Source organism: Sphingomonas melonis (assembly GCF_013409985.1).
Classification (GTDB): domain Bacteria; phylum Pseudomonadota; class Alphaproteobacteria; order Sphingomonadales; family Sphingomonadaceae; genus Sphingomonas; species Sphingomonas melonis_A.
In genome coordinates this window covers 167794-211975 of sequence record NZ_JACCBY010000006.1, presented here as the reverse complement: position 1 = coordinate 211975, position 44182 = coordinate 167794, and the positions used below count along the sequence as shown (strand labels likewise).

Genomic DNA, 44182 nt, shown 5'->3' with positions numbered 1-44182 from the left:
GGGAACGGCGGCGCTGGCCGCCTGCTGCTGCGCCGTTGCGGGCGACGCGCCCACCATCAGCGCGAGCGCTGCGCAAGCCGTACCGAACCTCAAAACCATCATCCTCTCCCTGGGGGCCATCTTCGTGGCGATGATGCAGCCAAGCAGTGTCGCCACCCAGTTGTCAACAATACATATTTCAATTTGGCTTTTTCGGCACGGTGTGCTTCCTGTCGGCGCAATAATGGCTTCCAGCAGGGCGCCGCTCAGGGAGGACGATGATGGCGACACGCTCTGGCGCGGCAGGATCCGAATGGGTGTTGGCAGCGATGTCGCTCACAGGCGATGCCGGTGCGCAAACCCGCAATTCAATCGATGCGGATCTGCTTCCCGGGGGCGAAGCCAACCGTAAGCCTACGTCCGCGTTGATCGCGAACGGCCTCGTGCTCGTCAGCCTGACGGCGACCGAGGCGACGGGCAACGCGCTTTCGAATAATTTCCATTCGCATGGAGCCAAGGATCCGGCCGATCACGGTCTGACCACGCCGGCGCCGATAACGCTAGCAACCGCCGTGGCCGGCACCGTGATCGGCGAAGAAACCGTATTACGCGTGACGCTTCCCAACCGAACCGCGACGCCGGCGATCCAAACCAAGCTGACGATCATGAACGGCGACGGCTGCCAAGTGCAGCCCGCCCGCTTTGGCGACAAACACGTGTCGCTGTTCCTGGGAGAGACACGGAAGGTCACCGTGCGCCATCCTACGACCAGGGCGAAGGCGACCCGCATGACCCTAGGTGGCTGGAACGTCACCCCAACGATGGAGAAAGAACGTTGAAGACGATGCTTCTCGCTGCCGCGCTGATCGCCACGCCCGTCGCGGCGCAGACCATCGCCTCGCCAGATGGGCGACTGGCGATCACGCTGGCTACGAGCAACGACGGCCAGCCGAGCTATACGCTCAACGTTGCGAGCCGCACCGTCGTTGCCCCCTCGCCGCTCGGGCTCGAATTTGAACAGTACGCCAAACTGTCGAACGGCCTTCGCACCACGGCCGTCGAGACGACACGCGGTGAGGACCGCTATACGCTACCTGCGGGCAAGGTGGCCGCGGTCGCCGACCGCTACAACCAAATCGTCGTCCACATGGCCGAAGCGGAGGGCAAGCACCGCCGTCTCGACCTGATCATCCGCGCCTACGACACCGGCATGGCCTTTCGCTATGCCATCCCGCAGCAAAGTGACCTGACGACGCTGCGGATCGCCAACGAACTGACCCAATTTGCCTTCGCTGGTGACTATGCCTGCACCGGCCTCAATCTCGGCAGCTTCGGTACGAGCCACGAAGGCGAATACGACCCCGTCCAAGCTGCCGCGATCCGGCCGCACAACCTCTACGAACTGCCGCTCGTTTGCGACGCCGGAAACGGCGGCCCGACGATCGCGATCGCCGAGGCGGCGGTCGAAAACTGGCCCGCGATGTATCTCACCGGCACTGAGACCGGCGCGCTCGGCGTCGCAGCGAAGCTCACCCGACGTCCCGATGATCCCGCCATCGCGGTGAAGCTCGACGTCGGCGGCGGCGTGGTGTCGCCGTGGCGGGTCGTCATGGTCGCTGACAATGCGGGCAAGCTGATCGAGAACACACTGCTGACCAGCCTCAACCCAGCGCCGCAGGGCGACTTCGCTTGGGTAAAGCCGGGCAAGACCGCCTGGGACTGGTGGTCCGGCCCATTGCTCACCAGCGTACCAAAGGCCGGGTCCAACGCCGCAACAGAACGGGCTTTCATCGACTTCGCAGCCTCCCTCAAACTACCGTACATGATGATCGACGATGGTTGGTACGTTAACAGTGGTACGGGGCCACTCGTCCTACCCGGCGCCGATCCTACGAAACCGATCGCCGAACTCGATCTGCCGAACCTTATCACTTATGCGCGGCAGCATGATGTCGGCCTCATCCTGTGGGTCAACTGGGAATTGCTAGACCGCGACATGGAGACGGTACTTGCCTCGATCGAACAGCTCGGCGCGAAAGGGATCAAGGTCGACTTCATGAACCGCGACGATCAGGAGATGATCGAATTCTATCATCGGCTGGCCGCCGCGACCGCGCGACATCATCTGCTGCTCGATTTGCACGGTGCGACGCATCCTTGGGGAATGACGCGGACATGGCCTAACTTCCTGACGCAGGAAGGCGTACTCGGCGCGGAATACAACAAGTGGACAACGCGGATCACCGCCCGCCATAATATTACGCTCGCTTATACGCGTATGCTCGCCGGACCGCTGGACTACACCCCCGGCGCCTATCGCAACGCGACGCCGGCCACTTTCAAGATCGCGGTGATCGGCCCCCAGACGCAGACGACGCGTGCTGCTGAACTCGCCAAATACGTCGTGTTTGAAAGCCCGCTCCAGTCGGTGGCCGACACACCCGACGCCTATCGCGGCCAGCCAGGTCTCGACTTCCTCGCCGAGGTACCTGCGACCTGGGACGAGACGCGCTTCATCGCCGGCACGCTAGGCCATTCAATCGTACTGGCGCGGCGCAAGGGTGATACATGGTATCTCGGCGCGATGACCGATGCCGCACGGACAATTAACGTGTCGCTGGGCTTCCTCGGCAAGCGTCGCTACGTTGCTCGCACGTGGCAGGACGGCGCGACGCCAACCGACCTGGCTACTGCCAACCGGACGCTCGGAGCCACCGACAGCCTCGCGCTGACCCTTAATGCCTCCGGCGGCGCGGTCGCCGTCCTCGCTCCCGTCCGCTGACCCGTTGGAGACACCGTGATGATGAAGCTCGCTCTCACCGCCCTGCTCGCCGCCGGCGCCGTCCCCGCCGTCGCGCAAACGCAACCAACCGTCCCGCAGAAGGCGGAATGGGAACGCGAAGCCGAAGACCGGCTGCACAAGGATTTTGCCTGGCTTGGTCGCTATCAAGATGCCAATGCCAAAGTGACCGGCCCGGTCAGCGTCGTTTTCATGGGCGATTCGATCACGCAGGGCTGGTACGACAAGGTGCCGACATTTTTCGGCAACGGTCGCCTAGGCCGAGGCATAGGCGGCCAGACGACGCCGCAAATGCTGCTTCGCTTCCGCCAGGATGTGATTGATCTTCACCCGCAGGTGGTACAGATCATGGCCGGAACCAACGACATCGCGGGCAACACCGGCGCGATGACACCCGAACAGACCAAAGCAAACTTGATGTCGATGGCCGAGCTGGCGCGTGCGCACGGGATCAGGGTCATTCTCGCTTCAATTCCGCCGGCGGACCATTTCGCGTGGCGGCCCGGCCTCGATACCGCGACCCAGATTACAGCGCTCAACCGCTGGATGAAGGATTATGCGGCGCGCACCGGCGCGACCTATGCAGATTACTGGACCGCGCTGCACGACGGCCAAGCGCTGAAGGCGGACTGGACCTATGACGGCGTCCATCCCAATGAGGCGGGGTATGCAGTGATGGCGCCGGTTGCCGAAGCGGCTATCCGCACGGCGATCGCTAAGCCCGCCCCCCGGCCGATCGTGCGCTGATGATCGCGCTCGCTCTTGCGCTTGCCGGTGCGGCGCCCGGCCCGATGGTGCGAACCAACAACGGCCCCGTCCGCGGCGAGGCGGCGGGAAACGGCGCGATCTTCCGCGGCATACCGTTCGCCGCGCCGCCGGTTGCCGCACTGCGCTGGCGTGCGCCCAAGCCACCGAAGCACTGGACACAGCCGCGCGCGGCCGTGGCGCCGCATGCCGCCTGTCCGCAGATCGTCTATGGTGACTGGAACCGCTCCGCTGCGGAGGCGAGCAACGAAGACTGCTTGTTCGTCGACGTTCGCACGCCTGATCTGCACGGTACACTGCCGGTGCTCGTCTGGATCCACGGTGGTAGCAACCGCGCCGGCGCAGGTGGCGGAACGATCGAATCGCAAATTACCGATCAGGGCATCGTTCTGGTCAGCGTGCAATACCGGCTGGGCGCACTCGGCTTCCTGTCGCACCCGGCGCTAAGCCGCGAACAGGGCGGGCATAGTGGCAATTACGGCCTGATGGATCAACAGGCGGCGCTGCGCTGGGTTCGGCGTAACATCGCCCGCTTCGGCGGCGATCCAGCCCGCGTGACAATCGCCGGCGAATCCGCCGGCGCGATGGACGTCGGGCTGCACATGCTTAGCCCAGGTTCGCGCGGACTTTTCGGGCAGGCGATCGCGGAAAGCGGAACCGCCGGCTTCGGAACCGCCGCGCGCAGCCTCGCGGCGAACGAGGCGATCGGCGTGCAGATCGCCCGCCGAGCCGGGCTGGCGGCGGCCGCCACCGCGGCGCAGTTGCGCACCCTGCCGGTTACAGCGGTGCTGGCCGCGGACGCCAAGGTCGATGCGCCGAACCTCGACGACGACAGCTTCGTCTGGTTGCAGTCGATCGTCGACGGCCGAGTCCTGACGGATACGCCCGCGCGTCTATTGGCGCGTGGCCAAGTCAATGCCGCGCCGCTGGTCATCGGGATCAACGCCCGGGAGCTGACGCTGCACGGTGGTCTGCCCGCGGCAGCCGCGACGGTGCGGCGCGAGTTCGGTGCCAGCGCGGATCGCGCACTGCGCCTGTACGGGCTGCAGCCCGGCGGCGTACCGATACGTGATTCCCGGCTCGGCGACGTCACCGAACAACTGGCGGCGGACGTCACCTTCCGCTGTCCCGCCATCGCCGTTTCTAACGCCCTGACCGCGCATGGCGGCGCCGTCTGGCAGTATCAGTTCGATTATGCCCCGCCCAGGGGCAGCGTCAGCCATGCAAGCGAATTGGGGTACGTCTTCAACTCGCCGAAACCGGGGCAGCCGCCGTTGCAGGCCTATTGGGTCCAGTTCGTCAAGACGGGACAGCCGAACGGCAACGGCCTGGTCCGGTGGCCAGCGTACGACCGGATTGTGCGCCGGTACATGGCGTTCGATCAAGGCGGTCCAATCGCCAAGGCCAATCTGCGCCGCGACATCTGCGACTTGCGCGACGCGCCCTGACACCACCGCCGCGCCCGTCTGATCCCGCGGGCCGCCTATCCCGGCCACAGCCGCGCCGCGCCGCGAACGCCCGAACTATCGCCCCAGCGGGCCGCCACGATCCGCCCCTCCCAACGGCCGCCGAAGCTGTAGCGATCGACCACGCCGGGCAAAGCGTCGTAGATCTCCGCGACGTTGCTCATCCCGCCGCCGAGCACGAAAACGTCGGGGTCGACGATATTCGCGATCATCGCCATCGCCCGGCCAAGTCGGTCGACATAGGCATCGAGCGCCGCCACGGCGTGGCGCGCGCCGGCGCGTGCCGCGGCGACGATCGCAGGCCCTGTAACCGCCTCGCCGCTGCGCGCGGCGAAATCCTTCTGCAAACCAGTGCCGGAGACGAGCATGTCCAGGCAGCCGTGCTGCCCGCACCAGCAAGCCGGGCCGGGATATTCAGCGCTGGTCATCCACGGCAGCGGCACATGGCCCCATTCGCCACCCATGCCGTTCGCGCCCTCGACGATACGACCATCGACCACCAGCCCGCCCCCGACGCCGGTGCCGACAATCACCGCGAATGCAGAGCGGGCTCCGGCCGCTGCGCCGTCGACCGCTTCGGACAATGCCAGGCAATTGGCATCGTTGGCCGTGCGCACGTCGCGGCCGAGCGCAGCGGCGAGGTCGGCGTGGAAGGTGCGCCCGTTGAGGAAGGTCGCGTTGGCATTGCGCATCCGTCCGTCGCGCGGATTGGTCGACCCCGGCGTGCCCACGCCGATCGTGCCGACGCGGCCCGCTTCGGACTCCGCCCGCGCAATCAGGTCGCGTATATCGCGGATCGCATGCTCATAGTTGCCCGGATTGGGCACCCGCAGGCGCGCAAGGAAATGCCCGTCGCCGGCAAGCGCCGCCGCCTCGATCTTGGTGCCGCCGAAATCGATCCCGATTTGGATCATCTTCCCCCTCCCATCATCCCGACATTACCGTCCGCGTCACTAGCGCGACCGTGGTTTGGCTTATATTGGTATGGTGCATTGGCACTAGATGAGGCAAATCGAAACATGACGGGGGCGGATGAAATATCTCGGCCGAGCTACGTGACGAACGCCTCCACCCCGCTTAGGGTCGAGCGGCGCGAAAGAGGATGAGGATGGCGATCGGGTTCGGCAGCAAATCGAACGGGCGGAACGATCCCACCCTCGCCGATGGACGCGACGCCCGCCTGTCGCGCAGCCTGTCGGGCACCAATCTCGAACGCGCTGGCGACTATAATCTGCGTGCCGTGTTGCAGGCGGTGCGGCTGAGCGGCGATACCACCCGGGTCGCGATCGCGCAGCAGACCGGGCTTACCGCACCGACCATCGCCAACATCACCAGCCGGCTGGTCGAGATGGGGCTGGTGCGCAACGCCGGCCGGATGCAGGGTGGTCGCGGTCAGCCGGCGCTGCGATTGCAGGTCAACCCCGATGGCGCCTTTGCGATCGGCCTCAATATCGATCGCGATCACCTGACGTTGGTCACGCTCGATCTTGCCGGACAGGTGCGCAGCCGCTCGACCCGGGAGATCGCCTTCGCCATGCCTGACGACGTCGTCGCCTTCGTAACCGAAGACATCGACCGGGTGATCGCCGACGGCGGCGTCGACCGCGACCGTATTCTCGGCGTAGGCGTCGCGATCCCCGATGACCTGGGCCGCATCGCCCTGCCCCACCGCCCCGCCGGCTACGATCGCTGGAACGCCGTCGATCTGTCCGCGATGCTGTCGGTGCTGCCCTGGCCGATCCACTGCGACAACGATGCCGCCGCCGCCGCGCTGGGCGAGGCGGAATATGGCACGGGCTTCGACAATCCCAGCTTCTTCTATTTGTTGATAAGCGCCGGCCTCGGCGGCGGTCCGGTGATCGACCGATCGTATCATCGCGGCGCCAACGCACGCAGCGGCGAGATCGGGTTGATGCCCGATACCACCGGTCCGCCCGGCGCGACAGTGCAGGATACGGTGTCGCTGTCGGCATTGTTCGCTCGGCTGGAGAGGGCAGGCTTTGCCAAGCCGAACGTCGAGGATCTGGGCGGCGGCGACCCACTGATGGCGCCGGTCATCGAAGGCTGGCTGGCCGATGCGGTGCGCGCGCTGACCGCGCCGCTCGTCGCGATCAACTGCCTGCTCGATCCCGACGCGATCCTCATCGGCGGTCGGCTGCCGATGCCGCTGATCGAACGCCTTGCCGACGGCCTGACCGATGCGCTGGATGCAGTGCCGCAACCGTCGCGCGCGACGGTCATGCCGGCCATGATGGCGCGCGATGCCCCCGCGATCGGCGCGGCGATCCTGCCGTTTCTGGATCATATTCTACCTTCCGATTCGATCCTCATCCAAAGTGGCCGCCGATGATCCTGCGTCGCACCCTATCCCTCGCCGGAGCTGCGCTTCTGCTCGGCGCGGGTGAGCCGGAGGAGCCGGCCGCCAGCACGATCCGGGTCGATCAGATCGGCTATGAAACGGACGGACCGAAGACGGCGATCGTGGCGACCGCCGATGCGAAAGCGCTGTCCTGGCGATTGCTCAACTCCGCCGGCCGCACGGTTGCGCGGGGCAGGACATTGCCGTTCGGACCTGAAGCGGCATCCGGCGAGACGGTGCAACGGATCGATTTCGGCAGCGTATCGCGCGGGGGTGCCGGCTATCGCCTGGCGATCGGTACGGCGATGAGCCAGCCGTTCGCGATCCGCGATCGACCGTTCGCCGATGCCGCGACTGCGGCGATGGGCTTCTTCTATCAGCAGCGCAGCGGCGTGCCGATCGCCGCGCGCTACGTGCAGCGGCCCGATCTCGCCCGTGCCGCAGGACAGCCGCGTGAACTCGTCACCTGTTTTGCGGGCACGGACCAGCGCGGCGTGAAATGGCCGGGGTGCGACTACCGGCTGGATACGACCGGCGGCTGGTACGATGCCGGCGATCACGGCAAGTATACCGTCAACGGCGGCATCTCCACCTGGACGCTGCTCGATCTGCATGAACGGCTTGCCGCCTGGGGCGACGGGAAAGCTTTTGCGGATGGCCGACTGTCCCTGCCTGAAAACGGCAACGGCCAGGACGATCTGCTTGACGAGGCCAAGGTGGAAGTCGCGTTCCTGCTCTCGATGCAAGTGCCGCAAGGGGCAACATCGACGGTCGCGTTCAGCACAGATACCGGTCGACCGGCCACCGACTTTCGCGTGATTGATGCGGGCGGTCTGGTTCACACCAAGGTGGCGGACGAGCAATGGACGGGATTGCCGATGGCGCCAGCGGCTGATCCGATGCGCCGCTTCCTCTATCCGCCGTCGACCGCGGCGACGTTCAACATGGTCGCGGTGGCGGCACAGGCGGCGCGGATCTGGCGTGTTAGCGATCCTGTCTTCGCCGCGCGGGCGCTTGCTGCGGCGCGCAGGGGATGGGATGCGGCGCGGCGTGTGCCGGACCTGTACGCCACTTCCGATTTCTCCGGCAGCGGCGGCTATGGCGACAAGCAGATCGCCGACGAGCGCTTCTGGGCGGCCGCACAGATGTTCGTGACCACCGGTGAGGCAGGCTATCTGCAGGTGCTGATGGCATCGCCCTTCCTGCATGGCGGCGGCGTCGATCTCAGCTGGGGCGGGACGGAACTGGCAGGCCTGTTAACGCTCGCGACCGTCCCGAGCGTCCTCTCCCCGTCGACATTGGCCGAGGTCCGGGCGCATGTCGTCACACTTGCCGACCGATTGCTCGCGGAACGAGAGCGCAGCGGCTACCGCCTGCCGCTCGCCGGATCGGACTACGGTTGGGGCTCGAATTCGACGCTACTCAATCGAGCCATCGTGCTTGGCGTGGCGTGGCAGATCACGCGCAAGCCGCTCTACCGTGACGCAGTGGTCGACGTCGCCGACTATGTGTTCGGCCGCAACGCGCTCGACCGCTCGTTCGTAACGGGATTTGGCTCGCACACGATGCATCACCCGCATCACCGCTTCTGGGCCAAGGCGGCCGATGCACGCTATCCGGCCCCGCCCCCCGGCGTGCTGTCGGGCGGCCCGAACAACGGCGCGCGCCGCGACGACGAAGTGTTGAAAGGGACGTGCGTCGGTCAAACATGCTGGCGGGACGATTGGCGTGCGTTCACTATGAACGAGGTCGCGATCAACTGGAATGCGCCCCTCGTCTGGGTCACCGCCTTTCTGGACGCGACGCGGGTCCGCCGCGCTCCAGCGCCTGCATGACATAGTCGCGGATACGTTCGGCCCGTTCGTGCGAAGGCAGACCCAGCACGCCACGTACGGCAACTGGCAGATGGTCGGCGGCATGCGCCGCATTGGTGCCGAAGACATAATGGTCGAACCAGCTGCGGACTGCCTCGCGTTCGCCGGCCGGCATGTCGCGCACCGCGAGCAGCGCGTGGATCAATGCCGCGAACGGCGATGCGGCGGCTTGTTGGCCCCACCAAAAATTGACGAGCACATTGAGCGGCCCGCTCGCCTTGACGTCGTGCCACCATAAGGACGGGACGTAGATCGCATCGCCGGGCTCCAGTTCCGCGACCTGCATCGTCGCCATGGCGTCGGCGAAGCGGGGGTAAGAAGCGAGATCGGGCGCTTCGAGATCGATCATGCTCGTCGGTTGGCCGGCAATCGTCCGGTCGAGCGGGCCGACATACAGGTTCGGACCCTGATCGGGCGGGAAGAGAACGAAGCGGCGGCGTCCTGCGACGACCGCGGCAATGTTGCTGGATACGTCGTAATGGGTGGAAACGCGACTGGCGTTGCCGATCCAGAGGCGTGGAGTCGCCTCGGGTGTCGCCAGGGGCAGAGGATTGGCCTCGATCCAGCCCGGGAACGTATCGGGCGCGGATGCGGCGCCGGCGTAGATAGCAGGTGCAGCGGGATCGCCATCCTGCGCCAGCAGTTGGTCGAGCAGGATCGGCAGCAGCACCTGCGCGCGCGTGAAGTTGAAGCCGGTCAAGTCGGGCGTGTAGAAGAAGCGGCCCGCGACTTCGGGTGCGGCGATCATGACATTGGCCGGGCCGCCGCCGTCGAAATGACGGATGTACTCCGCCATCGCGGCGGAGCCGCGTCGGCCCGCGGCGACCGCCGGCCAATGACTGACGAGACCGCGCAGGATCACCGGCTGATAGGCAGGCACGATCTCGTCCGCGAATATCGCCGGGGTAACCGCACCAACCTCACGCACACGCGTAGCGGCATCGATTGCGGAATTCATATCGCTCCCTTTCATTTCAACCGTTTAGCGGCAGCGCGTGCAGATACAAAGAAGGGTGGGGTGCCGATCGGCACCCCACCCTCAGAGGGGGAGGATAAGGAAGGGTTCAGAAGGTCAAGCGCGTCGACAATGTGAACTGGCGATCGCTCTTGAAGAACGTTCGCGGCGCCTCAAGCCCCTGACCATTCAACAGGAAAGTCGTCTTTGTCGTGTTGTTGAGAATGTTCTGCACCTCGATACCGATCTTGAAGTTCCGGTTCACGGTCAGGAAGGTCGATCCATCGAGCTGCCCCGTCGGCAAAGCGTAGATGGGCAGGAACGGGAAGCAGCAATCCCGGTTGTTCAACAGGAACTTCGAACGCCAGCTATACGCAATCCGCGCCGAAAAGACGCTGAGATCGTAGAATGCCGCGACGTTGAAATTGTGCTTCGACAGGCCGGCGAGAGGCAAATTGTCGTACAGGCCACCGACGTCCAACGGCGGACGGTTGCCATCGTTGGCGGCGTTCGCCGGCAGCGAGTTCGGCAGATTGCCCGCATCTACGAACGTGTAGGTGGCTTGCGACCCGAAGCCGCGCAGGAACCCCGGCAGGAAGTCGTAGGTCTGCTGATAAGACACCTCGACGCCCTTGATCTTGCTGCTTCCCGCACCGTTGTTCGGACCGGTCACGCTCGCCGTGAATGTCTGGCCGTTGTTGGTGAACGTCCGATTGTAGCCGAAGTTATCGAGAATGATGTCCGACAGGCTCTTGTAGAAACCGGCGACCGTCAGCTGACCGACCTTGGCGAAATACCATTCGGCGGTCAGATCGAATTGATTGGCGAGAACCGGCACGAGAAACGGGTTGGAATTCGACGTGGCACCGTCGAAATTGTAAACGCCCGACGCGTTGCCGCCGCTGGGACTGATCGACGTGACGTTGCGCAGGCTGCCGAAGTTCGGCCGCGATATCGCCTTAGAATAAGCGAAACGCATGAGGAACTTAGGACTGAAGTCGAGGCGCAAGTTGAAGCTCGGCAACCAGCGATCATAGGATTGGCTGGCGACCGACGGCGTCGATCCGCCGTTGGCGAACGCCAACGCCGCCTGCGCTTGCGCCAGCGGGATCGTGCAAAGCGGGTCGACCGTGTTGAACAAGCCAGGGCTTGCCGCGCGGAACGCGCAGTAAGAGGCGATATCGGTATAGCGCGCGGGTCCGACCGTACCGTCGGGCAGTACGTTGTTGTCGGGACGGAATACCGTCGTCGACTGCGGGAAATTGATGCTGCCGAACGCCTTGTCCTGCGTCCGAACCCACCGCACGCCTATGTTCCCCGACAGGCTCATGCCGTCTCGAACGAAGTCGTCCTTGCCGAAATCCAGGCGGGCATATGCCGCATAGGTCTTCTCGGTGTTCCGATAGACCTCGTTCGGAAGGAAATATCCGTCTACCAGCGGCTTGCCGTCAGACCGCACGCGATCCTCGATCGGCACGTAGGTACCGCCGCCGGCCTTCGTGATACCACGGATCAACGAGATGAACGCATCGTGATTGCTGATGATGTCAGGATTGACGTAGTTTGCGCTTGGCGGCGCGGCAACTTCTCCGCGTAGGAAGTTGTCGAATACGTGCAATCCGTAAGTACCAGCAGGCGCTTGGGCGAACGACTGCGGGCCCGCACCTGTCCAGGTCTGCGATACCGCACCCCAATTGAGGTAATCATTCGTCCGGACCGTTTGGTCACGCGACGCGTAGCGGCCTCCGACGCGGATCTTCCGCAGGAAGGAATCCTCTGCCAGGTCGTATTGTGCGTCGCCACGGAAGGCCCATTCCTGGCCATCGTTAATGTTGCGATTGTTGAATGCGTCGGCGAAATAGACGCTTTGGGGATTTGCGAAATAGCTCGCCGTATTGAAGCCGGGCGTCTGAAATTGAACGGTTGGGAAGCTGGTCCGCGTATCGATCGCCGCCTGCGTCTGCGTTGCCGTATCAAGAACGTCATCACGACCCTTAACGTTCGACTTCACATATTGCCCGTCGAGGTTCAGGTGGAGGCGATCAGTCACGTCCCATTTCACGTTGATCGCGTGATCCTGGGTAACGGAGTCGGAGTTAAAATATCGGTTGGTGAGGCCGGTATTCAGACCATTGGCGACGAACTGGGTCAGCGGGCCGTAGCCCCCGCCATTTGGCAGATTACCCTGCAGAGCCCCGGTATTGCGCCCCAGTACGCCCGACGTGAAAACCCCATTGGCGTCATAGGTCGGCGTTACCCCACCTACGGGAAACGTTGTGGTCGCGTCGGGATAATAGACCGACGGTTCGATCGTGCGATCGAGATGCTCCTCGTAACTGTCGGTTCGCAGATACTGCGCCGTAAACAAGAAGGTTTTGTCGGCGTTTTCGTACTGAAGTGCACCGGAGAAGCCGAGGCGCTCGCGGTTGATGTGCTCCTCCCGGTAGCCGGCACCAAGCGGCACATAGACGCGGCTGGTACCGTTGGGCACCGGATAGGTGTCGAACAACGTCGAGGCGAACGGCGTGCCGGCGTTGATCGTGCGGCCTTCGCCGGCATCCTGGACGCCGTTGCCATTCCGATCATCATTGTAGCGTGGCAGGTATGACGACAGGAACACGGAGTCGGCGCGGTTGCGGAACTGCGAGTAAGTAACGCTGCCAAGAATGCCGATGCGGCCACCGCCCACATCGAATTGCTTCGAGAACAAGGCGACACCCGATGGCGTACCGCGGCCTTCAAAGTCGCCATAGCTCATCCCGCCAGACACGTAGAGCAGGTTCTTGTCCGTATCGAACGGCTTGCGGGTATTGATGTTCACGGTACCCGAGATACCGCCCTCGATGAGATCGGCCGTCAGGTTCTTGAAGACCTCGACCGATCCAACAAGCTCGGACGGCACGTCGTTGAAGCCGATTTCACGACCACCATTCGCGGCGAAGGTGTCGCGACCATTGAACTCCCCGCGGACGTAGGACAGCCCGCGGATGACGACGCCCGATCCCTGGACCGAAAAATGCTGCGCATCCGTCGGCGCGGCAAAGCGGCTGATCGCGACGCCGGGAACGCGCTGGAGCGCCTCGTTGACCGAACGGTCCGGAAGCGCGCCGATGTCCGACGCCGTAATCGCGTCGACGACCGTGTCGCTGTTCTTCTTGATATTTTGCGCGGTCGCCAAACTCTGACGGGTGCCGGTAACGACGATTTCCTCGCGATCAACGTCAGGCGGCGTGACCGATGCATCCTGCGATGCGCCCGATGTACCGGTGGTGGCGGCGGCCTGATCCTGAGCCGTGGCGGCGGTTCCGGCCTGGACCGATGCCGCACCCGACGTCGTGCCCGGCGAACCGGCGGTCACCGGCTTGGTCGGGGTCACGCCATCTTGCGCGACGGCCGGCACGGCGCAGAGAATGGCGATTACGGAAACGCCGACGCTCAACGTAGCCCGACCAGCCTTGCGACCGGCATGCGTATTCGCGCGAGTCATCATGTCTTCCCCTTCAGTCCTCATCCCGCAACCGCCCCCCGGTACGAAGCCGGACAGTCTGGTCGTCGTTTGCGTGGCGTGTTGCTCAACGTCTCTGGCGGATTGCTATCGCGGCCAAAAAGAACCCACAAGCAAAATATCGCAACTTGATATAAGTATCTATTGGAGTAGGCTTTTGAGCAACAGGTATGGCCCGCGGGCTCGGTCCGGAGGCTCGCTGCGTTGGGAAGAGGCACGATGAAGGCGTACTCAGTGGCCGAGAATCCCCAACTGCGAGCCAGGCGCATTGCCGGGGCGGAGGCAGCTTTGCCATGCGGTGTCAGTGGCGTGCTGAATTCATCATCCTCGATGACGTCGCCAGTTGGCTCGATGACCCGACCGTTCAGCGCCATGTGGAGACGAGCTGATGATCGACGCGCTGGACCCACACCGCGTCGGGGACACGCTGCGGTGGTAATACCCGACCGCCTTTAAGCCGATGCCGATGTCGGGCTGATCCCGCGCCGCGTGGCACGGACATCTGACCCGACGCGATCCGAAGAAGGAGTTTGATATGGCGATGATCGATCGACGGACCGCGCTGCTGGGTGGCGTTGCGGCGGTGGCGGGATGCACGACGCTGCCACGGCGCGACGGTGTGCGTGACCCATCGCGCTTCGTCACCGTCGACGGCGGCGGTTTCAGACGCGACGGCAGGCGCTATCGCTATGCGGGCGCCAATATCTGGTATGGCGCATGGCTGGGCGCGGACACCGCTTATGGCGACCGCGCGCGGCTTGGCCGCGAACTGGATAGATTGCACACATTGGGCATCCGCAACCTGCGTATCCTCGGATCGGCGGAATTGTCGCCGCTGAAGAATTCGATCACCCCGGGATTTCGTGACCGCACCTCGACCTATAACGTCGATCTGCTGAAGGGGCTCGACTGGACGCTGGCCGAAATGGCGAAGCGCGACATGACCGGAGTGGTCTACCTGACCAACTTTTGGGAATGGTCGGGCGGCATGATGACCTACCTGTCCTGGGTCAACGCAGGCCGTTTCATCGACATGAACGATCCGGCACATCCGTGGCCCGAATTCGCCGACTGGAACGCCGCTTTCTATACCAACTGCCAGGCGCAGGCGATGTACCGCGACTATGTCCGCGCGCTGGTGTCGCGGACCAACAGCGTCACCGGGATCGCCTATGCCGATGACCCGACGATCATGGCGTGGCAGCTCGCCAACGAACCGCGCCCGGCGGGCTCCGCGACCGTTGCCCTCCCCAATCTGCCGCACTTCTATCGCTGGGTCGACGAGACCGCGCGCTTCATCAAGACGCTGGATGCGAACCATCTCGTCTCGACCGGCTCGGAAGGGCTCAAGGGGTCTATCGAGCGGGAGGATGTCGTGCTCGCGACGCATCGCGCCGGCTCGATCGACTATCTGACGACGCATATCTGGCCAAACAACTGGAGCTGGATGGACGCCGGCAATCTCGCCGGCACCTACGACGCGGGCGCGGCGAAGGTTGCCGATTATATCGACGCGCACATCCGGATGGCGAACACCTTGGGCAGACCGTTGGTGATCGAGGAGTTCGGCTATCCGCGCGATGGGCAGCATGCCTATGATCCGTCGATAGGCACGACATACAAGGACCGGTTCTACCGACAGATCTATGCCGCGGTAGAGGCGGATGCAGCGCGCGGCGGCGCCCTTGCAGGGTCCAATTTCTGGGCGTGGAACGGCGAGGCGCGCACGCCGCATGCCGACCATCGCTTCCAGCGCGGCGACCTCGGCTATATGGGGGATCCGCCTCATGAGCCGCAGGGTTGGTACGGCGTCTTCGACAGCGATCAGACGACGCAGGCGATCATCCGCGCGCACGCCGCCGCGATCGCCGCGCTGTGATCCTGACTCGGCGCGACGCGCTTGCACTCACCGCGGTCGCCGGCGTCGCGCAGGGGCTGCCGGCCTGGGCCGCACGCTCCGGCGCCCGTGCGGGCACACTGTGTAATCCGCAGTCTTCCGCCGCCGCGCGACGGCTTTATGCCTATCTTTGGAGCCAATACGGCAAGCGGACGCTGACGGGTCAGCAGGAACAGGGCGCGATCCCACCCAATCCTAACCGCGAACTCGCATATCTCGAGCAGGTGACGGGCCGGCTGCCCGCCATTCTCGGGCTCGATTATATCAATCCACCCGACAATGACGCGGTGAATGCGCGCGCGACCGAATGGGCGCGGGCCGGCGGAATCGTGACGCTGTGCTGGCATTGGGGGGCGCCCGACATCGGCACCGGCTATGACAATTCCAAACAGGATTTCGATGTCGCGGCGGCGCTTCATGTCGGCACCGCGCAGCATGACGTGATGATGCGTGATCTCGACGAGACCGCACGCCTGCTCGCGGTACTCCGCGACCGTGGCATTCCCGTGCTGTGGCGGCCGTTCCACGAGTTCAGCGGCGACTGGTTCTGGTGGGGCAAGCACGGTCCCAATGCCTTCAAGGCGTTGTGGGCATTGATGTACGACCGATTCACCCGCGTCCATAAGCTCGATAATCTGATTTGGGTGCTCGGCTGGGCGGGGCAGAATGTCGACCCCGCCTGGTATCCCGGTCGCGCGTCAGTCGATGTCGCCGGTGCCGACATCTACGCACACGATCACGGCAATCTCGCGCCGATGTTCGCGCAGGTGAAGGCGATCGTCGGCGACGATGTGCCGATCTGTCTGCACGAAAACGGGCCGGTGCCCGATCCGGCGGAACTGGGTCCGTCGGCGGACTGGCTGTGGTTCATGACCTGGCACAGCCGCTGGCTGATGGGCGACGACCAGAACCGGCCCGACCAGCTGCGCCGGGATTACAACACGACGCGCTTCATCACCCGGGACGAACTTCCCGCATCGTTGAGGATCAGATGATGAGAACCGGATTTGCGCTGCCGCTCGCAATGCTGCTCGCAGCATCGGCGAGCGGCGCCGCCACGCCGACGGTCAGCCCGACCACCGTCGCGGTCGGCATGCCGCTTGCGGTGCATGTCGGCGGCCGCGTCGAGCGGATCGCGGCAGGATACCGGCGGCAATGGCCAGGCACCTATTTCGAGGCAGCGTTCCGGGGCCGCGAGGTGCTCATGAAGCTGGGCGCAGGTGACGTCATCCTGCGGGTCACGGTCGATGGACGCCCCATCGCGCCGCTCGTAAAGCCCGGCCCCGGGGTCTACAGGATCCACGGTCTGGCCGCGGGCGATCACATCGTCCGCGCCGATGTCGCAAGCGAAAGCCAAGCCGCGCCGACCGTGTTCGGCGGCTTCTATGCCGCGCCCCGCACCCGTGGATTGGCCCCGCCCGCCCGGGCGCGCCAAATCGAGTTCATCGGCGATTCGCATACCGTCGGCTACGGCAATCGCGCGACCAAACGCGATTGCACCGAGGCGGAGGTCTGGGCGACGACGGATACGTCGCAAGCGATGCCGGCGCAACTCGCGCGCCACTACGATGCCGATTATCAGGTCAATGCCATTTCCGGCCGCGGCATCGTCCGCAACTACGATGGCATGGCGGCCACCACCCTCCCCGCCGCTTATCCCTTTACACTCTTCGATCGACGCGCACTCTATCGCGATCCAGCGTGGCATCCGCAACTGATCGTCATCGCGCTCGGCACCAATGATTTCACCACACCGCTTCGCCCCGGCGAACCTTGGCCGAACCGCGCCGCGCTGCATACAGACTTCGAACGGACCTACATCGATTTCGTCCACCGCATCCATGCCGACGATCCCGGCGCCCGCATCCTGCTATGGGCGACCGACATGGCGGGTGGCGAGATCGCGGCCGAGGTCGCAAAGGTCGCCGATCGCCTGGCAGCGCAGGGAGAACCGGTCGCGTTCGTCCCCGTTCGTGGCCTGGCCTTCGACGCGTGTCACGCCCATCCGTCGATCGCCGACGACGGCAGGATCGCCTCGGCGATCACCGCCTATCTCGATGGCCAGCCCGGCCTGTGGGCACAGCGATGATCGGCCGGCGGCATGCCCGCTTCCCGGCGGGGGATCGATCGCGCCGAACGCGATGGTCCGGAATCCTCGGGTTGGCGATCGCCGTGACGGCGGTGCCCTCGTCTGTCGCGGCGCGCACCGCATGGCCGGGCAAGGCGAGAGCGGCGATCGTCCTGACGTATGACGATGCGCTCGTATCGCAGCTGGATCATGCCATCCCGACATTGGATGCGGCAGGTCTCAAGGCGACGTTCTTCCTGTCTGGCGTCCGCCAAGCCGATGTCGCGCGCTGGCGGGCGGCGGCCTCGCACGGGCATGAGCTTGGCAACCATACGATATTCCATCCGTGTGCGGCGGCCACCTATCCTGCCGATCCGCACTACACCGCGGAGGCCTACACTCCGGCAACCATGCTCCGGGAGATTGCGGCACAGAACGTGTTGCTGAGCGCGCTCGACGGCAAAAGCCGTCACGCCTTCGCCACGCCCTGCGGCCAGACGGTCGCCGGCGGTGCCGACTATCTGGGCCCGCTCGCAGCCTCCCGCCTCGTCACTTCGGTTCGTGGGGTGTCGGCAACACCGGCCGACCTTGCCGTCGACGGTGCAACCCGCGACGTCATGCACATCCCCGCCCGCGGTTTCGCCGAGCATACGACGGGTGAACAATTGATCGCTTATGCTCGACAGGCGGAGGCCGGGGGCGGCATCGCGGTGTTCCTGTTCCACGGCATCGGTGGCGACCACCTCGCGATTTCGAACGAAGCGCATCGTGCTTTGATCAACTGGCTGCGTTCCCACAAACGGGACGTCTGGACGACGACGCTGAGCAAGGCGTTGGCATGGGAAGCGACGCACCAGCGAGGGCCTTTTGATGCGAAACACCCGGCCAGCCGCCGCTGAGATCAGGAACTATCGATGTGAACCTAGCGATCTATTCCTGATAGGAGACCTCGAGGCCGAGCATTCGAGGCGGCAAGCCGTCGATCGACGCTGCACGACGGTTGTGAGCGGCGTCCGACAGAGTCACTGAAGGGGTCTTGTGGAAGACCGCCTTCAGTCACCAATTCCATGCGCCCAAAAACCGCTGAGGCCTTGGATCCAACGCGCAAATGCCGGTTGCTAGGCGGTCGCGGCTGCCGGCTTGCGCGCATACAGGCCGTAGAGCAGGATCAGCGCGTAGCAGATCGCAGGCAGCAAAAGCGCGAAATGCAGGCTACCCGATTTGTCCGCCAGCATGCCGGTCAAATACGGGATGATCGCGCCACCGACGATCGCCGTGGCGATCACACCCGAGCCTTCGGCCGCGCGCTTGCCGAGACCCTCGGACGCCAGCGAGAAGATCGTGGGAAACATCACTGCGTTCATCAACCCGATCGCCAACAATGCCCAGCCAGAGGCCGCGCCCTCGGTGTTCGCGGAAATCAGGATCAACGCCAGCGTGCCCGTCGCGACCCCGGCCAGCACCTTGCCCGGCAACACCTTGTTCAGCACATATGCGCCGATGAACCGACCGACCAACGCCCCGCCCCAGTAAAAGGGCACGTGCTTGCCGGCAGCGACGTCGCTGAGGCCCATGACGCTCGGCTGCATCAGGTAATTGACGATCAGCGAGCCGACCGCGACTTCTGCGCCGACGTACAGGAAGATGCACGCCGTCCCCATCGCGAAACGCGGACGCTTGAGCAGCGTGAACGCGTGGAAGATGCTTCCGGCCTGGTCCTGCTCTTCATTGAGCCGGTTGCGGCGGGTCCACACCACGGCGGCGACGATCAGCAGAGCGATCGCAAGACCGATATAGGTATGTACCACCGTCCGCGAGGATTCGGACCGATAGGCATTGAGCGCGGCACCGGTGAGCTTCGACGAGTCGACCGTCGCCAGGCCGCCGAGGATCAGCGCGGAGCCGACATACGGAAAGATCGTTGTGCCGAGCGAGTTGAAGGCCTGTGCAAAGGTTAGCCGGCTCGAGGCGGACTTCGGATGGCCGAGCGCGGAGATCAGCGGATTGGCGACAACCTGAACCACGGTGATGCCCGCGCCGAGCACGAACAGCGCGAACAGGAACATGCCGAAGCTCGCCTGTCCCGCGGCCGGAATGAACAACAGGCAGCCCGCCGTCATCGTCACGAGGCCGAGCGACGCGGTCCGCATATAGCCCGCTTTCCGGACGATCGCGGCGGCGGGGATCGAGAATAGCGCATACGCGAGGAAAAAGGCCGACTGGACCAGCATCGCGGTCGCGTGGTCCAGCGTGAAGAGCTCCTTCATCTTCGGGATGATAATGTCGTTGAGCGAGGTGATGCCGCCGAAGATGAAGAACAGCGCAAAAACAAACACCCGGAGGTCTGGCGCATCATAGCCGTGGCTAGCGTCGCCTGCGGCTGCTGGTGTGGATCCGATATCAACGTGCATCTGGTTTACGGCCCTTTACGAGAAACGCCGCGACATAAGCCGCGGCAGCCCGGCGCGGCAATGTCGCGCCATAGGCGATCGACCTCTGGATCGAGCGGTAGCGCGAGGCGAGACGAAGCCGCACCTCTTCAGCCAAGACAGGATCGTCAACGGCATCGATGTCGTCCACCGCGCGGTCCGGATTCGCCCCCGATAGGCCTGCCCCGAGCCGGGCTGAACGATAGGCTTCGGCGGCATCCTCGAAACCGGAGGGTTGGACGGTCTATACATCGGCGGCGCGATGCATAGATCGGATTGCAGGAGGCGCCGAAGCCGCGGCGGAAGCCTTGAGGAAGGTGTCGTGCGGTTCCGCCAGCGCGACGGCGTCACGGATCGAACCCTTCATCCGCTCGAACGCCGCTTCGAGATCAGATACGGAGAAATGATCCGCTAGCGGGTCGTGCGCCGCGGCATCGATACCGAAACCGGCGTACATCGATAGCCAACTCGGATCCTGAAACGATTCCCATTCATACCGCACGAGGTGCCCGCGCGCCTTGAACAACCTCATCTTGCGCGCCAGCGGCTCGGGCAGGGCGGTATCTCGACAGCGATCCCACAACGGCTCGCCTCGCCTGTCGTTCGCGAAATAATGCAGGATCAGGAAGTCCCGAATACGTTCGTACTCGAGCCCCGTGGTCCTGTTGTATTCCTCCGCCAGAGCCTGATCAAAACCGCGATCCGGCAGCAGGGCGAGCAACTTCTCCAACCCGGTCTGAATAAGGGTGATGCTCGTCGATTCCAGCGGCTCCATGAAACCCGCGGCGAGTCCGAGCGCGACGCAGTTCCCCTGCCAGAAGGCATGGCGACGACCGGTACGGAAGCGGATGATGTTCGGCTCAGCCAACGCTGCGCCCTCAAGGCGCCCCTTCAGGGTTCCAGCGGCCTCGTCGTCCGAGATGTGGCGGCTTGCATAGACGTAGCCGTTGCCGACCCGGTGCTGCAGCGGAATCCGCCATTGCCATCCGGCGGAAAGCGCCGTGCTGCGCGTGAAGGGCGTGAGCGGCCCCGAACGTTCGCACGGCATGGCAACCGCACGATCGCAGGGCAGCAGGTTGGTCCAATCCTCGTATGGCACGCCGAGCGCATCGCCGAGCAGCAACGACCGAAAGCCTGAGCAATCGATGAACAGGTCGCCTTCGATCGTCTTGCCGCACGTCGTATCGAGGCCCGCGATAAACCCCGTGGCTCTATCGACGCGAACGTTGGTGATCGTGGCGTCGACGTGCCCGACGCCCCATTCGCTCGCCTTCTTGGCAAGGAAGGTGGCGAACAGGCCCGCGTCGAAATGGACCGCCCAATCGAAGAAGAGGAGGTCGTGAACCGGACTGTCGGTTGGCTGCATGAAGAGGTTTCGTTCGGCGAGTGCGGTCGCCAGACAGAAATCGGACAGCGGCGTCAGGTGGCCCGCTGCGTTCATCTTGCGCCAATAGTGGTGGAACGCCACGCCGCGTGACCGCATTCCATATAGACCAAACGGGTGGAAGAACCGCTCTCCTTGGCGCTTCCAATCCACAAACTCGATGCCGAGCTTCACGGTGCCCTGCGCGGCCGCCATCACCTCCTGCTCGGTGACGCCGATCTGCCGGAAAAAATCCCGTATGCCCGGAACGGTCGCCTCACCGACGCCCACGGTACGGATGTCGGTGGAGTCAACGACCGTGATGGCGACAGACTGACGATCGAGCCGGCGCGCGAGGAGCGTCGCCGCCATCCATCCCGCGGTCCCTCCGCCAACGATGACGATCGACCGCAGCGGTCCCGTTCCCGGCATTGGCTCCGTTGCGTCCTTCACGATCACCTCCCCAACCCCTGCGTCCGAACGCAAACGCCCGCCATCCCCAAGCAGGATGACGGGCGCATGCGGTGTCAACGCGGATCAGAACTTGAAACGCGCGCCTGCCATGAACCGCCGCTCGTAGATGTTGTTGTACGCCTTCTCGTCCGGGAACGTCAGATAGTATTTCTCATACTCGCCGGTGAGGTTCGACCCCTGTGCGTAAAGCGTCAGATTGGGGGTGAAGTCATAGCTGATCGATGCATCGACATAGTTGGTCGGCTGCTGATATAATTCCAGACCTCGGATGCCGCCGAAATCCTGCTGCACCGCGCGCTTCGATCGGTAGTTCCAAGCGACACGCGCCTGAAAATGATTGTCTTGATAGAAGCCAGCCAAATTCGTCTGGATCTTCGAATTGTCCTGAAACGGTATCTTGTCGCCCTTGAGATCGACCGCTCCCGAATCCGACGGCGAGTAGGTGATGTTCGCATCGATGCCGAAGTTCGAAAGGATCGTCGGCATGAAGCCGAAGTCGTTGAACGACAGCTTGGCACCCGCCTCGACACCCTTGAGCGTCCCGCCATCGCCCTGAACCGGAGTGCTGATCGATACGGTCCGGTTACGTACGACGCCGTCGTTGTCCGGCAGGTCGGTCCGCACGATGTTGCCGGATTGGATGAAGCTGGCGACGTCGATGTAGAACGCACCGACGCTGAGCAGGCTGCTGCGCCCGATGTAATATTCCAACGACCCCTCGACGTTGCTGGCGCGCCAGGGATCAAGCTGAGGATTGCCATTCGAACTGCCGCCGGTGACGCGGAACACCGGCGATCCCGGATTGCTCGTGTCGATCGCGTAGTTCGGATTGAGACCCCCGCCCCATTGGTTGAGATCGAGCAGCGTCATCGTCTTGGAATAGGCGAGACGCAGCTTCAGGTTGTCGGCGAAGCTGAACGCCAGATTGAACGCCGGCAGGAAATCGGTAAAGCTGCGCTTTGTCTCGACCGTTCCGTTCACCGTGTTGGCGACACCATAGGGGCGTGGCGAACCGGTAACGAACTGGGTGATGTCAAGTTTCGTGTTGATGACCTTCAGGCCTGCGTTCCCGGATACGGGAATGCCGAACACGTCGCCCTTCACGTTGAGCTGGGCGTAGCCCGAGATCTGCTTCACGCCTACGTTGAACGAAGCACCCGGATTCTGGATCTCAACGTTGCCGGGATAGAAGCTGTTCTGGAACGCGAGCGCGTTGTCCATGACTTTGGGATCGAGCACGTATATCGCCGGCAGCCCGGCTCCAGGCAGATTGAACTGTTTAACCTGTCCGTTGAAGATCGGGTCGCTGGCCTTGCGGACCACACCTGACGTGTAGGGTCTGAAGCCAGGGGTATCGAACGTGCCGGTGCCAGCGTAGCAGGACTTGTCGCTCAAAGGCACGTCGAATGCTTTCCACTTGACCAAGCATCCGCCCGTTTGCGACGCCTGCCCCGCATAAAGCGGCGCGGCTCGATCGAACTCGAAGTCATCGACCGAGCGCTCGCTGTACCTTCCACCGGCGCTCAGGCTGACGTTGTCGTTGGCCTCGTACGAGACGTCGCCGCGGATGATCTTCAGGTCGCCCTTTCGACGATAATTCCCTTCGGAAGACGTGGTCTTCATCGTGTAGCTGTCGATGTTGCCGAGCCTCGACGTCAGTGCCGACGGCAAAGTGAACGCAGGCTGATTGCCGGTGAAGTCGACCGTTGCGGGCAACGATGCCGAACCGGCGATCGTGTTGACCACATAGCCGCTCGGATTGAAGGCGACATCGCCCGTCGGATAATGGCCGATGCCGCCCGGCTGCCACTGCGCGCCGTTCGACGGGCTGAACTGCAGATAGCTCTGGTCGTAATTGGAATAAGCCTTGCCGTAGACGCCGCGCAGGCTTGCCTTGAACCGGCCGCCATTGTCGTATTTTAACTCGACATTGTAGTTCTGTGACTGCGACTTGAAGCGGTCGTTCTGCGCATAGGAATCGAAATTGCCTAGGTCATAATTATAGACCTGCGTCGTGTTCAAATCATAATCGCGGGTGACGCCGCCATTGCTGAGCGACACGACCGAGCCGGTGTTCCGCGATTGACCCGGCACGAATTCGCCAGCCTGCCAATTGACGTTCTGCATCTGGATGCCGGCGGTGCGATCGTTCTCGTTCTGGCGCGTGAAGAAGGCATCGGCATTCAGCGTCAGAGCGTCACTGATCTCCCACTGCGCCGAGGCGTTTACGCCGATACGCTCGCGCTGGTTGACCTTGTCCCAAGCGGTGAAGCCCTGAGGGACGATGAAGGCGTCGTTGGCGTCGCCATCGCCATTCACGTCGCGGCCGGTTCCGACGATCGTCCCCCTAGTGCGATTAGCCGGCGAGAAGCCGTTACTGAGGTCGACATCGCCGGTGGGATTGGCCGCGGTGTTGAACTGCTCGTTGTGGAGCGCCGCACCATAGCCCTCCTGGATCCCGTTGTGGGAGTTCGAGAGATGCAGATTCGAATAGGCGCCGGACACCAGAAACCCGAACTTTTCGCCACGGAAGCCGAACAGCCCGTTCAGGTTCGGATCGAACTCCTTGGTCTTGTCCCCGTAGGCGCCTTCCGCGGCCGCGGCGACTGTGAATCCCTTCTTCAGATCGAACGGGCGGCGGGTGCGCAGGTTCACCGTACCGGTGATGCCGGCGTTGAGCAGATCAGCCGTGCTCGACTTGATGACGTCCGCGCCCGCGAATAGCTGGGACGGTATGTCGTTGAAGTTCGGTTGAATCGTCGTGATCGACTGCGCACCGAGATACGCTTCGCCGTTCAGCAGGGTCGTCACTTGCGGGAGGCCGCGGATGTTGATCGCGGCGCCTTCGCCGGCGTCGCGGCGGATCTGCACACCGGGGATGCGCTGAAGCGAGTCCGAGATCGTCACGTCGGGCAGCTTGCCGATGTCTTCGGCCGAGATGGAGTCCGTCACGGACGCCGCGTCGCGCTTGAGGTTAACCGCGCGCTGTTGCGATCCGCGGATGCCGGTGACGACGATGTCCTGCGTTTCGGCGGCCGCATCGCTGGCAGACGTCGGATTCTGGGCTTCGCTCGCCTGATCGGCCGCGGCGGCGGTCGGCGATGCGGCCTGATCGGTCGGTGCGTTCTGCAACACCCCCTGCGTCGTGGACGTCTGCTGCGCGATCGCGGCATCGCTGCTCACCAGCGCCGTCACGGAGGCCGCGACCATCAACATATTCTTTGACCGTGCACGCAACATTCGACCGTCTCCCTCAGCACCGAAGTCGCCAGCGACTGGCGAACGTTTTGACATGCTAAGATCGAGCCGATCGGCGATGCGTCGCCCCCACCCTCTCCCTGCCTGCCAGTCGCAACTTACCGTTGTCTCGACGTTATCCTTCTATACCTCAATTCCATACGGTCAATAACAAAATCAATTTGCGTTTGTTATGATTCCCGGCATGCTTGGGGGCGATGATCGGGCAGCGGTCGCGACAGCAGAGAGAGGACGTCCGTTTTGCAGAACAATATGGCTGCCGCAGCCATCGAGGCGCATCGAGACCTGATACCGGCCCTTGGTATCGACTTCGGCGGCACCAAGATCGAAGCCGTCTTGCTTGGTGCCGATGGCGAGACATTGTGGCAGCAACGGGTGCCCAACCCCGGCACGTATGACACCGCGCTCGCCACGATCGCCGGGTTCGTCGCGGCTGCCGACGTCGTGGGAGGCACGGCATGCTCCGTCGGCATCGGCGCACCCGGATCGCCATCGCCGCACACCGGATTGATGCGCAACAGCAACTCGCTCTACCTGAATGGCCGATCGTTCGGAAAAGACCTAATTGCTGTTCTCAATCGGCCGGTAAAGCTGGTCAATGATGCGAACTGCCTGGCGCTGTCGGAGGCGACAGACGGCGCCGCGGCCGGCGCGCGAAGCGTGTTCGCGCTCGTGATCGGTACGGGGGTGGGCGGCGGCATCATATTGTCCGGTGCATGTCTCGACGGCGCTCACGGCATCGCCGGCGAGATCGGCCACTCACCTCTACCCTGGCCCCGCAGCGACGAGCTGCCGCCACCGGCATGCTGGTGCGGGCGAACGGGCTGCATCGAGAGCTGGGTCTCCGGCACGGGGTTCGCTCGCGCCGCCAAGGCCGAGCATAGTCTTTCGCTCAAAGCGCCCGAGATCGTTGCAGCGGCCCGTGCGGGCGATCCCGCGGCGCGTGCTGCGCTGGATGCGTACATCGACCGGCTGGGGCGCGTACTGGCGATGGTCGCCAACCTGCTCGATCCCGAGGTCGTCGTATTGGGTGGAGGCATGTCGAACGTCGCCGAAATCTATGCGGATCTTCCCGCGATCGTCCGCCGCCATGCCTTCTCGGACCTATGGGAAGGACGCATCGTCCCCGCGCGCTGGGGCGACGCGTCCGGTATGCGCGGCGCTGCGCGGCTATGGACCGCGGAAGCCTGACCGACACGAGGTCGGACATGATAAACGTAGAACCAACCGGCCGGCGGAAAGTCGAGCCCGAAAACTCAGGAGAGGTCCCCCATGCGATCGTTGCCGCTAACCGCCGCCCTGCTGCTCGGTACAGCATTTTCCTCTGCGGTGGCTGCGCAAGCCGTGGCGCCAGTCATGCAGTCGGAGATCACGAATGCCGGCCCCTACAACGTCGCCATCCTGGAAGGCGGGATCGGGGTCGAGCGCGAGCTGACGGGTGCCGAGACAGCGGTCCGCGCCGACGCCCCATGGACACTGTCCGCCTGGATCCGTCCCAGCACAGCCGGCGCAACCGGTGCGGTGCTCGCCATCGGTGATCCGCTGGCGGCCTGTCGCTGCCTCAGCCTCGCCAACGGCCGCGCAACCGCCGCGGATGGGGAGAGGACGATCACCGGCGGAGCCCCGTTGGCTGCAGGCCGTTGGACCCATGTCGCGGCCGTAGCGGACGGTCGAACACTGAAGCTGTACGTCAATGGTCGCGAGGTCGCGTCCGTCGCGAACCGCCCCACCCAAGTCGCCCCCCGCCTGGCGGTCGCACCGGTGACGAGCAGCGGCGAAGGGCCGCGTCATTTCGGCGGATCGCTCGTTGCTGCGCGATTCGACGCCGCGGCGTTGAACACCGGCGAGATTGCGGCGGCCGTTCGCGCGCAGCCAGATTTCGACCTGGTGCAGTTCTGGCAGGTCGGCGTCGGCTGGCCCTTTCAGAAGCAGGCCAATATCGGCCTCACGCAGCAACAGGATGCTTGGACCTTGCCGAAGGCCCGGGTCAGCGCGACCACCGCGCCAAGCGCACGAACGCCCTTATCCCCGACCGGGCTCGCACGTGAACGTGACGGTCGCTGGCTGGTGAACGGCTGGCGGCTCGCCGCGGCGCCCGAGGTGCGCGAAGATGCCGCCACCCTGTCGCGCCCCGGCCGGGCCACCGGGACGTGGCGCGCGGCAACCGTGCCTGGCACCGTCCTGACGACGCTGGTCGACCGCGGCGTATATCCCGATCCCTATTATGGGCTCAACAATCTCAAGATACCCGAAAGCCTGGCGCGGCAGGACTATTGGTACCGCACGAGCTTCACGGTGCCTGCCGATGCTGCCGGCAAGCGCCTCACGCTGGTCTTCGGCGGCATCAACTATGCGGCGGAAGTGTGGGCGAACGGCCATAAGCTGGGTGACACCCGCGGCGCCTTCATCCGTGGCCAGTTCGACCTTGTCCCCGTCGCGGGTGAGAACGTCGTGGCGGTCCGCGTTTCTCCGCCGCCTCATCCGGGAATCCCCCACGAGCAGTCGATCAGCGCGGGCGTAGGAGAGAATGGAGGGCAGCTCGCCATCGACGGTCCGACGTTCGTCGCCACCGAGGGCTGGGACTGGATACCCGGCATTCGCGACCGCAACACGGGACTATGGCGGCCCGTCGAACTGCTTGCGCACGGGACGGTCCGGCTGCTCGATCCGCATGTCGTCACCGACCTGCCCCTACCCCGTACTGACAGTGCAGACGTCTACGTGACCGTTCCGGTCCAGAACGCAGGGACCACCGCCAGCCGCGTCACCGTGCGCGCCGCCTTCGGCGACGTCCGTGTCGAAAAGACGGTGATGGCGCCCCCCGGCGAAACCAAGGTTGTATTCACACCCGCCGAATTCACGCAGCTTCGCATCGCCAACCCGAAATTGTGGTGGCCGAACGGTTACGGACAACAGGCTCTCTACCAACTTTCCCTGGAAGCGCTGGCCGACGGCGAGCTTTCGGACACGCGCACCGACAAGTTCGGCATCCGCGAAGTCAGCTACGATTTGTCGCTCTTCGATACAGCTGGCGCCCTTCGCCGGGTCAATCTGCAATTCACCGACGGCAGCCTGCGCGGCGAACGTCTGATCGACGTCCGCCATCAGGCCATCAAGCAGTCTCCCAACGGCTGGGCGGAATCTCTGACGCCCCAGGGGGAACATTCGCCGGCGGTTACGACGATCACGTCGACGATGCCCGAACCGCACCTGACGATCCGCGTAAACGGCGTCCAGATCGCCGCCCGCGGAGGCAATTGGGGCATGGACGATGCCATGAAGCGTATCGGACGGGCCCGTCTCGCGCCTTATTTCCGCCTCCAGAAGGAGGCGCACATGAACGTCATCCGCAATTGGATGGGCAACAACACCGAAGAGGAATTCTACGACCTCGCCGACGAGAACGGCATGATGGTGCTCAACGACTTCTGGCAATCGACCCAGAACTTTCAGGTCGAGCCGCAAGACCCGGCGTTGTTCCTCAGGAATGCCGACGACGTGGTGCGCCGCTACCGCAACCACCCTTCGATCATCCTCTGGTTCGGCCGCAACGAAGGGGTGCCCTATCCGGCCCTCAACGAAGGCCTCGACGAAGTGATCGCGCGTGAGGACGGGACGCGTTGGTTCACGGGCAGTTCCAACGTCGTCAACCTGCAGGGGTCAGGCCCCTACAATTATCGTCCGCCGGTGGGGTATTTCACCGGACTCGCAACGGGTTTCTCGGTGGAGACCGGGACGCCGTCCCTGTCCACGCTCGAGTCCGTACGCGCTGACATGCCGGACAGCGAGACTTGGCCGCTGAGCGACACCCTGGCGTACCATGACTGGCATTTCTCCGGGAATGGCGACACCAAGACGTTCATGACCACGCTCGACACCATGTTCGGCGCTGGAACCAGCTTCGCGGATTTCGAGCGCAAGGCGCAGATGATGAACCTCGAGACGCACAAGGCGATGTACGAAGGGTTCCTCGGCCATCTGTGGACGAAAAACTCCGGGCGACTGCTTTGGATGACCCATCCCGCATGGCCGTCGAACACGTGGCAGATCTACAGCTGGGACTATGACACGCAAGCCTCCTATTACGGTGCGAAGAAGGCCGCGGAGCCACTTCATGTCCAGCTCAACCTACCGGGCAACGAGCTTGTCGTCCTCAACACGACCCGGGATGCGCAACCTGGGCTGAAGGTCCGCACGCGTGTCGTCGGACTCGACAACATCCAGCTCTTCCTCCGTGAGGACGCTGTCGATGCAGGCGCGAATATGGCCACGCCTCTGGCGCCGGTGCCACTGGATCGACTGTTCGCCTCCAACCCGATGGTGTTGGTCAAGCTCGAGTTGATCGATCGTGCCGGCAAAACGGTTGCGGACAATTTCTATTGGCGCGGGAAGACCGAAGCCTCCTACCGGATGCTCGACACCTTACGGACCGTGGCGTTGACCAGCTCGGTCGCGGCACAAACGGTCGATGGCGAGGATAACGTCGTGACGGTGACGCTCGCCAACCATACCGCTGTTCCGGCGCTCAACGCGAAGCTGACGCTGGTCGATGCCGAGGGCAAACGAATCCTTCCGGCGTTCTACAGCGACAACTACGTGGCGCTCCTGCCAGGAGAGGAGAAGCGCATCGAGATCCGCTATCCCAGAGGTTCAGGCCAGGCGCCGGCAGCGCTGACGCTGCGCGGATGGAACGTCGCGCAATCGGATCATTTCATCACGCTCTCGCGGCAGCCTGCGCGCTGAGGAAAGGGCGATGATGTGCGAAGGGCGCAACCGATGGTTGAGCCCTTTGCTCCTAAGCGTCACGACATCTCGGCGTCCCGCCTCCCCTGAGCGTCAGCCGGGTTTGCGGCTTGCGGGCGCGGGCTGAGGACTGAGACCCTCGGCAATCTGCGACGTGAAGTGGGCGTTCCGCATTTCCGACGGTGGCGCGAGCACTCCCCGGGCATGTGTCGGCAGGTGATCGCCGGCATGCGACGCGCCGTCGTCGAACACGTAGTGATCGAACCAGCGCCGCCAGGCCACACGCTGTGCAGGCGGCAGATCGCGGATCGCGAGTATAGCATGGCTCAGCGCGCCCATCGGCGAGATCGCGTGCGGCTCACCCCACCAGTAGTTGACCATCACGTTGAACGCGGCGGTAGCCTTGACGTTGTGCCACCAGAACGGTGGAATGAAGAGCGCGTCGCCCGGATCGAGATCGGCCACGACCCCGTGCGGAATCGCCTCTGCGTACTTCGGATAGCGTTCAAGATCAGGGTTCTCGACGTCCACCATGCTGACCGGCGGGCCGGCGATGGTGTGATGGAAGGGTCCTACATACAGATTGCCGACCTGCTCGGGCGGGAACAACGTGAAGCGCCGCCGGCCCGCGACCACCACCGCAACGTTGCTCGCCTCGTCGAAATGGGTGGAGACATGCGTCCGATTGCCGACCCATATGCGTGGCTTCGCATTGGGCAGCACAAACGGCAGGGGATTGTCCTCGATCCAGGCCGAGAGGTGATCATCCGCCGCAGCCGCGCCCGCATATAAGGCGACGGGCTCAGCCTCGCTGCGTAGCGAAAGCAGCTTGTCGAGCAGTCCGCTGAGCGATCCGAACCTCTTCTGAAAATTGCAGGCCCGCATCGTCGGGTCATAGAAAAACCGACCCTCGATTTCTGGCGGCCCGATGAGCACCTCGGCCGGGCGGCCGCGGTCCATGGCCTTCATATAGTCGACGAGTGTCTCGGCGGAACTAAGTCCCGCTATGACGGCAGGCCATCGCTCCGCCTGACCGCGCAGTACGATCGGTTGAGACCGCGTCGCGATCTCGTCGGCGAACCGCGCCGCATCAACCGGGCCGCTCTCGTCGACGCGGGCTTGGATGGTCATAATCGTCGCTCCTCAAAGCTTTCTAACGTCGGGTGCCGCTGGGCTAAAGACCATCCGATCACAAAGTGCCGGCCTGACTTGCGCGCCTGGAAAAAAATTGATTACACCAAAACCTTCTAGTTGAGGGTCCGGCCGGTGAAGGGGCCGAAGAAGCTTGGTCGCGATGAGCGCGGCGGCTGTCCATCACGACGCAGGGGCTGACCAGGAGGCAGATTACCGCAGAAGCAAAGTGGTAAGAACCCAAAAGTAGACGTTTCCGGTCGGTTTGCGTCAGCCCGACTTCAGACGTTCATTCATCTTGAGAGTAACGCTCACATGCGATCGAGCTATCGCATAGGGCCGTGTTCGATGCGCCGGTCGAGCGATTGAGCGCACACGTGAGAGATGCCGCTAGTCCGGGTGAACCTGACCTTCAAGTGAACGCCAAGCGGCCCGCAACCATCTTAGTTTTCGCCGTACGGCAAAAAGGCTTTTCATTTTGCCCGGGCAGACGGCTGAATGCTTCACATGCTTCAGCTCCTGGTCAATGCCCCCTGCTTAGAAGTCTCGGATCTCCCCGCCAGAACTCCGGACCTTGCAACGCGACGATCCAGATCATCGCCAGCGATGTTAAGCAGACAAACGCGATCAGCTTGAGGCGTCTCATCCGCCACCCCTCTTCGCTCTCTCGTTGTTTTGAAAACGCCTTGTGCTCATCACTCTCTCACATTATGCCATTTGCATTCGAATGCAAGGAGAGAGTATGGCGCAGTGGTTGAAGCGGGGCCGGGATCTTGAGGTCACCGCGACGAACGATCGTCAGGTTCAGAACGCGGTGGAGACCATCCTCGCCGACGTGTCGGCACGGGGAGACCATGCGGTCCGCGAGCTCTCTATCAAGTTCGATGCCTGGGATCGCGACAGCTACCGTCTCAGCGCGCAAGATATTCAGGACTGTATCGATCAGCTCGACACCCAGGCGCTTCACGATATCGAGTTCGCCCAAAAGCAGGTCCGCAATTTCGCACAACTTCAACGCGACTCTATGCTCGACATTGAAGTCGAGACGATGCCGGGCGTGGTGCTCGGCCATAAGAACATCCCGGTCAACGCAGCGGGCTGCTACGTGCCAGGAGGCAAGTACCCCCTGCTCGCCTCAGCACATATGAGCGTCATCACCGCTAAGGTGGCAGGCGTCGCGCGGGTCGTAACCTGCGCGCCCCCCTTTAACGGACGTCCCGCGCCTGCCATCGTGGCGGCCCAGGCCATGGCAGGTGCTGACGAAATCTACTGCTTGGGCGGCATCCAGGCGGTTGCGGCGATGGGCCTCGGAACCCAGACGATCGCGCCCGTGGACATCCTAGTGGGGCCGGGCAACGCCTACGTCGCTGAGGCGAAGCGCCAGCTGTTCGGACGGGTGGGCATCGATCTGTTCGCTGGTCCCACGGAGACCCTCGTGATCGCGGACGAAGTCGGTGCCGATGGCGAATTGTGCGCCACGGACCTGCTCGGTCAGGCCGAGCATGGGCCTGACAGCCCGGCGATCCTGCTCACGACGTCCGAGGCGCTGGCGCGTGAGACGATGAAGGAGATCGAGCGTCTCCTCCAGGTGCTGCCGACCGCCGACTACGCGCGCCGCGCCTGGGAGAGCTATGGCGAAGTAATAGTCGCTGAGGATGACGCCGAGATGGTGCGGATCGCGGACGAGATCGCCTCGGAACACGTCCAGGTCATGACGCGCGACCCAGACTATTTTCTTGAGCACATGACGAACTTCGGGGCGCTGTTCCTCGGCGCCCGCACCAACGTCGCCTATGGCGACAAGGTGATCGGCACCAACCACACGCTGCCGACCCGCAAGGCAGCGCGCTACACCGGCGGTCTCTGGGTCGGCAAGTTCCTCAAGACCTGCACCTACCAGCGGGTCACCACCGACGAGGCATCTGCCCTCATCGGTGAGTATTGCAGCCGCCTTTGCGCCCTGGAGGGCTTCGCCGGTCACGGCGAGCAGGCGAACGTCCGCGTACGCCGGCACGGCGGACGAAACGTACCCTACGCGGGCATCGCCGAAGCGCTCGTACCGGCAGAATGACCACGCTGCCGCGCACCCCGTCCTTTCGGCTCGATGGACAGTCTGCTCTCGTCACCGGAGCGGGACGGGGCTTGGGTCTCGCCTGCGCGGTGGCGATGGCGGACGCCGGGGCTTCGGTGACGCTCGCCGCCCGGACCGAGGGCGAGATCCAGGCCGCCGCGTCGGCGATCACCGCAGCGGGCGGCAAGGCGGGCACACTCGTTCTCGACGTGCTCAACATCGATGCCGTGCGACGAGCAATCGGCGAGGCAGGGCCATTCTCCATCCTCGTCAACAATGCGGGCACCAACCGGCCTAAACCGTTCACGGAGGTCAGCGTGGACGACTACGACGCCGTTCTCGACTTGAACCTCAAGGCCGCCGTGTTCGTCGCCCAGGCCGTCGCGACGGGAATGGTCGACGCCGGTCGGGGCGGCTCGATCATCCACATGGGATCGCAGATGGGCCATGTGGGCGGTGTCAACCGCAGCCTCTATTGCGCATCGAAATGGGCCATTGAAGGCTTGTCCAAGGCGATGTCGCTCGATCTCGCCGCCTACGGCGTACGGTCCAACACCATAGCACCGACCTTCATCGAGACACCCATGACACGCCCGTTCTTCGAGGATGCGGCGTTTCGTGACAGCGTCCTGTCCAAGATCAAGCTCGGCAGGCTTGGGACGGTGGAGGATATCATGGGCGCAGTCGTTTATCTCGCATCACCCGCCTCTGCACTCGTTACGGGCACCAGCATGCTGGTCGATGGCGGCTGGACGGCGGACTGAGCCTCATCTTCCCCTAATAACGTTGCATGCGTGCTCATGGTACGCGAACAGGACATCATGGCCGATCGTATCCTCACCACCCACGTCGGCTCCCTGCCGCGCAGCAACGCAGTGACAGAAGTCGTCTTCGCGTTGGAACGCGGCGAGCATGTCGATCACGGTCGCTTCGACGCCGTCATCGGCGAAGCCGTGACGGCATGCGTCAAGCGACAGATCGAAAGCGGCGTCGACATCGTGTCCGACGGCGAAATGTCGAAGATCAGCTACGCGACTTATATCAAGGACCGGATCTCCGGCTTCGATGGCGATTCCGCGCGCACACCCCCAGCTGATCTGGAAGCCTTTCCCGGCTTCCTGACCCGACAGGCTGCAGGCGGCGGCACGCCGACGTATCGTCGCCCATGCTGCGTCGGCCCCGTTGCGCCGAAGACGCTGGCACCGCTTGAAGAAGACATCGCGCGGTTCGCCGCAGCGACTGCTCCACAGTTCTCCGTAGGCCGCTTCATGAACGCCGCATCGCCCGGCGTGATCGCACTCTTCCAGCCGAACCAGCATTACGCCACTCGGGACGATTACCTCGAGGCTTTGGCTGAGGCCATGCGTCCGGAGTATGAGGCCATCGTTGCCGCCGGCCTGATCCTGCAGCTCGACAGTCCCGACCTCGGGCTCGGCCGGCACATGATGTACAAGGACCGTGACGAGGCGGAATATCTGGCGCTGATCGAACATCATGTAGAGGTGCTGAACCATGCCCTGCGGAACGTCCCCGCGGAGCAGGTCAGGATGCATGTGTGCTGGGGCAATTACGAGGGTCCGCATCACATGGACGTCGAAATGGCCACCATTCTGCCCGTGCTCATGAAGGCCAAGCCGCAGGGTCTCCTGTTCGAGACTGCCAATCCCCGCCACCAGCACGACTGGCAGGCGTTCCGCGATCTCGCCGCGCTGGTACCGGATGACCGCGTGCTGATCCCCGGCGTCATTGACTCCACCACCAACTTCATCGAGCATCCCGAGGTCGTGGCGCTTCGCGTCGAGCAATTCGCTGATCTGGTCGGCCGTGATCGCGTGATCGCGGGCACGGACTGCGGCTTCTCCACTTTCGCCGGCTTCGGTGCAGTCGATCCCGACATCGTCTACGCCAAGCTGGCGACGTTGGCGGAAGGCGCGGCTCGCGCGAGTGACCGGCTGTGGGCGCGCGCAGCGTGACCTTGAAGCAGCGCCTTGCCGCCGGTAATCTGATCATCGGCACCTTCGTGAAGACGCCCTCGCCGATCATTGTCGAGGTCCTGTCGAGAACTCCGCTAGACTGCCTGTGCCTCGACGCGGAGCACGCGCCGTTCGATCGCCTGGCGATTGACGGCTGTCTGTTGGCGGCCCGTGCCGGGCAAACGGACATACTGGTCAGGGTGCCGACAGCCACCGGCGAGCACATCCTCAACGCCCTCGACGGTGGTGCCACCGGGATCGTGGCACCTCACATCCGCAATGCGGAGGAGGCTACGGCGCTGGTCCGGGCCGCGACATACGGCCGCGGTGGCCGCGGCTATGCGGGATCATCCCGAGCCGCCGGGTACACCACGACGAGCATGGCCGAACATCTGGCGAACTCCGTCGCCCGCACGGTGGTGATCGCACAGATCGAGGATCCAGAAGCGATCGACGACATCGACGCGATCGCGTCCGTTGCGGGGATCGACGCCTTGTTCATCGGCAGGGTCGACCTGACTGTGGCCTATGGTGCCGACAGTCAGGACGATCCCCATATCGTCGCGGTGGTGGAGCGAATCTGCGCCGCGGGCAAGCGCCACGGACGACCCGTGGGCATGTTCCTCGCGCGCGCCAGCGACATCCCCTACTGGCGGGAAAGAGGCGCCACGCTCTTCATGCTGGGCTCCGATCACAGCTTCATGCTAGCGGGAGCCGCAGCGCTCGTCGAAGCCGCGGCGGGATGAACGTACCCGGACGCGGCGCGGCGGCCCTATTTTCCATCGCGCCGCTCCTGCTCTCGATCATCTCACTTTACGTCGGCACCTCGTTCGCCAAAACTTTTTTCCCGATTGCAGGTGCTGCCGGTATCACGGCGATGCGGATCGGACTGGGTGCGCTACTCATGCTCGCAGTCCAGCGACCCTGGCGGTGGGCGATAAACCGAGAGCAGAGGCTGGCGATCGCCGGCTATGGTGTCGTGCTCGCGTGCATGAACCTCAGCTTCTACGCAGCGGTCGCCAGACTGCCGCTGGGCGTCGCCATCGCGATCGAGTTCATAGGCCCGCTCGGCGTTGCGTTTCTCCGCTCTCGGCGCATGCTCGACGTCCTCTGGGTGACGTTAGCCGCGGCGGGTATTGGCGTATTGGCGGTACCACGTTCGGCAGGCACCGTGACCCTGGACGGCGTTGCCTACGCTCTGCTCGCAGCACTGTTCTGGGCACTCTACATCATCTCCGGTGCATGCGCGGCAAGGCTGGTGCCGCAGCACGGGATTGTCTGCCTTGGTCTCTGCACCGCCTCGATCGTGGCTGTGCCGGCCGGCATCGCCGAAGCGGGCAGCGCGCTCCTCGATCCGATTATCCTCGCGAGCGGCGTCGCCGTAGCAGTACTCTGCAGCATCCTGCCCTATTCGCTCGAGACCTTCGCCCTCAAGCGGATGACGCCGGCGACTTTCGAGATCATCGTCAGCCTTGAACCCGCGGTCGGCGCGTTTGCCGCGTTCGCCGTCATCAGCGAACGTCTGACGGATCTTCAGATGATCGGCATCGCTACGGTTATCGTGGCTGCTGCTGGCGGCACTATGACTTCCGCAAAACGGCAGGCGGCGGTGCTACCGGTGGCTTGACAGCTGCCAGCAAATCGCGTGCATTCGAATTCATGATTAAACTTACTTTCCGTCGGTATCGTGCCGCCCTGCTTGCGGCCGCTACCGTTCTCGTTGGCAGCACCGCTGCTCCCGCCTCGCCGCAGCAATCCGCCTCATCGGATCAGCGACGCTGGTGGAAGGAGGCAGTCGTATACCAGATCTATCCGCGCTCGTTCGCCGACTCCAACGGCGATGGCGTCGGCGACCTGAATGGCATCACCCAGCATCTGGATCATCTCCAACGGCTCGGCGTGACAGTGGTCTGGCTCAGTCCGCACTTCGACAGTCCGAACGCCGACAATGGCTACGACATTCGCGACTATCGCAAGGTGCTCGCGCAGTTCGGAACAATGACCGATTTCGATCGCATGCTGGCGGCGATGAAGAAGCGAGGCATGCGCCTGATCATCGATCTCGTCGTCAACCACACCAGCGACGAGCATCGCTGGTTCGTCGAGGCGAAGACGGGGCCGTCAAACCCCTATCGTGACTATTACATCTGGCGGCCCAGTAAGGCCGGGGCCGGCAGCGCGTCGTCGGCGCCGAACAACTACCCCAGCTTCTTCGGTGGCTCCGCCTGGACGCAGGCCAAGCCGGGTGACGATTACTACCTGCACTATTTCGCCGTGAAGCAGCCCGACCTCAACTGGGACAATCGGAAGGTCCGCTCCGAAGTCTACGATCTCATGCGCTTCTGGCTCGACAAGGGCGTATCCGGCTTCCGGATGGATGTGATCCCATTCATCTCGAAGGACCCAGCGTTTCCCGATTTGACGGCCGACCAGCTACAGCATCCGGACCGGGTCTATGCCGACGGCCCACGTGTCCATGACTATCTCAAGGAGATGCGCCGTGAGGTGCTATCCAAATACGATACCATGACGGTGGGAGAGGCAGTCGGAGTCACTCCCGAGAAGGGGCCGCTGTTCACAGATCAGACCCGGGGCGAACTCGACATGATCTTCCGCTTCGAAGGCGTGAACATCGGTCGCGACGGTTGGCGGACCAAGGCGTGGTCGCTGCCGGCACTCAAGCGCTTCTATGCGGACCTCGACACCTCCGCCAGCACCACCGGCTGGAACACCAGCTTCATCGGCAACCACGACAAGGCCCGCGCAATCGATGCGCTCGGCGACGGGAGCCCGGCATCGGCCAAGGCGCTGGCGACGATGATGCTGACCCTGCGGGGTACGCCCTTTCTGTACCAGGGCGACGAGATCGGGATGACCAACTTTCCTTGGACGGACGTTGGGCAGTTCGACGACATCGCTGCGCGCAACCTGTGGCGCGACCAGGTTCTATCCGGCAAGGTCGCCGCAACGGTGCTGCTGCCCGAGCTTGCGAAGACCTCCCGCGACAACGCGCGGACACCGATGCAGTGGAATGCCAGAACCGCTGCAGGCTTCACGACGGGCAAGCCATGGCTGCCGGTCAATCCGAACCACGTCACCGTGAACGTTTCTGCGGAGGCCGCCGATCCTAATTCAGTGCTGGCGTTTTACCGGAGCATGCTGGCACTCCGCCAAAAGACCCCTGCCCTGATCTATGGTGCCTATCACGATCTCGATCCGTCGCATCCACAGGTGTTCGCCTACACACGCATCATGGGCTCGGACAAATACCTAGTGGTGATCAACTTCAGTGCCCGCCCGCTCAGCTACACGCTGCCCACCGGCATTGCGCCACGCGCGGTCGCGATCTCCACCGCAGCGGGCACGGGCACGACACCTTCGGAGGGAACACTCGCCTTGGCACCGTGGCAGGCCAGCGTGTACCGGCTGTAGGCCCGATTGGGCGCGGGTCTCAGGGCGAGACCCGCCCTTCCAACGTTTCGGGCAAACTTCGCCAGATCACCGCCGCGACCAGGAAGATCAGGCAGGCGGCGAGCATCGCGAACCGCAACCCGACGGCAGCGGCCAATGCGCCAGTGATGAGCGGGGCAAAGAAGCTGATCAGTCGCCCCCAATTGAAGATCGATGCGGCGGTGGACTTGAGGTGCGGCGGGTACAGCTCCGCTAGCCACGGCCCCCACACCACGCTGGACGACAATCCGAAGCCGTAGGCAAAGCCGACCACGAGCAGCAGCGGTATGATCGAGGGAACCGTCAGATAGATGGCGATCGCCAGTGCCGCGAGGACGAATCCCAAAGATGCGAAGCGTCGGCCGAGGCGATCCGAAGCCCACCCCCAAGCGAAACCGCCGATCATGTTTCCGGCGAATTGTGCGGCGACCAGTCGCCCGATCACCTCCGGATCGAGCAGACGGACGTCCTTCAGGTAGATCGTCAGCCAGCCGCTAAACGCCTGGTAGGCGAAGAAGTTAAGCCCGGTGAGGCTTGCCAGCAGCAGTGTCCTGCGTCGAACCTGCGGCGCGAATAGTTCCCGAATGGGGAAGCGCGATGCCCGCGCGATCGTGCCACCGGCTGGTACGATCAGCCATGCCAGGCCCGCCAGCAGGATCGGCGGCACGCCTCCAAGCCACAGCAGCACGCGCCAATCGTGCGCGCCAAGGCTACCGAGCGCCAGTCCGAGCACGACGATGGCGCTGCTGAAGGTGAGATTAATCGCGCTTGCCAGCCGCCCACGCACCTGGGGCGCGAACAGGCCGACATAGATGCCGACGATCACCGGAAAGCTCCCGCCCAGGAAGAGTCCGAGAACGAATCTTTGTAGCAGCAATTGCGGATAACTGGCGACGGCCACGCCGGCGATGAGCATCGCACCGTAGCCGATCATGATCGCAACAAGCATGTTGCGACGGCCGAGGCGATCGGCGAGCTGCCCGAAGGTAATCGCGCCGATGAGCGCACCCGCACCTTGCGCCGAATAGGCGGAGCCCGCCTGGGTCAGCGTCAAGCCGAGGCTGTCGCGGATGAATGGCCGCAGCACGTCGACCGTGTTCCACGCCCAGCCGTAGAAGAATTCGGCAATCAGGACGAACGCGAACGCGCTGATGCGCCGGGCGAGACTATGCTCGAATAGCGGAGCGCCAGCCGGACCTGATGTCAACGGCATTGCCGGCACGGCGAGCGTCCTTACCCCGTCCGTGGGCGGCATCATGGCCCCTGCCCCGCCGCCCGCTCGTGCCATGTCCGTTCAGTCCTTCCGTCAGCGCCGGAACTGCAGCCGCAGGCCATACATGCGGGGAGGTTCGTAGCTCGCCTGTAGCGGGGTGCCGCCGTAGGAGACCAGCGTCTGGATCTTGGTGTTGGTGATGTTGTCCACGAAGCCGATCAGAGAGAGTTGCTTGTTCACTTCGTAGGTCAACGTTGCGTCCAACTTGGCCCAGGGCTCCTCGCGGGCGAGGGAGTCGTTGAACGCCTGCTCGTCGTGATGCCCAGCGAACGACACCGCCACGAACGGGGTGAGCGAGGAGTCGCCGCCAAGTGCGATCTTGTAGGAGGCATACGCCGAACCGGAGTATTTTGGAGAGTGCGGGATGTTGTTGCCGGACAGGTCGCAGACGAACGAGAGAGCCGGCTGCCCCGCACCACCCGTGCCGCCGAGCGGCGTGCACTCGTAACCGGGCGCGATCACGCGGCGCTGCCCGACGCCGGCGATGGTGACGCCGTTCACGACCGTCGGCGCTGTGGCGCTGGCATCGTTGACGAGGATCGATCCGCCGAACGGCAGCGGCACACCCTTGAAGTCGCTGTACTTGGCATTGAGCAGCGACAGGTTGGCACCGATCGTCAGTTCGGGCGTCGGCTCCCAGATAGCCTCCGTCTCAAGCCCGTAGGAGCGAGCCTTCGCCGCGTTGAAGGTCGTCTGCAGCGTCGTCCCGCCCACGATGATCTGACGGCTCTCCTGCAGATCGCTGTAGCGGTTGTAGAAGGCCGAGAGGTTGAGCTGGACGGTGTTGTCGAAGAAGCGGTTCTTCGAACCGACCTCGTAGGCCGTCACCTTCTCGGGATCGAACGTCGGCGCGCTCTGCGCCGCGGCAAGACCTGCGTTGAAGCCACCGGACCGGAAGCCGGTCGAGACGCTGGCATAGACGAGGTTCCGATCGGTGACCTGATACTCCGTCCCTGCCTTCCATGTGGTCTGGCTGAAGGTCAACGGGCAGTAGTTCGATGCGACCTGCTGGCCCAAAGAATTGAGGATCGTAGCGGCGGTGACGCCATTCTCACCGCAGTTGCTGGGTCGGTTTGGGAACACGCTCCGACCCGGCAGCGGATCGTTGATCGTGACCAGGGTCAGCGGATTGACCCCGTTCGCCAACGTCGCGGGCAGATACCAAAACGCCGTGGCGTTGAGGTAGGTCTTCTTCTCGTGAGTGTAGCGAACGCCGCCAGTCACTGACCATGCATCGGTCAGATGATAGGTCGCCTGCCCATAAGCCGCGCGCGAATACACCTTCACGCGTTCGAATTGATAGGTGCCCGCGTTCTGAGAACCGGTGATCGGTGCCGCGAGGGCACTGGACCGGATCGTGCGCGGCAGCTGCTGGTTGATGAAGCCGTTGACGAGGTTGTCGTTGAGGAAGAACCCGCCTACCACATACTCGAGCTTGCCCGTCTTCGAGGAGAGCAGCTGCACCTCCTGGCTGAAGGTGTCGGCTTCCGTCCGAGCCTGATCGATGGCGATGGACGACGACGAGAAGTCTGAGTCCGTGGTCCGGCGACCACGATAGTGGACATAGCCGGTTATCGACTTCAGCGCGATCGGGCCGAAATCGTAGCTCGCCGTCAACGATGTGGACGCCTGCTGCAGATTGCGAAAGGGCTTGTAGTCATTGGAGACCGTGAACTCATCGCCCTGATTGTCGATCGGAATGCCGAGATCGACGCCCGTGCCGGCAGGACCAGTGGGGCTCGCAACGGTGGTGCGGCAGTCCGCCACGCCATCGCGATTGCCCGCGCGTTCGTTCAGGTAGATGTAGTTGGGTGAGTTGAAGAGGATCTGGCAGGTCGCCGGATCGATGTAAGATCCGATCTGCTTGTAGCCGAATGCCGAGGCGCCATTGCCGCCCTGCTTCGCGTAATCGGCCCGGAACGTGGCGGTGAAGTCACCGACGTCCCACTTCACCGCGCCGCGGATGTACTGCTTGTTCTCGTCGAACAGATCGGCCGAACGGTTGTAGCTATTCCTGACCCACCCATCGGCGTAGTCGGTCACTGCGGTAATGCGCGCCGCGACGTTCTCCGTCAGCGGCACGTTGATGTAGCCTTCGAAACGCGCCTTCTTGTAGTTTCCGACCGTCAGCGTCGACCCGTAGTCGAGCTCGTGCGTCGGCGCGTTGGTCGTCACCACGATGTTGCCGCCAAACGTGTTGCGGCCATAGAGCGTGCCCTGCGGCCCGCGCTGGACTTCCAACGTCGCGACATCCGCAAATCCGAGCGCGGCCTGGCTGGTCCGCGACTGGTAGATGCCATCAATGAAGTAGCCGATCGTCGGGTCGCCGGTCACGCCGTTGTTCGCCGTACGCACACCGCGCATCGCGGGACGAACGTCGGAGCCGGTCTGACCGAAGCTGAAACCAGGAACGAACTCGTTGAGCCGCGACAGGTCGACCACGCCGCGCGTCTGCAACGTCTCACCGGAGATTGCGGTGATCGCGAGGGGCACCGCCTGAAGGTTCTGTTCACGCCGCTGCGCCGTCACGACGATATCGCCGATGCCATCCTGCTCCGCAGCGGCAGTTGCATCCGGCTGGGCATTGGATTGGGGAGCGCTCGCCGCATCGACGGCTCCCGGGGCGCTTAGCTGCTCACCGGTCGAAGAACCCTGAACCGCCTGAGCAGCTGCGGCCTGCGCGCCGATTGCAAGCGCGAGAACCGACGCACCGGTAATAAAATGACGTATCGACATGCTGCCCCCTCATGTTCGTTTGTTAAAGGGAAGCTAGAGGCAGCATTCAACCTTGTCCACGAATTTTTGCATTCGGATTACAACGGTGGTCGAATGGCTGCGCCTCGCTCGCGGCGGCCGCTGTTAAGTAGAAAAGCTCGCAAAACCGTGACTTAGCGGATGGAACCGCCTCTCATGGCGTCGTCGAATGTCTCCGATGACACGCGAAGAGTCTGGTACATTCAACGCCGGCGCGATTTCTACCGGGGAATTTTGAATGCGAATGATTCACCCGAGTCGAGCGGAGCGGCCTTCAAGGAGCATGCCGTTGAATAGCCGTCGTTCGGCCGGCACCGCGGGATCCTCAATCCTTTCCAGCAGCATGTCGACCGCGGCCTGCGTCATTCGACGTACCGGTTGCCGAATCGAACACAGGCGGTAGCTTTCCCAGCTCGCAGGGTCCGATCCATCGAACCCAACGACGGAGAGATCGCCCGGTATGTCGAGACCATGACGCTCACGCGCCGCGTCCATGACCCCGATCGCCATCAGATCGTTTACGCATACGATGGCGTCGTACCGCTTCCGCTTGTTGAGCAGGTTCTCGAACGCCTCTGCGCCGCTGGCGTAGCCGTAGTCGCCCCGAACAACGGGTACGTCCTCGATGCCTGCCTCGCCAAGCCTCATCAAGGCCGCACGTCGCCGTTCCTCGCCGACATAGCTGTCCGCCGGGCCTGCAACGACCGCGAAGTTCTTGTGACCCGCACCGAGAAGCCTGCTGACGAGGTCTCGCTGCCCTGCCGCCGAATCACAGGAGACCGACGCCGCGGGCGCCCGATCTCCGACGCGATTGTACAGGACGAGCGGAACCTCGTGGGCCGAGAACATTTCTACCTGCTTGTCCGACAGACGGGCGGCGCAGATCACGCCGTCGACGCTGTGGCGCCAGACCTGATCCAGGGTTTCGTCGATGTCGCTTTCCGCATCCAGCGAGAAAAGCAGCATCCGCAGGTCGCGCTCCGTCAGGCGATGCGACAGTTCGGCAAGCACTTCGGGGTAATGCAACGCCGTCAGCCTGGAGAGGACGACGGCTACCAGGTTCGTTCGTCTGGAGATCAGCCCTTGGGCAAGGGCGTTAGGCCGGTAGCCGAGCTCCGCTGCCGCCTTCAGGATGCGATCCCGCGTCCCCGCCGCTATCGAGCCGCCGGGCGCAAAGCAGCGCGAAACTGCGGACTGCGACACGCCGGCGAGGCGTGCGACATCATAGGACGTCGCACGCCGCCCCGTTCTCGGCGTCTCGGCCAACGCGGTTTCGGGCGACTTTCCGAGCTTTCGTCCTGCCAACTCTCATCCCCCGGTGACAACTGCATTCGAATTCACTAGCATCATCACCGAAGCGTCGCACGTCGTGACGCCCGCATTGGAGACGAGGCAAATGGCCGATCCGGCGCCTACGGGGTTCGAGTACACCACCAGCTATGTCAAGGCTCCGGTCCGCGACTCGCTGGTCGACACAGGCGATGTGATATCTCTGGTCGAGACCATCCTCACCGGAGTCCGCACCCGCGGCGATGCAGCCGTGCGCGAATATTCCATCCAGTTCGATCGCGCCGACCTCGACCAATTCGAGGTTC

Annotated in this window: 30 protein-coding genes (1 of these 30 cut by a window edge); 19 read left to right on the top strand and 11 right to left on the bottom strand. The window is 63.7% G+C overall.

Annotation, left to right across the window (positions count from 1 at the left end; all coding sequences use genetic code 11):
• Positions 1-257: 257 nt before the first annotated feature.
• Genes HD841_RS17500 through HD841_RS17485 form a run of 4 tightly spaced genes read left to right on the top strand, consistent with a single transcriptional unit; the run spans position 258 to position 4992 of the window.
• Entirely contained in the window at positions 258-818 is a 561-nt protein-coding gene (locus tag HD841_RS17500; protein WP_179510172.1) for a hypothetical protein, read from the top strand.
• 5 nt (positions 819-823) lie between these two features.
• Positions 824-2761: a glycoside hydrolase family 97 protein gene (locus tag HD841_RS17495; protein WP_179510190.1), complete on the top strand. Its 1938-nt coding sequence runs from the start codon at positions 824-826 to the stop codon at positions 2759-2761.
• A gap of 21 nt (positions 2762-2782) precedes the next feature.
• Positions 2783-3526 carry an SGNH/GDSL hydrolase family protein gene (locus HD841_RS17490; protein ID WP_373563060.1) on the top strand — a complete coding sequence of 248 codons (744 nt, stop codon included), beginning with the start codon at positions 2783-2785 and terminating at the stop codon, positions 3524-3526.
• Complete coding sequence (locus HD841_RS17485; RefSeq protein ID WP_218845614.1) at positions 3526-4992, top strand: carboxylesterase/lipase family protein; 1467 nt, start codon at positions 3526-3528, stop codon at positions 4990-4992. The genes HD841_RS17490 and HD841_RS17485 overlap by 1 nt, the downstream gene beginning before the upstream one ends.
• A 35-nt stretch (positions 4993-5027) precedes the next feature.
• Here HD841_RS17485 and HD841_RS17480 read toward each other — a convergent pair whose 3' ends face one another.
• Positions 5028-5924 carry an ROK family protein gene (locus HD841_RS17480; RefSeq protein ID WP_179510170.1) on the bottom strand — a complete coding sequence of 299 codons (897 nt, stop codon included), beginning with the start codon at positions 5922-5924 and terminating at the stop codon, positions 5028-5030.
• Between the two features lie 194 nt (positions 5925-6118).
• On the opposite strand from HD841_RS17480, the gene HD841_RS17475 reads away from it, so the two are divergent.
• Complete coding sequence (locus tag HD841_RS17475; protein WP_179510169.1) at positions 6119-7360, top strand: ROK family transcriptional regulator; 1242 nt, start codon at positions 6119-6121, stop codon at positions 7358-7360.
• Positions 7357-9204: a glycoside hydrolase family 9 protein gene (locus HD841_RS17470; RefSeq protein WP_179510168.1), complete on the top strand. Its 1848-nt coding sequence runs from the start codon at positions 7357-7359 to the stop codon at positions 9202-9204. The genes HD841_RS17475 and HD841_RS17470 overlap by 4 nt, the downstream gene beginning before the upstream one ends.
• Here HD841_RS17470 and HD841_RS17465 read toward each other — a convergent pair.
• On the bottom strand, positions 9152-10201 hold the full coding sequence (locus HD841_RS17465; protein WP_179510167.1) for a cupin-like domain-containing protein: 1050 nt from the start codon (positions 10199-10201) through the stop codon (positions 9152-9154). The two genes, HD841_RS17470 and HD841_RS17465, sit on opposite strands and share 53 nt — an antisense overlap.
• Before the next feature lie 106 nt (positions 10202-10307).
• On the bottom strand, positions 10308-13688 hold the full coding sequence (locus tag HD841_RS17460; RefSeq protein ID WP_179510166.1) for a TonB-dependent receptor: 3381 nt from the start codon (positions 13686-13688) through the stop codon (positions 10308-10310).
• Positions 13689-14238: 550 nt separating this feature from the next.
• Between HD841_RS17460 and HD841_RS17455 the strand changes: the two genes are divergently transcribed.
• The 4 genes from HD841_RS17455 (at position 14239) to HD841_RS17440 (ending at position 18567) form a co-directional block, all read left to right on the top strand.
• The gene (locus tag HD841_RS17455) at positions 14239-15582 is read left to right on the top strand and encodes a glycoside hydrolase 5 family protein (RefSeq protein ID WP_218845612.1); all 1344 of its coding nucleotides are present in this window, start codon (positions 14239-14241) and stop codon (positions 15580-15582) included.
• Positions 15579-16595: a glycosyl hydrolase gene (locus HD841_RS20815; protein WP_373563057.1), complete on the top strand. Its 1017-nt coding sequence runs from the start codon at positions 15579-15581 to the stop codon at positions 16593-16595. Before HD841_RS17455 ends, HD841_RS20815 begins: the two co-directional genes overlap by 4 nt.
• Positions 16592-17689 (top strand): SGNH/GDSL hydrolase family protein, encoded by a 1098-nt coding sequence (locus HD841_RS17445; RefSeq protein WP_306455798.1) that lies wholly within the window; start codon positions 16592-16594, stop codon positions 17687-17689. Before HD841_RS20815 ends, HD841_RS17445 begins: the two co-directional genes overlap by 4 nt.
• A gap of 71 nt (positions 17690-17760) precedes the next feature.
• Positions 17761-18567, top strand: coding sequence for a polysaccharide deacetylase family protein (locus HD841_RS17440; protein ID WP_257015715.1), 807 nt, complete (start codon positions 17761-17763; stop codon positions 18565-18567).
• A 219-nt stretch (positions 18568-18786) separates the two neighbouring features.
• Here HD841_RS17440 and HD841_RS17435 read toward each other — a convergent pair whose 3' ends face one another.
• The 4 genes from HD841_RS17435 to HD841_RS17420 form a co-directional block, all read right to left on the bottom strand.
• Positions 18787-20079 carry a sugar MFS transporter gene (locus tag HD841_RS17435; protein ID WP_179510164.1) on the bottom strand — a complete coding sequence of 431 codons (1293 nt, stop codon included), beginning with the start codon at positions 20077-20079 and terminating at the stop codon, positions 18787-18789.
• Entirely contained in the window at positions 20069-20248 is a 180-nt protein-coding gene (locus HD841_RS17430; RefSeq protein ID WP_179510163.1) for a hypothetical protein, read from the bottom strand. Before HD841_RS17430 ends, HD841_RS17435 begins: the two co-directional genes overlap by 11 nt.
• Before the next feature lie 93 nt (positions 20249-20341).
• Positions 20342-21913, bottom strand: a complete 1572-nt coding sequence (locus HD841_RS17425) for a tryptophan halogenase family protein (RefSeq protein ID WP_373563056.1) — start codon at positions 21911-21913, stop codon at positions 20342-20344.
• Between the two features lie 84 nt (positions 21914-21997).
• Entirely contained in the window at positions 21998-25144 is a 3147-nt protein-coding gene (locus HD841_RS17420) for a TonB-dependent receptor (protein ID WP_257015714.1), read from the bottom strand.
• A gap of 300 nt (positions 25145-25444) precedes the next feature.
• Here HD841_RS17420 and HD841_RS17415 point away from each other — a divergent pair, with 300 nt between their 5' ends.
• Entirely contained in the window at positions 25445-26383 is a 939-nt protein-coding gene (locus HD841_RS17415) for an ROK family protein (RefSeq protein ID WP_179510161.1), read from the top strand.
• An 81-nt stretch (positions 26384-26464) separates the two neighbouring features.
• Entirely contained in the window at positions 26465-29935 is a 3471-nt protein-coding gene (locus tag HD841_RS17410) for a glycosyl hydrolase 2 galactose-binding domain-containing protein (RefSeq protein WP_179510160.1), read from the top strand.
• 93 nt (positions 29936-30028) lie between these two features.
• On the opposite strand, the gene HD841_RS17405 is transcribed toward HD841_RS17410, so the two are convergent.
• Entirely contained in the window at positions 30029-31066 is a 1038-nt protein-coding gene (locus HD841_RS17405) for a cupin-like domain-containing protein (RefSeq protein WP_179510159.1), read from the bottom strand.
• Positions 31067-31808: 742 nt separating this feature from the next.
• On the opposite strand from HD841_RS17405, the gene hisD (HD841_RS17400) reads away from it, so the two are divergent.
• The 6 genes from hisD (HD841_RS17400) to HD841_RS17375 are packed head-to-tail and all read left to right on the top strand — an operon-like array spanning position 31809 to position 38542.
• On the top strand, positions 31809-33137 hold the full coding sequence (gene hisD, locus HD841_RS17400; protein WP_179510158.1) for a histidinol dehydrogenase: 1329 nt from the start codon (positions 31809-31811) through the stop codon (positions 33135-33137).
• Positions 33134-33901, top strand: a complete 768-nt coding sequence (locus tag HD841_RS17395) for an SDR family NAD(P)-dependent oxidoreductase (protein WP_179510157.1) — start codon at positions 33134-33136, stop codon at positions 33899-33901. The genes hisD (HD841_RS17400) and HD841_RS17395 overlap by 4 nt, the downstream gene beginning before the upstream one ends.
• 57 nt (positions 33902-33958) lie before the next feature.
• Positions 33959-35110, top strand: a complete 1152-nt coding sequence (locus HD841_RS17390) for a cobalamin-independent methionine synthase II family protein (protein ID WP_179510156.1) — start codon at positions 33959-33961, stop codon at positions 35108-35110.
• The gene (locus HD841_RS17385) at positions 35107-35856 is read left to right on the top strand and encodes an HpcH/HpaI aldolase family protein (RefSeq protein WP_179510155.1); all 750 of its coding nucleotides are present in this window, start codon (positions 35107-35109) and stop codon (positions 35854-35856) included. The genes HD841_RS17390 and HD841_RS17385 overlap by 4 nt, the downstream gene beginning before the upstream one ends.
• A complete protein-coding gene (locus HD841_RS17380) occupies positions 35853-36737 on the top strand; it encodes an EamA family transporter (RefSeq protein WP_179510154.1) in 885 nt (294 codons plus the stop codon). The genes HD841_RS17385 and HD841_RS17380 overlap by 4 nt, the downstream gene beginning before the upstream one ends.
• Before the next feature lie 32 nt (positions 36738-36769).
• Complete coding sequence (locus tag HD841_RS17375) at positions 36770-38542, top strand: glycoside hydrolase family 13 protein (protein WP_179510153.1); 1773 nt, start codon at positions 36770-36772, stop codon at positions 38540-38542.
• A gap of 19 nt (positions 38543-38561) precedes the next feature.
• Here HD841_RS17375 and HD841_RS17370 read toward each other — a convergent pair whose 3' ends face one another.
• From HD841_RS17370 to HD841_RS17360, 3 genes are all read right to left on the bottom strand, one after another.
• On the bottom strand, positions 38562-39818 hold the full coding sequence (locus tag HD841_RS17370; protein ID WP_179510152.1) for an MFS transporter: 1257 nt from the start codon (positions 39816-39818) through the stop codon (positions 38562-38564).
• A 48-nt stretch (positions 39819-39866) separates the two neighbouring features.
• Positions 39867-42569, bottom strand: a complete 2703-nt coding sequence (locus HD841_RS17365) for a TonB-dependent receptor (protein WP_179510151.1) — start codon at positions 42567-42569, stop codon at positions 39867-39869.
• Positions 42570-42836: 267 nt separating this feature from the next.
• Complete coding sequence (locus tag HD841_RS17360) at positions 42837-43853, bottom strand: LacI family DNA-binding transcriptional regulator (RefSeq protein ID WP_179510150.1); 1017 nt, start codon at positions 43851-43853, stop codon at positions 42837-42839.
• A 130-nt stretch (positions 43854-43983) separates the two neighbouring features.
• Here HD841_RS17360 and hisD (HD841_RS17355) point away from each other — a divergent pair, with 130 nt between their 5' ends.
• Positions 43984-44182 carry the beginning of a histidinol dehydrogenase gene (gene hisD, locus HD841_RS17355; protein WP_179510149.1) on the top strand. It continues 1106 nt past the right edge of the window, so 199 of the gene's 1305 nt are visible here — the first part of the coding sequence; the start codon lies at positions 43984-43986; the stop codon falls past the right edge of the window.

Bases quoted from the DNA above. Each gene is read 5' to 3' on its own strand.
- HD841_RS17500 (WP_179510172.1), top strand. From the start codon at position 258: ATGATGGCGACACGCTCTGGCGCGGCAGGATCCGAATGGGTGTTGGCA.
- HD841_RS17495 (WP_179510190.1), top strand. From the start codon at position 824: ATGCTTCTCGCTGCCGCGCTGATCGCCACGCCCGTCGCGGCGCAGACC.
- HD841_RS17490 (WP_373563060.1), top strand. From the start codon at position 2,783: ATGAAGCTCGCTCTCACCGCCCTGCTCGCCGCCGGCGCCGTCCCCGCC.
- HD841_RS17485 (WP_218845614.1), top strand. From the start codon at position 3,526: ATGATCGCGCTCGCTCTTGCGCTTGCCGGTGCGGCGCCCGGCCCGATG.
- HD841_RS17480 (WP_179510170.1), bottom strand. From the start codon at position 5,924: ATGATCCAAATCGGGATCGATTTCGGCGGCACCAAGATCGAGGCGGCG.
- HD841_RS17475 (WP_179510169.1), top strand. From the start codon at position 6,119: ATGGCGATCGGGTTCGGCAGCAAATCGAACGGGCGGAACGATCCCACC.
- HD841_RS17470 (WP_179510168.1), top strand. From the start codon at position 7,357: ATGATCCTGCGTCGCACCCTATCCCTCGCCGGAGCTGCGCTTCTGCTC.
- HD841_RS17465 (WP_179510167.1), bottom strand. From the start codon at position 10,201: ATGAATTCCGCAATCGATGCCGCTACGCGTGTGCGTGAGGTTGGTGCG.
- HD841_RS17460 (WP_179510166.1), bottom strand. From the start codon at position 13,688: ATGATGACTCGCGCGAATACGCATGCCGGTCGCAAGGCTGGTCGGGCT.
- HD841_RS17455 (WP_218845612.1), top strand. From the start codon at position 14,239: ATGGCGATGATCGATCGACGGACCGCGCTGCTGGGTGGCGTTGCGGCG.
- HD841_RS17445 (WP_306455798.1), top strand. From the start codon at position 16,592: ATGATGAGAACCGGATTTGCGCTGCCGCTCGCAATGCTGCTCGCAGCA.
- HD841_RS17435 (WP_179510164.1), bottom strand. From the start codon at position 20,079: ATGCACGTTGATATCGGATCCACACCAGCAGCCGCAGGCGACGCTAGC.
- HD841_RS17420 (WP_257015714.1), bottom strand. From the start codon at position 25,144: ATGGTCGCGGCCTCCGTGACGGCGCTGGTGAGCAGCGATGCCGCGATC.
- HD841_RS17415 (WP_179510161.1), top strand. From the start codon at position 25,445: ATGGCTGCCGCAGCCATCGAGGCGCATCGAGACCTGATACCGGCCCTT.
- HD841_RS17410 (WP_179510160.1), top strand. From the start codon at position 26,465: ATGCGATCGTTGCCGCTAACCGCCGCCCTGCTGCTCGGTACAGCATTT.
- HD841_RS17405 (WP_179510159.1), bottom strand. From the start codon at position 31,066: ATGACCATCCAAGCCCGCGTCGACGAGAGCGGCCCGGTTGATGCGGCG.
- hisD (WP_179510158.1), top strand. From the start codon at position 31,809: ATGGCGCAGTGGTTGAAGCGGGGCCGGGATCTTGAGGTCACCGCGACG.
- HD841_RS17395 (WP_179510157.1), top strand. From the start codon at position 33,134: ATGACCACGCTGCCGCGCACCCCGTCCTTTCGGCTCGATGGACAGTCT.
- HD841_RS17390 (WP_179510156.1), top strand. From the start codon at position 33,959: ATGGCCGATCGTATCCTCACCACCCACGTCGGCTCCCTGCCGCGCAGC.
- HD841_RS17380 (WP_179510154.1), top strand. From the start codon at position 35,853: ATGAACGTACCCGGACGCGGCGCGGCGGCCCTATTTTCCATCGCGCCG.
- HD841_RS17375 (WP_179510153.1), top strand. From the start codon at position 36,770: ATGATTAAACTTACTTTCCGTCGGTATCGTGCCGCCCTGCTTGCGGCC.
- HD841_RS17370 (WP_179510152.1), bottom strand. From the start codon at position 39,818: ATGATGCCGCCCACGGACGGGGTAAGGACGCTCGCCGTGCCGGCAATG.
- HD841_RS17365 (WP_179510151.1), bottom strand. From the start codon at position 42,569: ATGTCGATACGTCATTTTATTACCGGTGCGTCGGTTCTCGCGCTTGCA.